Below are 55731 nucleotides of genomic sequence, written 5' to 3' on the forward strand. Positions count from 1 at the left end.
CGGCTTGATGCCTTCGGCCAGCATGTTCATGCCTTCGCCGATGAAGCGCATCACGCAACGGTTGGCGTAGAAGCCGCGCGTATCGGACACCACGATCGGGGTCTTCTTGATCTTGGTGACATAGTCGATGGCCCGCGACAGGGCGTAATCACCGGTATTGTCGCCCATGATGATCTCGACCAGCATCATCTTCTCGACCGGCGAGAAGAAGTGGATGCCGATGAACTGGTCTTCACGCGACGACGCCTTGGCCAGACCGGTGATCGGAATCGAGGAGGTGTTGGAGGCAAAGACCGCGTCCGCCGGGATGACGTCTTCGGCCATCTTGGTGATCTTGTTCTTCAGCTCGGAATTCTCGAACACGGCCTCGATGACGAGATCGACGTCGGAGAGCAGGGCATAGTCGGTCGTCGCAACGATCCGGCCAGCGATGGCGTCAGCCTTCTCCTGGGAGAGCTTGCCGCGCTTCACACCCTTGTTGAAGTGATCCACCGCGTGCTGCTTGCCCTTGTCGGCACCTTCCTGGTTGGCGTCGATGAGAACAACATCGATACCCGCCTGGGCGGAAACCGTGGCGATACCAGCCCCCATGAAGCCGGCACCGATGACCGCGATCTTGTTGACCTCGCCTTTCTTCTGGCTGGCCGGACGACGGCCGCCCTTCTCCAGCGCCTGCTTGGAGAGGAAGAGTGAACGGATCATGTTGCGGCTTTCCGGACGCATCAGCAGCTTGGTGAAATAGCGGCTCTCAATGCGCAGGCCCTGGTCGATGGAGACCTGGGCGCCTTCATAGACGCAGGACAGGATGTAACGCTGGGCCGGGTAGTTGCCATAGGTGTTCTTGCGCAGCATCGGGGATGCGGCACCGAAGACCTGGGCGCCCGCGGGATGGTAGGGGCCACCGCCCGGGAATTTGAACTTGTCGCCATCCCAGGGCTGGGTCGCATTCATCGGGTCTTCCTTGACGAGTTCCTTCGCCTTGGAGACCAGCTCGGCCATCGGCACGACGGCGTGGGCGATGCCCAGCTGCTGTGCGGACGGACCGTCATGCTGCTTGCCCTGCAGGAGGATCGGCGCGGCATTCATGACGCCGACGAGGCGCGGCAGGCGCTGGGTGCCGCCACCGCCCGGCAGAACACCGACCATGGCTTCCGGCAGGCCAACCTTGGCCTTGGGATTATCCGACGGCATGACACGGTAGTGGCAGGCCATGGTGATCTCGAAACCACCGCCGAGGGCGAGGCCATTGATCGCAGCCGCGATCGGCTTGCCGCAGGTTTCCAGCTCGCGCAGCGTCTTGTTGAGGCGATAGCACTGCTCGAACAGTTTCGCCTTGCGCTCGTCCTCGGAGAGCTTTTCCAGCTCGCCGGAACCGCCGCCGAGCTCGGACAGGTCCGCGCCGGCACAGAAGGCCGACTTGCCGGAGGTCAGGACCACGCCCTTGACCGCATCGTCGGTTTTGATCTTTTCGCTGAGTTCCGCGAAGTCAGCCATGACGTCCGCGGAGATGACATTCATCGACTTGCCGGGGCTGTCGAAAGTGACGAGGGCAATGCCGTCGCCGTCGATTTCAAATGTGAAGTTTTTCATCAGGATTTCTCCTCATCGGAAGGCGCGTCGTCCTGGCCTTCCCGTTTTTGCTTTTGTTTCATGATCGCGACTCCAAAGAGCAGCGACATGGACATTCCGAAAGCGACACCGAGTGAAAGGCCGATAGCGAGATTGTCGAGCAACAGCCCAAACAGCATCCCGAACACCATGCCGGTCGGCAGGCCCAATGGCAGACCAGCTGCCAGCGTTTGGCCACCGGCAGGTTTCTCGTCCTTCGGTTCGGTGCTCATCGCTTAGACCCGCTCGATGATCGTCGCCGTACCCATGCCGCCGCCGACGCAAAGCGTGGCCAGGGCGGTTTCCTTGCCGGACCGCTCGAGCTCGTCGAGCACCGTGCCGAGGATGATCGCACCGGTCGCACCCAGCGGGTGACCCATGGCGATGGAACCGCCGTTCACGTTCATGATGTCGTGGTCGATGTCATAGGCCTGCATCAGGCGCAGAACCACGGCCGCGAAGGCTTCGTTCAGCTCCCAGACGTCGATGTCCTTGGCTGACATGCCGGCTTTCTTGAGCACTTTCTCCGTCACCGGAACCGGGCCGGTCAGCATGATGGTCGGCTCGGATCCGACAGACGCCATGGCGCGGATACGGGCACGCGGCTTGAGGCCGGCGCGCTCGCCAGCTTCCTTGGACCCGACAAGGACCATGCCGGACCCGTCGACGATACCGGAGGAGTTACCACCGGTGTGGACCCAGTTGATATATTCCACTTCCGGATAGCGCTGGGTGGCCACCGCTTCGAAACCGACGAAATCGGACAGGTCCTTGAACGCCGACTTCAGCGAGCCGAGGCCCTGCATGTCGGTTTCCGGACGCATGTGCTCGTCATGGTCGAGGATGTTGAGGCCGAGCTGGTCCTTGACCGGCACGACGGTGTTCTTGAACCGGCCTTCAGCCCAGGCACGCGCGGCGCGCTTCTGGCTTTCCATGGCATAGGCGTCGACATCATCGCGGGAGAAACCATACTTGGTCGCGATCAGGTCAGCGGAGACACCCTGCGGCACGATATAGTGGTCGAAGGAAATCTCCGGGTCGGAACCCATGGCCCCGCCGTCAGAACCCATCGGCACGCGCGACATGGCTTCCACACCGCCACCGATAGCCATGTCGGCCTCGCCGGACATGACCTTGGCCGCAGCCACGTTCACGGCTTCCAGGCCGGAGGCGCAGAAACGGTTGAGTTGGTAGCCGGCAGTGGTTTCGGCATATTTGGCGTTCATCACGGCCGAACGGGAAATGTTCGAGCCCTGCTCGCCAACCGGCGACACCACACCCATGATCACATCATCGACCATCGCCGTGTCGAGCTCATTGCGATCGCGGATCGCCTCGAGCTGCTGCGTGGCCAGCTGCAGAGCGGTGATCTCGTTGAGGGCACCACCCTTTTTCTTGCCGCGCGGCGTCCGCACGGCGTCGTAAATATAAGCCTCGGTCATGTTCAGTCCTTTCCGCTTCGCGGGTCTAGATCCTTATCGACTTTCTTGTTGGCGGCCTGGGCCGCAGGTCTTGTTCAAAAACGCAAACTCACTCCCGGTCCTCGACCATATGGTAGGCGATGGCGTGCTCGCCGCGCTCATTGAGCGCTTCGGCGAGCTTCAATCGCTCGGACACGGACTTGTCCTGGGACAGCTTGGCCTTGCCCTGGAGACGATGGATCTCCAGCTCGAAGGCCTGCAGGCCGGCTTCAAGCCCGGCCCGTTTTCGCTCGGGGATATCGGTAATACGCCACTCGGCCTCGAAATCAGCGATCTGCGAGGACAGCGAGCGCTCGGCTTCCTCACCCTCGAGCGGAATGAAGCGGCCAAAGGCGTGTACGGCGACATAATTCCAGGTCGGCACTTCGCGAGCCGGATCGGAATACCAGCTCGGCGAGACATAGGCATGCGGCCCGGTAAACACCGCCATCGCCTCGACACCGGCCTGGATCTGCTCGGCGATCGGATTGTTGCGCGCGACATGGCCGATCAACACATGACGCTCGTCCGACAGTTTCAGCGGGATATGCGTCGCCGCCAGATCCGGCGCACCCGGGACCAGGACGAGAGCGAAATCATACGACCGCATCAGCGATCGCATCTCCGCTTCGTCCTGCATCATGAAGTGCGGCGGAATATACATAGCCCTAAAGCGTCCGTCCGATCAGGAGTTTCATGATCTCATTGGTGCCGCCGTAAATGCGCTGGACGCGGCTGTCGGTCCACATTTTGGCGATCGGGTATTCCTTCATATAGCCATACCCGCCATGCAGCTGCACGCACTCGTCGATCACTTCGTTTTGAGTGTCGGAGACCCAGTATTTCGCCATCGAGGCAGTGGCCGGGTCGAGTTCGCCCTTCATCAGGCGCTCCGAACAGTGATGAACGAAGACCTCGGCCAGGGTCGCCTTGGTCTTGCACTCGGCGAGCTTGAACTGGGTGTTCTGGAACTTGAACACAGGGCGGCCGAAAGCCTCGCGTTCCTTGGTGTATTTGATCGTCTCGTGCAGGGCACGTTTCATGGCACCGACGCCCTGGACGCCGATCTGAAGGCGCTCCTGGGGCAATTGCTGCATCAGCTGGATGAAGCCCTGGCCCTCTTCCGGACCGAGCAGCGCATCCGCGGGCACCCAGACATCTTCAAAGAAGAGCTCGGCCGTGTCCTGCGCCTTCATGCCGACTTTTTCCAGCAGGCGGCCGCGGCGGAAACCTTCCACCTTGTCCGTCTCGACCATCAGGAGCGAGACCCCGTCATAGCCCTTTTCCGGATCGGTCTTGCACACGACGATGATGAAATTGGCCGAACCGCCATTGGTGATGAAGGTCTTCTGGCCGTTGATGCGATAGCCATTACCGTCCTTCAGAGCCGTCGTCTTGACGCTTTGCAGGTCCGAGCCCGTGCCCGGCTCCGACATGGCGATGGCGCCGATCAGCTCACCGGAGATCATGCGCGGGAGGATGGATTTCTTCTGCTCTTCCGAGCCGTAATGGACCACGTAGGGCGCGATGATGGAGTTGTGCAGGCCGACACCCCAGCCAGCCGCACCCACTTCGGCACCGGCGGTGTGGAAGACGTATTCATGCCCCCAGTCGCCGCCGGCTCCGCCATATTCCTCCGGCACGGACGGGCAGAGAATTCCCGCCTCGCCCGCCTTGGTCCAGATCTCGCGATCGACCATGCCCTGCTCTTCCCAACGCTCGGCATTGGGAACGCATTCCTTCTCCATGAAACCGCGGACGCTGTCCTCGAAAATGACGACGTCTTCGCGGGCCAAAAAGGCCGGTCGCGGTACGTTGAGCGGATCTTCAAACATGACCTTCCTCCCCAGGTGGTCGTTGATACAGATTGGCTTAGAAGGCCTCCGCGTCGAGCGCCATCATGGTGTCGGCGCCGGCCTGGACCTTGGCCAGGTGCATGTCGGCTTCCGGCACCCAGCGATCGAGGAAGTAACGACCCGTTGCGAGTTTTGTTTTGTAGAACGGGTCGCTATCGCCCGCGGCGATCTTGGCAGCGGAGGTCTTGGCCATGACAGCCCACATATAGGTCAGGCAGGTCAGACCGAAGAGGTTGAGATAGTCGTGGCTGGCGGCGCCGGCGTGGTCGAAATTCTCCAGCGCGTTATTCATCAGCCAGTCGGTGCCTTCCTTGAGCTTGCCCTTGGTCTCGGCAACCGCCTCGATGAAAGGTTTGACGCTCTCATCGCCGCCTTCGGCGACAAAGGCATCGAGCTCGTTGAAGAAGGAGGTGATCGGACGCATGCCGTTCATGGCCAGTTTGCGGCCAACAAGGTCAAGCGCCTGCACGCCATTGGTGCCTTCATAGATCAGGGTGATGCGGGCATCGCGCAGCAGCTGGGACGCACCCCACTCCTCGGTGAAGCCGGAACCGCCATGCACCTGCAGGCCGTTGGAGACCATGTCATAGCCCTTGCCGGTCAGGTAGGACTTCACGATCGGGGTGAGCAGCGCCATGTAATCGCCGCCCTTTTCGCGGGCCGCGGCATCATCGGACTTCTCTTCCAGGTCGCCGTGCAGTGCGGTCCACAGCGCGAAGCAGCGCGCGCCTTCGACGAAGGCTTTCTGGTCCATCAGCATGCGACGCACATCCGGGTGCACAATGATCGGGTCAGCCGGGCCATTGGCGTTCTTCGGACCGGTCAGGGAACGACCCTGGAGGCGATCCTTGGCGAAATCAACGGACTGCTGGTAGGCGGCTTCCGCCAGGGCATAACCCTGAAGGCCAACGCCGAGGCGGGCTTCATTCATCATGATAAACATGATTTTGAGGCCCTTGTTTTCCTCGCCCACAAGCCAGCCGGTGGCGTCGTCATAGTCCATGACGCAGGTTGCATTGCCGTGGATGCCCATCTTGTGCTCCAGGCCGCCGCACTTGAGCGAGTTGCGCTCACCCGGATTGCCGTCGGCATCGGGGATGAATTTCGGCACCACGAAGAGCGAGATACCCTTCACGCCTTCCGGCGCGCCCTCGATGCGGGCGAGCACGAGGTGGACGATATTCTCCGCCATGTCGTGCTCACCGGAAGAGATCCAGATCTTCTGGCCGGTGATCTTGTAAGACCCGTCCGGCTGCGGCACGGCCTTGGTGCGCAGCAGACCCAGATCGGTCCCGCAATGCGGCTCGGTCAGGTTCATCGTCCCGCCCCACTGGCAGGAAATCATCTTCGGCAGGTAGAGTTCTTTCTGCTCGTCCGAACCGCCGGTGTGCAGCGCGGCGGCGGCACCCAGGGTCAGGCCCGGATACATGCCAAACGCCATATTGGCGGAGGAGACCATCTCATTGACGGCCAGGTTGAGCACGTGCGGCAGGCCCTGACCGCCATAGGCCGGATCGGAGGACAGCGCCGTCCAGCCGGCTTCGGACATCTGCTGGAACGCCTCCTTCCAGCCCGTCGGGGTTTTCACGTTGCCGTCGGCGTCGCGGGTACAACCCTCAACATCACCTACTTTGGAGATCGGCGCCAGCACGCCCTCGCAGAATTTCGCGCTCTCATCGAGGATGGCGTCAATCGTGTCACGATCGGCGTCGGAGAAACCGGGCAGGTTGGAATACTGGGCGAGGTCCAACACATCGTGCAGGACGAATTGCTGGTCACGGACGGGGGCGCGATATGCGGCCATGTTCAAGTCTCCAAATCAGATCGGGCACGGCGAACGCCGCCCCGTTTAATGAGGTCAGCTGGACGGCAGGCCGGTCCAGTCTTCGAGGCGAGCAGCGGCCAGGGCCTCAAAAGCCCGGGCGCGCCGTTTAACATCTTCGGACGGTTCGTTTTCGGTCACGCGGGCATTGAGCCAGTCGAGCCCGGACTGGATTTCCGCCAGCGCACGCTCGACGTCTTCGCGTTGCTGTTCGAGGACACGCTTGCGGTTTTCAAAACGCTCGAGCGCGGCATGCAAAGTCGTCGGATTGCCGGCATCGATGAAACGCAGGTCGAGCATTTCCTTGATCTCGTCGAGCGCAAAGCCGACGCGCTTGCCACGCAGGATCAGCTCGATACGGGCTCGATCGACCGCGGAATACACCCGGGCCGCACCGCGGCGGGTCGGATTGATCATCCCCTTCTGCTCGTAGAAACGGAGCGTACGCGGCGTAATATCGAACTCCTGAGAGAGCTCGCGAATGGAAAATTCAGCGTCTGGAGGCACAGGCTTGACCATGGGTGAACTGTGTTCACATCTTTACGCGAACGTCAACGTAAAAAATGCCATTTCAGCCCCGGTTCAGCTCTTCTCCGGTGAAATTGTTTTCACCCTCTTTTCTCAGCCCGCTGAAGGCGGCAAACTCAGCCCCATGACCGGTTCATTGCGCGTATTCCTGATTGCCGTCCTGGCCCTGCTCACCCCTGTGGCAGCAGCCCAGACCAGCGATCCCGATCCATTTTCGATCTTCGCTCCACAGCCTTTGCCGACGCAGGCGGAACCCGAGCCCGAACCGGAGCCGGCGCTGACGCGTCCGGCCGGACTGCATCTGGATGCCGAAGCCTATAACGCTTACCGCGCAACCCGCACACGTGACGCGCTCGTCACCCGCTGGCGCGTCGAACAATTTGATCTGGGCGGCACCCGCCTTGGTGCGCAAACCCAAAGCCTCGTCCTCGGCGACCGCTACGTGCATGATCGCGAAGACGGCACCAGCACCGTCTATGACTTCGCCACCGGTCGCATTTTGAGCTTCACAGCTGATGGCGTTCTGAACCGGCCGATCGCCGCGCATGTCCACCGGCAGATGGATACCTTCAACCGCTTCACGGCGGGCGGGACGCGGGACGAGATTGCCGGCCCCGGCGGCGCGGTTTTCGAACGCTTCTGGATCGAAAGCGCCATGGGCATCCGCATCAACCCGGCCATATTGCAGCCTCGCCAGCTGGAGAGTGGACGTATGGAGGCGCCGCGCACACCGGACGGGCCGGCCGTGTTCAGCTGGACCCCATCAGAAGATGGCAATGCGGTCCAGAGCGATCTGCTTCGCCGCTGGATGCGCCACACCCTGCCCATCCATCAGGACGTGCTTGATCCGATGGCCGGCGCGTCGACCTTGCCAGCGAGCTTCGAATTCCTGGTCTTCAGCCCCTCCAGCCCGGACGGCCGCCGTGAGCGCTGGACCCTGCAAGAGAGCACGCCCGTCGAACGGGGTTTCGCCTGGACAGACCAGCCGCGCGCACCGGTGTCAGCCTACGCACCGTCCGCGGAGGCCATGAGCGCTATCCTGGAAACCGGTATCGAGGCTGCCCAGACCGCAAGCGAAGCGCCCGGAGAAGCCGATTTCCTCGACCGAGCGCAGGCCCTTTCCCAGGCCGGCGATCTCAACGGGCGCTATCTCACCCTGATCCACGCGGCCAATCACTTTGGCACCTGCACGCCGGGAGAAGCGGCCTCGCAAGTCTGCGCCGCGACCAGCAGCACGCTGGCATCCGGGCTTGGTAACCGGGCCTTTGAAAGCCTGGCCTCTGCCGTCAATGGCGGCCTGTCCAATGCTGACGGGTTGATCGAAGCTCTGGCCCCGTATGCAGAGCGTGGCGACACGGCCGGCGCGGGGGCCCACCTGCTCCGGGCACAGGCCTTTGCGGTCAAGGGGCCTAGCTTTGATCTCGACGCGCTTGACGCCTTCGCCCGCGCCGCCGAACTCGACCCCTATGCTCCCCTGACCTACTGGCATGCCGGCCGTTTTGCGGCCAGCCGGGGGGATATCGAGACGGCCTGGCTGTTGTTCGACATCGCCCAGTCGCTCAATGCCGAGACCGCCAACACGGCGCTGCGGGACACCGCGGCCCTGGTAACCCGCTTGCGCGCGATCTCGCCGGATTACTTCGCGCCGGACGCAGACGGTTAACGAAGTTATCAACAGATTTTACGGCGCATTAACCGAGTCGATGCCCTGTCTAGACTCAGGATTTCGACCATCGGCGCCGCTTTCCTGAATTTGGGTGTGGAAACACCACATCTTGTGCGTGGGCGCTTGGTTTACACTAAATTAACCGCCCGATAGCGTCGGACGGATAAGCAGAGCGAGCGATTCGCATGTCGGCTGGAGGGCCTTGGAGCGTTAAAGGAATCGACCCCCGCGCACGTGCGCGGGCGAAGACGGCTGCGCGCAAGGAAGGCGTCACCCTCGGCGAATGGCTCAATCGCGTGATCATGGATGACAGCAATCCCGGCCAGCCGGTCTGGGATGATGCGCTGGAAGGTTTCCCGGGCTTCGGCGGCGATGCGTCCAATGATGAAGAGGACCGGCTCCTGCGGGCGATGATCAATCGCCTGGCCCAGCGCATCCAGGACAATGAAACCGCCTCGTCCAAGACGCTGTCCGACCTCGATCGCACCATCAATCAGCTCGCCAGCACGGTGATGCGTTCAACGGAAAAGCAGAGCGCCAAGATCGCCGAGCGTGACGAGACCGCCAAATCCCTGGCCGGCCAGCAGGCGGCCATTGCCGATCGCCTGCGTAGCCTGGAAGCCAAGCTGGAAAGCGGAAGCGGTGGCAATACCAAGGCTGTAGAGGCCGCGGTGATGAAGCTCGCCCGCCGGCTCTACGAACACGAAAACGATATCGCGGCCCGTCTGCACGAGCAGGACGAGGCCCGCGCCGAGGCCGAGCATCAGCGCCAGCGGCTCGAGACCCTGGAACACCGGGCCAATGGCCTCGCCGAGTTCGCGCAGCGCGTGGAGAATTCCGAGCGCGGCACCAACGACACCACCCGCACGCTCGAAACGGCCTTTGCCCGTCTCGATGAGCGCCTGCGCGCCCTGGAAACCCGCAATTCCTCCGATACGGTCGAGCTGGAACGCCGCTTCGACCGCATGAGCGATGACGTCGCCCGCATTATCGGCGACATCAAATCCCAGCAAACCGCCAGCGCTGGCCGGATCGACGAAACCGAGCGCCGCCAGGCGGACAACCTGTCCCGGCTCGGTGACGAGATTTCCCGCCTTGCCCAGGCCATTGACCAACGCCTGAGCGAAAGCGAGCAGCGCGCCGAGACCGCGCGTCGCGATCGCAGCTCGGAGGAAGCGCTGAACTCGCGCATCGACACCGTGCGGCAGGAAAATCGCGAAAACATGCGCCGCATGGGCGAGGAAGTGACCCGTCTGGGCCGCTCACTGGCGGAGCGGATTTCCCGGTCCGAGGAACAATCGGCCCATGCGGTTGCGGCGGCGACGTCGAAGATGACCGAGGCGCTCGAGCGCTTCGAGAAGACCCAGCCGGACCGCGAAGCCGAACTCGACCAGCGCCTGCGCGACAGCGAGGAACGGACGGTCCAGCGCATCGAGACGGCTCTGGGCGGCGTCCAGGACAAGCTCGAAGCGGTCAAAGCCGATACCGAAGAGGCCCTGAGCCCGGTGCAGCGTGCAATGACCGCCCTCGCCGACCGTCTGGAAAAGATCGAACAGCGCGGCGCTGCGCCTGACCGCCCCGCTGGCCGCAAGCCGCAAGGCGCGACCCAGGTCGCCGCCGAGGAAATTTCGCGCCCGCTCGGCCCACCGCCCAGTGCAGAAGTGCCGACCAGCCAGTTCGACGCCGGCAAGACCGACCCGTTCCTGTCGGCTCCCGGCCCGGCCGCTCAAGCGCGGGCTCCGGTTCAGGCCCCGGCCGCTGCACCGCGCCTGCGCCAACCGGCGCCGGCACACGTCGCTCCCGCCGCAGCGCCGCTGCAGGATGCCCGTGCTGATGGCGACTTCCTGGCAGCGGCCCGTGAACGCACCCGCACGGCCCAGCCCTCTCCCTATGAGCGTGAAAACCGGTCCGGCCGGTTCAGCCGCGCCACCCTGATCGCGATCCCGCTGGTTGCGCTGACCATGCTCGCCGGTGCCGGTGCGATCCTGGTCTGGGATGCCATCCAGGGCAATCCGCAGCCCACCATCGCCGAGAGCGGAGGTCGCGATTTCGCGGCCCAGATCGAGGCCGGTCTCGCCGACCCGGCCGCCCCGTCGACGCAGCCCGCCGCGCCCCCGTCTCCGGAGGCACAAGCTCCGGCCGGGACACCGGCGGCGGCGCAGGAGGAAGCGCCGACCAGAACAGACGCTGCGGACACCGCGCAAGCGCAAGCGCCGCGCAATATGGTCGCCGATGCCGGTGCCAATCTGGTCCCGTCGGCCACAGACACCACCACCGGGGCGAACCGCGAGGCGCCGGCTCCGGCGACGACCCGCAGCAGCGCTCCGGCACCGCGCTCATCCCGGACCACGCTGGAAAGCGCAGCGCTCGATGGCAATGCCGTCGCCCGCTACCAGCTCGGCCTGCAAATGCTCGAGGGCGGCGATGCCGCATCGGCCGCGGCCCTGCTGCTGGCCTCCGCCGAACAGGGCGTTCCGGCCGCGCAATACCGGTATGCCAAGCTGCTTGAGAGCGGAGAGGGCGTCGAGATCGACCTCGAAGCCGCCCGCCGCTGGACCGAACGCGCTGCCAATGCCGGCCATCGCCGCGCCATGCATAACCTCGCCGTGATGCATTACTATGGCACGGGTACAGCAAGGGATTTCGAGACTGCGGCTCGCTGGTTCCAGGAAGCGGCCCTGCTGGGTCTGCGCGACAGCCAGTTCAATCTGGCCCTGCTGTTCGAAAGCGGCCAGGGCGTCCCGCTCTCGCTCGCCGACGCCTATACCTGGTTCCTCATCTCCGCCAATGAGAATGACCCCACCGCCGCAGAGCGCGCACGTTTGCTGCAAGCCCAGCTGCCGCCGGAGGCGGTCAGCGAGGCGCGCAGCATCGCCGCCGGCTTCGCCCCGCGCCCCATCGATGCCGAGGCCAATGGCCTGTATCAGAACCAGCCCTGGGACCGCACTGCCAGTGCCGCAAGCGAAGATGTTGAGCGCGCTCAGGGATTTCTTTCAGTTCTGGGTTACACACCAGGCCCGATCGATGGCATGATCGGCGCGCAAACGCGTGAGGCCATCATGGCATTTGAAGCCGCTCAGGGTCTTCCCCGAACCGGGCGTGTCGATGCGGTTCTTCTGGACCGGCTCGAACGCGCCGTGTCGGGCTAGGGGCCGGTGCAGATCTACCTACCGATCGCCGAACTCTCGGTGAACATCTTTTTGTTGCTTGGACTTGGCGCCGGGGTTGGCTTCCTGTCCGGCATGTTCGGTGTCGGCGGCGGCTTCCTGATGACCCCGCTGCTGATCTTCATCGGCGTCCCGCCCGCCGTGGCCGTGTCCACCGAAGCCAACCAGATCGTCGCGTCCTCAGCCTCCGGCGCATTGGCGCACTGGCGCAGGCGGTCGCTCGATCCGAAAATGGGGCTGCTCCTGCTCGCCGGCGGTTCGGCCGGCTCGATATTCGGCGTCCAGCTTTTCACCTTCCTGCGCGGTCTGGGTCAGATCGATCTCATAATCTCGCTTTGCTATGTCGGCTTTCTCGGCACGATTGGCGGGCTGATGATGTATGAGAGCGCACGCACCATCATGCGCAGCCGCCAGCCGGAAGCCCGCCGTGAAGGCGGAATGGGCAAGCGTAAGAAGCGCGGCTGGATCGACACCCTGCCGTTCAAAATGCGCTTCCCGCGGTCCGGCCTCTACATCTCCGTTATTCCCCCAATCGCCATCGGTTTCTTCGTCGGAACGCTGGCCGCGATCATGGGTGTGGGCGGCGGTTTCGTCATGGTTCCGGCGATGATCTACATCCTGCGCATGCCGACCAATGTCGTGGTCGGCACATCGCTGTTCCAGATCCTCTTCGTCACCGCCTTGACGACCTTCCTGCAGGCGACACAGAACCAGACCGTCGACATCGTGCTGGCCATGCTGCTGACTGTTGGCGGCGTGATCGGCGCCCAGTTCGGCGCCCGGGCAGGACGGCATGTGAAAGCGGAAGAGCTGCGTGCCCTGCTGGCGGCGATGGTACTCGCGGTCTGTCTCAAGCTGGGCTGGGATCTCGTCGTCACTCCAGCGGACATGTTCGAGGTCCTGCCGGTTGGGATGGAGGGCGAATAATGCTGCTGGCCGCCTTGCTTGCCCTCGCCCTGCAACAGCCGATCACCTCGGAAGCGCCAAGCATTATGGGGGCATTGACCCAGGAAACCGTGGAGATCCGCGAGGATTTCGCCGGCACCGAGCTGGTCCTTTACGGCGCCACACGCGGGCTCACCATCCAGGATGAAATCGTGGTCGTTCTGCGCGGCCCCGAGCAGGACCTGCGCGTGATGCGCAAGACCCGCAGTTTCGGTATCTGGATCAATGGCTCGGCGCGCGAATTCCAGGCCGTACCGCGCTATTACGCCATCGCCTCGAGCCGGCCACTGGAGGAGATCGCCAATGAGGCGGCCCTCGTGCGCAACCGGATCGGGCTGGACCATTTGCTGACCCGGCCAGGCGAGACACCGATCGCGGAAATGCTGGAATACCGCAAGGCGGTTGAACGCGCTGGAGCGCGTGAGGCCTTGTATGCGAGTGCGCCGCGCGGGGTCGAAGTGCTCGATGGCGGCCTGTTCCGCGCAACCCTCGCCCTGCCGCCGTCAACGCCGGTCGGCAATTACACCGCGGAGGTCTACCTGTTCCGCGACGGCCGCCCGGTCGCCAGCCGATCGACCAGCCTGCGCGTGGAAAAAGCGGGGCTGGAACGCCTCATCTACGAGTTCGCACATGGCCTGCCCATGGTGTACGGACTGTTCTGTGTTGTCCTCGCCATGCTTGCCGGATGGGCCGGGGCTGCCATATTCGCTCGTCGATGAGCACGAAAACCCTACCCGCCTCCGCCCTTTTTCTCGGCCTTGCCGGCTGGATTCCGTTCTGGATCCCGGTCGCCCTGTCCACGCATGCGCTGCTGGCAGGCCGTAGCGCCGCTGCCGAGGAATGGCTCTATACAGTCTATGCTGGTCTGATCCTGAGTTTTCTCGGGGGTGTGAGATGGGGCCGCGAAATCGTCAGCCGCGAAACGCCGGACCTCGCCGTCCTGTCGGCATCGGTCGCTCCGAGCATTCTGGGCCTGATGGCCGCATTGCTGCACTGGGCGTCCAATCCGCATCTCGCCTGGCTGCTGCTGGCGGTGAGCCTCCTGGTGATGATGGCCTGGGACCGCCAGGCGGCTGCGCATGGTGAACTGCCTGCCTGGTTCGGGCGGTTGCGCCTGATCTTGACCCTCGGCGCGGTCGGATCGGCGATCGCCATGACCCTGCTCTACCTGCTGGCGCGCAGCTGAGCCCTGTCCGGCACACACTGGCGGGCGGCAATGGCGTGAACCGCATCGCGTCCCATGACCAGCGCATCCGGCACCCGTCCGAAACACGCCTGGAAGGCCGCATCACAGATATTGAGCCCGCCCGTATAGGCCCCGAAGGCGGGCATGATCAGGCGCCGTCCATCGGTGGCAAAACACCGCCGACGCACCGCTCGGCCCCGTCCGCGCACCTTGGCGCAGGGATGTAAATGACCGGCGATCTCGCCGGGGGCCAGCGCCTCGAGCGGCTCGTGGCGCAGCACCAGAGCGCCCAGCTGCAGCGTATGAGCCGTGCGGCCGCCCAGCTCTTCGGGCGGCTGGGGGTCGTGATTACCCTCGATCCAGACCCAGTCATCAAGACCCGCCACCAAGGCCTTGATCGCCGCGATATCATCGCCGGCCATACGGCCCGCCGCGCCGAGATCATGGAAACTGTCGCCGAGGGCAATGACCCGCTCCGGCGCGTGCCGCTCAATGGCAGAGGCCAGGCGCTTCAGGGTCGCACGGGTATCGTAGGGCGGCAGTAACTGGCCGCCGGCGGCATAGGCCGAACCTTTTTCAAAGTGCAGATCCGAGACAATCAAGGTCGCCTCGCCCGGCACGATGAGAACACCCTCTGCATCCGCCAGTACCCGTGTGCCGGAAAGATCAAAGCTGAGGATTTCCGGGCGATCGGTCAAAGCTGCGGCCTCAGATCAGGGCTTCCGCGATCAGGGCTTCGGAAGCGTCTTCGAGAATACTCTCCTGCGCCTCACCATAGACCGGCTCCTTGCCCACTTCGAGCATGACCGGCACTGCCAGTGGGGAAATTCGCTGCAAGGGCCTGTGGATGATGCCGCCTTTCACGCGAGACAAGGCCTGGCCAAGGCGGCGCACATCCAGCAGGCCGGTCGCCGCGTCGGCCCAGGCCGCCTGCAACAAAACATGGTCGGGCTCATGTTCGCGCAGGACATTGTAGATCAGGTCGGTCGAGAAGGTGACCTGGCGACCGGTCTTCTCCTGGCCCGGGAAACGCCGCTCGATCAGCCCGGCGATCAGGGCGCAATTGCGGAAGGTTCGCTTCATCAGATCGCTCTCGGCCAGCCAGGCTTCGAGATCATCGCCCATCATGTCCTCGCCGAACAGCGCGTCAAAATCGAGACCCGACATGTCCCGCAGCCCCCAGACGGCAAGGGCATATTCATTGGCGACAAACCCCATCGGCCGCATCCGCATACGTTCCAGCCGTCGCGTGATCAGCATGCCCAGCGTCTGATGCGCCAGCCGTCCCTCGAACGGATAGCAACAGAGATAGAATTTGCCCGACCGCGGATAGGTCTCCACCAGCAGGCCATTGGCCGGCGGCAGCATGGATTTTTCCTGCTGCAGGCTGAGCCAGTCCTGCACCTGCTGCGGGAGTTTCGACCATTCGCCTGGATTCTGCACCATAGCACGGACACGTTGGGCCAAATAGGTTGAGAGCGGAAACTTGCCGCCCTGGTAGGACGGGATTTTCGGCTCCGGATCGCTTGAGCGGGTGACCCGGGCCGTCATTTCCTCGATACCCTCGAATTTGAGGACCTGACCGGCGAACAGGAAAGTGTCGCCCGGAACCAGCTGTTCCACGAACCATTCCTCGATCTGTCCCAGCCGCCGTCCGCCGCGACCGCGCGAGGAGACAACCACGTTGAGCATCGGCGCTTCCACGATGGTGCCCACATTCATGCGATGACGCTGGGCGATCTGCGGCGAGCGGGCCCGCCATAGCCCGTCCTTGCCCTGCACCATGCGGCGGAAGCGGTCATAGCTCTGCAGCGCATATCCACCCGTCGAGGCGAAAGCCATGACCTTGTCGAACAGCTCACGCTCGATATGCGCATAGGGGGCGGCGGCCCGGGCCTCCTGGTAGAGGGTGTCGGCGGCGACCGGCTCGCCACAAGCGCGCCCCATCAAATGCTGAGCCAAGACGTCGAGGGCCCCGGCACTCAAGGGCTCGCCGTCCAGGGCGTTGAGCGCCACGGCGTCACGGGCCGCCTCGCACTCAAGATGTTCGAACCGGTTGGTCGGAGCCAGCAAGGCCCGCGAAGGCGCATCGAGCCGGTGATTGGCGCGCCCAAGGCGCTGGATCAGGCGCGAGGAGCCTTTCGGCGCGCCCATCTGGATGACCAGATCGACATCGCCCCAGTCGATGCCAAGGTCGAGCGTGGAGGTGCACACCACCGCCTTAAGCGCGCCCTTGGCCATGGCCGCCTCGACCTTTCGCCGCTGCTCCGGGGCCAGGGAGCCGTGATGCAGGGCGATGGGCAGATTATCGGAATTGAGATGCCAGAGATCCTGGAACGTAGTTTCGGCCTGGGAGCGGGTATTGACGAAGACCAGCGTCATCCGTGCCGATTTGATCTTTTCATAGATCTCGCCGAGCGCATGGCGCCCGGAATGACCGGCCCAGGGAATACGCTCCTCCGGATCAAGAATATCCACCTCGGGCCGGGCGCCGGCATTGCCGCGGACGATGCGGGCAAACGCATCCTCGTCGCCGGATTGACCGGCCAGCCAGCGCGCCAGGCCCTGCTCGTCCGCCACGGTGGCCGACAAGCCCGCTCGACGCGCGGCGGGAGCCCAGCGCGAAATCGCAGCCAGACCGAGGCTGAGAAGATCACCTCGCTTTTGCGGCGCGATAGCGTGGACTTCATCGATGATGACCCGTTTCAGATCGCGGAAAAACGCCTCGGCATTGGCCGTTGCGCAGAACAGCGCCAGCTGTTCCGGTGTTGTCAGTAGGATGTCGGGCGGGTGTGCCCTTTGTCGCTGGCGCTTGGACGTTGAAGTATCACCGGTCCGGGTCTCGATGCGCACATCCAGCCCCATTTCCTCGACCGGGATCATCAGATTGCGGGCGACATCCACGGACAGAGCCTTGAGCGGTGAGATGTAAAGCGTGTGCAGACGATGCGGACGCTGCGCCGGCGCAGCGCGAAGGACCGCTTCCAGATCGATCAGGCTGGGCAGAAAGCCGCCCAGCGTCTTGCCGCCACCGGTCGGGGCAATGAGCAGTGTGTCTTCACCGGCTCGCGCCGCTTCGATCATCTCCAGCTGATGCGCGCGCGGACGCCAGCCACGGCTGGCAAACCAGGCATCAAACCGTTCCGGCAGGCGCGCGCTCGTATCACTCATCCCAACTGACATACAAGCCGGGCGGCAGGCATCAAAGCCACAAGATGAAGAGGGACAATGGAAAAGACCGTCCCCCTGCCACGCGAAACTGGGAACGGGCATGATCAAGGCTCGGAGGATTTACATGACCCATGCTGTGATCGACCGCTTCAAGGCGCTGGACGCCGCGTTTCAGGCGCGCGCAGGACGCGGAGAGAAATTGCAGGCCCGCTTTGCCGCGCTGGCGGCGCTGACGGCCGAGCCGGATGTCGAAACCCTGATCGAAAACGTGTTCGATATCCGCAGCGAGCTGAATTCACGCCTGGGCCACTGGCGCGCGCCGGACAAACCCATGCGCCTCGTCTATGCCACGGTGCTGGCCGCATCCAAGCGTCGGCCGAGCCAGTTCTTCATTCTGCGCAAGGCGCTGCAGGATGAAAGGGCCCGGCGCGGTGGCCGTGGTCTGTCTCATGGTGGCGCTCCGGCGGCGCTGGCCTTGTGCAGCGCCGGCGCGGATGTGCACCAGGCCGACACCTATTTCGATACGCTCGAAGCCATTGCCGCGCCCTGGTGGCGCCGCGAAGCGGGTCGCGAGGAAGTCCTCGCTGCGGCCGGTACCGCCGCGGGCTTCCTGCCCGACGAACTCGCCGGTCGTCTCAGCGCGGCCCGGCAGGCTTTGCGCGATGGCGGCGTCCCGGGCAGTGCCGTTGAGGCCGCAGCCTATGAAGTCGCCCTGCTCGACCTGAAGGGCGGAGAAATTGCCTCGGCCTGGACATCGCTGAACCTTGCGGTACGGGGCCGCTCCAGCTTGCGTTCTGGCATTGGCCGGGCCGGCCTGGCCGTACTGGCAGCCCATGGCAATGGCCAGGATACGGCAGAGGCGCTGGTTCGCAGCTTCGAAGCGCTCCTGCCGCTCAAGCCGCGCCTGCCCCAGCAGACAACGGCGAAGCTGGCCATGCGCCTGACCCTGGCCCAGCTCGGCGATGGCTCTTCAGTCCGCGCCGCCAGCGATCTGGCTGCCATTCTGGCCGCCCAGGCTGCCATGATCGCCGCCGTCACCACCGCAGCGGTTGTTCCGGCCGCCACCAGCTAGGCGGGTGACAGCTCCGGTCCGGCACGGCATGTTGCGCCCGTAGCTGGGGGAATGCCGTGCCGTTTCGCACACTCAATTCAAGACGTATAGCCGAGACGCTCGAGCTCTTGGCCACGCGAATCAGGGAACGCTTCCCCGATGCGAGCCTCAATAATGTTATTGAGGAGCTGATCGAGCTGGCCAATCGTGACGAGTTGAGGACCCAGCGCCTCGCCCGCCCCTATTTCGCCCTGCGGGCCGGAACTCTGACCGCCATCGTCGCGGCGATCGGCGCCCTGATATATATGGGCTATCGCCTGATCAACACGATGGAGATGGAGAACGGCCGCCTGGACATCTTCTCGGTTTTCGCGGGGGTGGAGGCTGGGCTGAATATCGTCATCCTTGCAGCGGTTGCCATTTTCACCCTGTCGCGGATCGAGGAGCGTCTGAAACGATCGCTGGCGCTGGATGACCTGCACGAGTTGCGCTCGGTGGCCCACGTCGTCGACATGCACCAGCTGACCAAGGACCCGACCGCGCTTTTGCGCCTTGGACCGCGCACCGTGTCCTCACCGGATCGGGAAATGACCGAGTTCGAACTCTCGCGCTACCTCGATTATTGCGCGGAAATGCTCTCACTCGCTGGCAAGATCGCGGCGCTCTACGCCCAGAATTCGCGCGACCCGGTAGTCATTGCCTCGGTCAATGACATTGAAACGCTGACCTCCAACATGGCGTCTAAAATCTGGCAGAAAATCATGATCATCCGGTCCGGACGGGCGGGTGAACTCGAGGGTGAAGCCGAGCAGATCTAATACAGCAAGACTTAGCTGAAACGCTTTCCCCCACTGCGAGAGTGGTGATACAAAACTGCTTGAACATTTCACGAGGGGGGAAATATGGACCCGGAAAACCTGATCTCGCCGGAAACCATCTCGGCGCTGACCGAGCGCGTTATCGGCGCAGGCACAAGCGTCCTGCTTGCAGCCGCTATCCTGATCGTCGGCATGATGGTCGCCGGTGCTGTCCGCAAGGGCGTGCGCGCAGCCGCAGTCAAGAGTGACCGCATCGATGATACGCTGGGCGGGTTCTTCTCCTCGCTGATCTACTACGCGATCATGGCGGTCGTGCTGATCGCGGTTCTGGCCCGCTTCGGCGTTGAAACGACTAGCCTTGTGGCCGCCCTGGGTGCCGCCACCCTGGCGATTGGCCTGGCCCTGCAGGGCACGCTGTCCAACCTGGCCGCCGGCGTAATGATCATCTTTTTCCGGCCTTATCAGCTCGGTGACTTCGTCGAGGTTGCGGGGCAGTCCGGTTCGGTCAAGGACATCAATCTTTTCACCACCGAGCTGGCCACAGGCGACAACAAGAAAGTCATCGTACCCAATGGTGCCGCCTGGGGATCGGTGATCACCAACTATTCCGCCAATGATACCCGTCGTGTCGATTTCGTTTTCTCGATCGATTATGGCGACGATATCGACAAGGCAATGAAGGTGATCCACGACACGCTGGGTGCTGACGAGCGCATTCACAAGGACCCCGATATCTTTACCGCCGTGACCGCCCATGGCGGCTCCTCGGTCGATATCGTCACCCGCGTCTGGTGCGATAGCGGGGATTACTGGGGCATTTATTTCGACGCCATGAAGAACGTGAAAAACGCCTTCGACGCGTCGGGCATCTCCATCCCCTATCCGCACCAGGTCAATGTCGAGCGCAAGGACTAGGGAAATAGTTCGGGGCTGGTCGCGATTGTGCCGCAATTGATGTTAGAGTGAGTGTCATGAGTGACGATATCTCCACCAGCCCCGCACGGGCCAACAAGTCGGACGAGGCGCCGCGCGGTTTCCTCGCCCGGGTGTTCTCGATCCGGCTCAATGAGATCCTGCGCCTGGTTCTGATCTCGGTCATTGTCGGTCTGGTCCTGGTCGCCTTCCAGGTCGACCCGGCCCAGCTCTGGGTGGACTTCTTCGGAACCTTGGGCGAAGCGATCGAGCGCATCGTCGAGGCGGTTCTGGGAAGCGCCGACCGGGCGATACAGTACTTCCTGATGGGCGCGATCATCGTTCTGCCGATCTGGCTGTTCATGCGCCTGCTTGGTGCCTTCAAGCGCGACTAAGCCGCTCTACCAGAACTGAAATTCCGTCATCCTTAACCGTGTTTCTTTGCGCGATCTCAATCCGGTTCGTGTACTGAAACCGTTATGAATGCAATGACGACACCCAAGGATCGCCCGTCCCTGCAACGCAGCCCGGCCCTGCTGCTGGAAAGCAATGGCTATATGCGTTCGCTGACGGGCGGGCTTTTGCGTGATGCCGGTTTTCGCAATGTGCTGGTCGTCAGCAGCGTTCACAACGCGCGCCATTTCATGCGCCAACACAATCCCGGCCTGATCCTGACCGACTGGAATCGCGCGGCAGAGCGTGAGGAGGACCGTTTGCGTCTGATCCGGTCGATCCGCGACGACCAGCAGGCCCGCTACCGGGCAGCACCAGTGGTCATGATCACCGCTCCGAAAAGCCGAAGCGAGGTCGAACAGGCCCCCGATGCCGGCGTCACGGAATTTCTGGTCACGCCCTTGTCACCCGCCATCCTGCGCCAGCGCCTGACCTCGCTGAATGAGCGCCCGCGCGCCTTCGTCCAGGCTGCCCGCTTCACCGGGCCGGACCGGCGTCGCCGCCCACTCCATGAGCAGGGACCGGCGCTCAAACGCACCGCCGATGTCGATGCTGGCCTGAACACGCCCATGGCAGCGGCCCGCGCCGCCTCTGTGGCCATGGCGGACGAGATGATCCGCACCAGTGATGCCCTGGCGATCCGTGTGGCCCGCTCGCAGCAGCGCTTCATCAATGGCGTCGAGCAATACGGCGACAAGGAAGCGGAGATCGTCGAGATGCACCGCGCCGCCATCGCCCAGCTGGCCCGTCTGGCCGATGAGGGCAATCCGCTGCGCGAACCTGTGGTGACGGGTCTGGAGCAAGTCGTGGCCCGGCGCACCAGCGACGCCGGCGATACTTTCCAGGTCGGTTGAACCCGCCCTTCCGGTGCCATTCGGCAGCGCCGCTCCTTTGCGCCCGGAGGCGAGCAGGCCTATGTCTGGTCTCCCAGTCACGGAGACCGGCTCATGTCCGAGGAAAAAATCCGCGAAGTGCTCGAAAGCGTTGCCCCGCTCCTGGTCGATGGCTCACCCCATGCCGTTGCCCTCGGGCTGAAGATCGATCAGCTCGAACCCGACCATATCATCATGCGCGCGCCCTATTCGCCTGACCTGGTCGGTGATCCGGAGACCGGCATCTTGCATGGGGGTGTCGTCACGGCACTTTTGGACCACGCCTGTGGTCTGGCGGCCTTTGCCGGCCTCGGAGCCCAGGACACCCCTGCAACGCTGGACCTTCGCATTGACTATATGCGCCCGGCCGAGCCGGGGCTGGATGTGATTGCCGAAGCCAGCACGGTGCGCGCGCATGGACTGGTCGTCTTCGTTCGGGCCACGGCACATGACGGCGACCGGGACGACCCCGTCGCCATCGCCCAGGCCGCCTTCATGGTCACCAAGGCCTCGCAAGCGGCGACCGAACGCGCCAAGAAAGCCTTTGGCCAGGGAGAGACGACATGAGCGAGACCCTGCTGCAGACCCTGCTCAACACCCCCTATGTCTCCAAGTTCGGGGTCAGCTTTGATTACCGCGGCGACGAGCTGACGGGTCTTCTGCCCTACGAGGAAAACCTGGTCGGCAACCCGCTCATTCCGGCGCTTCATGGCGGTGCTGTCGGGGCGTTTCTTGAGATCACGGCCTCGGCCTCGCTCATCGTCAGCCAGCCACTCGATCGCCTGCCCAAGGTCATTGATGTCGCTATCGACTATCTGCGTCCGGCCCGCGCTGCTGATGTCTATGCCCGCGCCCAGGTCGCCCGCAGCGGCCGCCGGGTCGCCAATGTCCGGGTCGAGGCCTGGCAGGGACGCCGCGGCGCTCCGGTCGCGACCCTGCACGGCCATTTCATGATTACACCGGCCAGCGAGAGGACGCGCTAGACCTGCGGCGCTCTGTCACTGGTCCGGACCTGCTGGTGTACTAGTTTGTTAGGCATGAACACGCTCGGTCCCGTTATCGCTTACTATGACGCGCTCTGCCCCATGTGCCGGCGCGAAATGGCGCATTATTCCAAATTCGGTGACGACTATATCCGGCTGGAAGACTGCAATGCGCCTGACCTCCCCGATGATGTCGACCGGGATCAGGCGCTTGCCGCGATGCATGTGCGGCTGCCCTCCGGTGAGGTGGTGACCGGAGTGGCTGCATTCATCGCCATCTGGGAACGGCTTCCCGGCTGGAAATATCTGGCCATGCTGACGCGCCCGGCCATCATCCGCATCCCGCTCGACTTCATTTATCGCAAGCTGGCGCCGTTGCGTCCGCGCGACAACTGCCGGGACGGTGTCTGCCGCGTCGACTAAGGCGCTTGCACGCCCAAGCGCTTACGCGCTAGCAGCAGGAGATGGACAAGCCCCTGACCCGGCTGGAAGTGCTCACCCGAGCCTGGCCGCTGATCTTCGCCAATGCCAGTGTTCCCCTCGCCGGTGTCATCGACACCTTTGTGCTGGGCCTGTCCGGCGATGCCAGTGATCTCGGCGGGGTTGCGCTGGGCGGTACGATCTTCGCGGTCTTCTACTGGAGCTTCTACTTCCTGCGCATGGGCACCACAGGGCTGACGGCTCAGGCCGACGGCGCCGGCAAACTGGCCGAGACCCAGCGCATCCTGATGCGCGCCATGGCCGTCGCCGCCGTGCTGGGTTTTGCCGTTTTCCTGCTGCGCGACCTGATCGCCTGGGGCGGGTTCGCCATTCTGCAGGGCGAGGCGGATGTCGAGAGCAAGGGGGCTGACTATCTCCTTGCCCGCGTCTGGGGTGCCCCCGGTGCCCTCGCCGCCTTTGCCATTTCCGGCTGGCTGATCGGGCTGGGGCGCAATGGGGCAACGCTGGCCATGTATGCCGGCTTTTCGGCCATCAATATCATTCTCGATCTCTGGTTTGTTCTCGGCCTGGGCATGGGCCCCGGCGGAGTGGGGGCAGCCACCGCGATCGCGGAATGGGGGGCGCTGCTGATCGGCATAGGCTTCGCCATGCACCAGCTCAAGCGGCAGGACGGGCTGGCCGAGGGGGCGCTGGACCGCCAGCGCCTGCTGGATCCGCATGCCCTGGCCGAGATGTTCCACGTCAATTTCAACTTGATGATCCGGACCTGGACACTGGTGATCGGCTTCACCTGGTTCGCCAACGCCGGAGCGCGGCAAGGCACGACGGCCCTGGCCGGCAATCATGTCCTGCTTCAGGTGATTACACTCTGGGCCTTCGTGCTCGATGCTTTCGCCTTTGTCGCGGAAACCGAGGCCGGCCGCGCAGTCGGGCGCAAATCTCTCGCCGCTCTACGCCGAACGGTCCGCATGACGGGCGAGCCCATGCTGGCAGCCGGTGCGATCTTTGCGGTGCTGACCTTCCTGTTCGGCGAGGCGGCCCTGACCGTGGTGATCGCGGATGAGAGCGCGCGGACAGCCGCGATAACGTATCTGCCCTGGTGTGCCCTGGTGCCGCTGCTGGGAGCCGGCGCCTGGCTCCTCGACGGCGTCTTCATCGGCGCCACCTCGGGCAAGATCCTGCGCAATGCGGGTATCGCCTCGCTGATCGTCTATCTCGCCGCAGACACGCTCTTGACCCCCAGCTTCGCCAATCACGGCGTCTGGGCGGCCTTCCTGATCTATTATATTGCCCGCGGCGCCGCTCTGGCGGTGGGCTATCCGGCGCTGGAGCGCCGGGCCGCCGCGACCGGTTAACCGGCGCCCACAGCCTCCGCGATATTGGCGAACCCGTCCGCTGTGAGCCGCTCGACCAGCCCGGCCTTGATGCGCTGGACAACGCCCGGCCCTTCATAGACGAGGGCGGTGTAGAGCTGGATGGCATTGGCCCCGGCGCGGATTTTCCAATAGGCGGTCTCGGCATCGCTGACACCACCGACACCGATAATGGCAAGGTCCGGACCAGCCGCGCGGAAGTGGCGGATCAATTCGGTGGAACGCTCGAAGACGGGCGGGCCGGACAGGCCACCGCCCTCACCCATATGCTCGCTTTTCAGGCTTTGCGGCCGCTGGATCGTAGTGTTACTGACGATGATCCCGTCGAGCTTGAAACGCGTGATTGCGGCACTGATATCGGCCACATCTTCATCGGCAATATCCGGCGCGACCTTCAGGAAAAGGGGCGCTTTGGAGCGTACAGCGCTGACCGCTTCAAGCAGGCCGTCGAGCGCACCCGAGCCCTGCAGTTGACGCAGGCCGGGGGTATTGGGCGAAGAGATATTGACGGTGAAGAACTGGGCCAGATCTTTCAGCCTGTCGAGGCAGGCCACATAGTCCGCGACCCGGTCCTCACTATCGAGATTGGCACCGAGATTGACCCCGACCACACCACCTCGCCGCTGGCGCGCTGCCAGCCGGCGCTCGAACAGGTCGAGCCCCTGATTTGGGAAACCCATACGATTGATGATCGCCCGGTCCTCAGAGAGACGAAAAACACGCGGCCGAGGCTTGCCGTCCTGGGCGCGCGGCGTTACGGCACCGCATTCCACGAAGCCAAACCCGGCCGCCAGCATGGCGTCCGGCGCCTCGGCATTCTTGTCGAACCCGGCAGCAAGGCCGACCGGGTTGGTCAATTCGATACCAGCCAGCGACGTTGCCAACATGGCGTGATCGGCGCCGAACTGGCGCGGACCAAGGCCCCATTTCAGGCCGCGAATGGTCCAGCGATGGGCCGCTTCCGGTTCCATCCGGTGCAACCAGCGCGCCGCAGTATCATGGATCATGGCCGCTCCTCCGACGCGCGTGCAATGTCATCGGGCAGCACCCAGTCACCATTCTCGTCGCGCAGGATATGGCGCACACCGCGGACGGCACTGGCCGGGATATCACCATAGACATGCGGGAACAGCGCGCCGCCCCGGGAGACTTCCCATTTTACCGTGTCGCCCAGGACGGTGAGATCAATCTCCGCCAGGACAAGGCGCGGATGCTCGCCGTAATGCTTGAGCAGCGTGCCTTCCACCTGGGCCGTGGCGGAGAGATGGATAAAGCCGTCGGCAATATCATGCGGGTCGCCCTTGAAGACACCGGCGGTCATCACCTCGGCCCAGCGTTCCGGCGTTGCGAGTCGGTATGCAGTCGTATCGGTCATGAGCAGCGGCCTATCTGGCTCCAGCCCGCGGCGCAAGCCCGACTCGCGCTGCGCTGCAATTTCCGATAGCCTCACACACGCTGAGGGTTTGCTTGATGTTTACACACGCCGAAATTTGGCGGGGCATCGATCGTCTCGCCGCCTATGCCGAGACCAGCCCGTCCGGGTTGGCGCGCCGGGCCGGGCTGGATGCGACCACGTTCAACCCGTCCAAACGCACATCTGCCGATGGCAGCAAACCGCGCTGGCCTTCAACGGAAAGCCTTTCCAAGGCGCTCGCCGCGGCCAATCTGGACTTTCTCGGTTTTGCCGCCCTGGTCCGGGACCGCTTGCCCAGGGCCAGCGCGCTGCGCTCAATGGATCTGGCCGACCCCGTCTGCAGCAACGCGTTCGGTCGCGACGGTCTGCCGGAGGGCTCAGGCTGGACCCATGTCCCCTTCCCGGACTTCCCGCTGAAAACGGCTTTTGCCCTGAAAGTGCCCGATGACCGGCTCGAACCGGTCTACCGGGCCGGCGACCGCCTGATCATCGATAGAACGCAGGCCGTACGGTGCGGCGACCGGGTCATGATCCAGGTCCGCAATGCCCAGCTCAGCGCCCACATCTTGCACGAGCAAGGGGTACAGCAAATCTGCCTGAAACCGCTGCCGGGCAACGGCCCTTTGCAGCGGATTTCACTGCAGAGCATTGTCTGGATGGCGCGGATTATCTGGGCCAGCCAATAGGCTAGCGACGCATGCGGTCGTCGGCCCAGGCCGTGGCCCGGCGGCGATCATCGATCATGCTGCGCAATACATCCGCTTCGCTCTGGATACCTTGCTCGAACGCATCGCCTGCCTCGATCTGCAGACAGATCTCCACCTGCTCCCGGGCCATGTCGTAATAGGCCGGTTCATCAAGCGCGAGCAGCGCCACGGCGAGGAAGAAACGCGGTGCCGGGTTTTCCGGCTCCATGGCGATGGCGTGGGTATAAAATCCGATCCCAGCTTCAACCGAGGCATCGAGCGCATTGAGACCGCGCTGACCGCCACGGCGGGCCACTTCCAGGTGCCAGGCGCCGAGCATGCCGACCGCCCAGGCATTGTCCGGGTCCGCTTCAACGGCATCTTCGATCAGACGCTTGCCCCGATGCGGCATGCGCTGCACATAGGCCCGGAACGCGCTCATATAGCGACCGCGGAAGCCGAGCGCGCCGGCCAGCCGGAGGCGGGCCTCAACATGTTCCCCGTCGAGCTCGTAGGCATATTCGGCCAATTCCAGCGCCCGCCGGGCCAGGGCCTCACGATCCGGGTGGTCCGGCTCGACCATGAGCTGCGCGATAAGCGAGCCCGCAGCAAAGGCATAACCGTCCGCTCCGCCGGCCCGCTGGGCATAGGCTGCAGCCGCTTGCCAGTGTCCCTGCTCATAGGCTGACCGGGCCTCCGCCATATCCGCGTAAGCCGGTGCCGCAAAGAAAAGGAACAGGAGAAACCCGAGAAAGCGCATGGTTTCAATCTAGGGCAAGAATTTTGGCGCGCCTAGGCTGTCTGGCCAGATTTCACCCCTGGCCAGACAAGTAAGGGCGCGCTTGTTGGTTGTCCTAGCCCTCGCCGGGATACTGGAAAGCCTGTTCCAGTGGTACGCCGAAGACCTGGGCGATCTTGAAGGCAACCTCGAGGGAGGGCGAGTACTTGCCCTGCTCGATGGCCAGAATGGTCTGGCGGGTTACACCGACACGCTTGGCCAGCTCGGCCTGGGTCATCTCGTCCGCCTCAAAGCGCAGACGGCGCAGATCGTTGGTAATCGCGGTTGGTTTGGCCATGACCTACACGCCCCGGCGATAATCGATCAGCTTGGAGACACTTTTCACCATTTCGCTGACCACCAGACCGGCCAGGATCGCATTGGCGACCAGGACATTGGGATAGTCCGCCATGGCCAGTGCCATGCCCAACAGAGCGAACACTGCCAGGGCGAAACCGCCGCGCTGATCACCGCGCATGTCGATCATCTTGTCGCGTTCATCCTGCTCTTCGCTTTCGCGCCCCATGAAGATCGCCGTGACGATCGAGGAAATGATCATCAAGACGATGAAGGCGCCGACCGCGAGAAACATCTTGTCATTGATCGATGACAGCGCGGCGCCTGGCTCGAGCCCGCCAATCAGCTCACCGCCGACCGTGCTGAAATACCAGCCATAGACCCCCACCAGGGCGGCCAGAACTACAAGGTTGATCCGTTCGAGAAAGCTCATGTCTATATTCCTTGTCACCATGTATGTTATTTTTGACATGACATGATGTAGGAAATCATCGACCCGGTGTCAAATATTTTTTACGGGGAATTCTCGCCCTAGCGGTTCCATCTCAGGCGGATATTGAAGCTCGGCACATTGTCGACATCGATATCGGCATAGTCCAGCGAGGTTCCGTCGATATCAAAGACCTCGGTAAAGCCCTCGCGCGCACGGCCGGTGCGAACATTGAGACGCAGATGGACCTCATCGCGCAGCTCATATTCCGTCCACAAGGAGAAGAAGGAACCAAACTCGCGTTCGATCGTGTTGCGCAAGACCGGTTCGAGACCGGGTTGGCGCACATCATCAAAGACGAGGCTGTCTTCCGTGACGGTCTCCGGCAGGCGCCACCAGAAGCCGGTGCGCCAGCCGTCGGTGTGCCGCCATTCGCCATTGATGCGCGCTTCCAGACCCCGGTCCTGGGTGCGGATGAAGGTCAAACGATAATCCGTGGCCGGCGCATCCTGTTCGAGCTCCATGCCGAGGACGTATTTACCACCGGCGAACTCCTGGCGAAGACCGATCTCCACCGTGTAATCACTATGGCCGGAGGTTTCGCGCTTGAAGCCTTGCAGCTGGTCGATGCGCTCGGACTGGCGGCCGATGGCAAAACCATCGATGAACAGGCCCGGCATGCCGAGGCGGCCGAGATCAAACTCGAAGAAGCCCTCGACCTGGTCATAGGTTTCCGGGCCGAGATTGGTCCGGGTCACATCACCCTGATCGGTCAGGATGCGAACGATGGAGTTGTCCACCTCGCGGCGCTGAGCCGCCAAACGGATCAGGCCACGCTCACCGAAGCGGTGTTCCAGCTCTGCGCGATAGGTCGTGTCGCGTTCAGGCTCCAGCGTCGATGCGCCAGCCGTGTTGAGCGAATTGTCCAGATTGGTCTCGGCCAGGAAGAGGTCGAGATTGAGCTGGCCCACCTGACGTTCAGCCGACAGGCGCAAGACCCAGTCCATCGGCATGGTCCAGGTCAGGTCCGCGCGCGGCACCACATCGGTCAGCGACAGCTCACCAGCCGCATTGGACGAATTCAGACTGAATTGTTCGATACGACCGCCGAAATGCGCGGAAATGGCCGGGCGCGGCGTCCAGGTCACCACGGCAAGGGCCGCAGTCCGGGTCTCCTCGACCGATGCGGTCGAACCTTCGATATCCTGCACGACGCCATCGATCGTCGCCGTAGAGGTACCGTCGAGCGTATTGAGAGCCCAGGTTCCGCCGCCTTCGATGGTCCAGGCCTCATTGAGACGCCAGCGCAGAGTGGCTCGGGTTGCGGTCTCGCTCGTCTCCTCGCCGGAGGACGATTGGCTCAGGGAGCCGTCCTCACGCAGGCTGGCCGAACTCTCCTGCTCGCCATCACGGCGCGTGATCATCGCACGCAAGTCCAGCGCCTCACCCAGGGGGCTACTGTATTCCAGGCCGAAACTGGTATCGGCATTCTCGAAGGCATTGGTTTCCTGCAACGCCGCGCCACTCTCGACTTCCTCGGCGGTCGGACGCTGGGTTTCCTCATAGCCATCATAGGCACCGGACAGGATCAGGGTGCGCCCGCCGCTGAGTGGCAGGGTTGCCGAACCCTGGGCGTCACGACGCGATTGCGTGGTATTGCGATCCGGTGTCAGGCGCGCGGTCGGGGTGTCAGCGGTCGCGGCCCGGACATCTTCATAGTCGATCAGCGCCTCGTCATAGGTCTCCAGATTACCTTCCAGAGCAAAACGGGCATTGGTAATGGATCCGCCGAGGGCCAGCTGGGTCTCGTCACCACCATTTTCACGCGGCTCGACCTCGAGGCGGCCATTGATCCGGCGCGCGGTCTCATCGCGCAGCACGATATTCAGAAGCAATGGATAGCCCTGCATGTCGACGTCGCGGGCGCCGGCCTCGATCAGCTCGAGCCGAACGACATCCTCAACCCGGATCGTGCTCAGGCGCGAGCCGAGAGACCCGGAGCGCGGCGGCGGGCGGCGGCCATTGATCAGGACATTGCCCTGGGCACCGGACAGGCCACGCACCTGGTCGCCTTCATTGACCTGAAACCCTGGCAAACGGCGAACGAGGTCATTGGCGTTTTGCGGCAGGAATTCGGCGAAAGCCTCAGGAAGATAGACTTCGACACCGGTTTCCTCGGACTGACCCAAGGCCGGCGAACACAGACCAATCAGGGACGACGCGATAAAGGAAATCGCGACGCCCGCGCGTGCGCGGGATCGTGCCATGGAAACGCAACTCCTAAACATGTCCGAGGGGCGCCCTCTTACGCTCCGCCAGTTACTGATACATTACGCGAAGGGAAAGCCAACGGATCAGCATGCGGTGATTTAGGTCAGCAGAACCCGGAAGGGGGTTCAGAAAGGCGTGAACGCCCCAGCGCCGACAGGCCTCAATCGAGCAGTTCGCCTGACAGTCCCTTTTCCACCAGGGCGATGGTTTCAGGCAGGCCATAGATCGCCGCGAAAGAGCCGAAACGCGGGCCCTGGCTCTGGCCAAGCAGGACCTCATAGAGCGCCTTGAACCAGTCGCGCAGGTTTTCAAACGCCTGCGACTTGCCGGCCGAGAAGACCTCGGTCTGGATGACTTCCGGGTCACGCTCGCCGGGGTCCAGCGCCTTCAGCCGGGTGACCAAGTCCTCCATCGCCGCACGTTCCATATCGGTTGGCGCACGGAAGGCCTTTGTCGGCTCAACGAAATCCGTGAAATACTGCACCGCGAACTGCGCCAAATGGTCCAGCACCGGGTGCGTCTCAGGCGTCGCGCCATCGACATAGCGTCCAATAAAGCCCCACATCACGTCGGTATTGTGGGCGCTCGCTGCGGAGGCCAGGTTGAGCATCAGCGCGAAGGAGATCGGCGAGGCCGTCTCTGGCGGATTGCCGCCGTGAATGTGCCAGGCCGGGTTTTCCAGCTGCTTGGCTTCGTCCTGACCGGCATAGGCCCCGAGATGCTGCAGATACTCGTCCACGGCGCGCGGAATGACGTCGAAATAGAGTTTCTTGGCCTGCCGCGGCTTGACGAAATTATAATAGCTCAGGCTCTCCTGCGGGGCATATTTCAGCCAGTCCTCGACGGACAGGCCATTGCCCTTGGACTTGGAGATCTTCTCGCCCTTTTCGTCGAGGAAGAGCTCGTAGACGAACTGGGTGGGCGGCTCCATGCCGAGAATGCGGCAGATGCGCGAATAGATCGGCGCATTGGCCTGGTGGTCCTTGCCGAACATTTCAAAATCAACGCCCAGCGCGGCCCAGCGCATGCCGAAATCCGGCTTCCACTGCAGTTTCACATTGCCGCCTGTCACCGGCAGGGTCGTCTCGGTGCCATCAGCATCGTCAAAAGTGATCGTGCCCGCCTTGGCGTCGACAGACTTCATCGGCACGTACAGCACGTGACCGGTCTTGGGCGAGATCGGCAGGAAGGGCGAATAGGTCGCCTGGCGTTCCTCGCCCAGGGTGGGCAGCATCACCTTCATGATGTCGTCGAACTTCTCCGCCGCTTTCAGCAGCATCTCGTCGAAGGCCCCGGACTTGTAGAGCTCGGTCGCCGACTTGAACTCGTAGGAGAAGCCAAAACTGTCCAGGAAGGCACACAGGCGCGCATTATTATGCGCGGCGAAGCTGTCATGCGTGCCGAACGGGTCCGGCACCTGGGTCAGCGGCTTTTGCAGATAGCCCTGGAGCATCTCCTGTTGCGGCAGGTTTTCGGGGACTTTGCGCATGCCGTCCATATCGTCAGAGACGCAGATCAGATGCGTTTCATAGACGCCGCCAGTGAGCTCTTCGAACGCCCGCAGCACCATGGAGGTGCGCACAACCTCGCCGAACGTACCCATGTGCGGCAGGCCGGACGGACCATAGCCGGTCTCGAAAACAACCGGGCCATCCTTGCGGCCGAGCTTATCCAGACGCTTTTTCAGCAGGCGCGCTTGTTCGAACGGCCAGGCTTTCGCGTTTTGGGCAATCTCGGCAGACATGGACAGAGGCTTTCTTCTAAAGGGAGAATAATGATCTGGCAGGTAGAGGGGATGGGCCGGGGCGTCAAGCACATAGCCGTTACCCAAAAACCACACTGATGCGCGATAGAACCACAGCGTGTCGTTTTCGCCTTGCGGGGGAATACGACCCCTGTCATCGTGGGGTTTCTGTTTAACCCGCCCGCTTGGGTGCGAACCTGTGAGTGAAACCGATGCGCGTACTGCCGTGCACATTCGACCTCTACCCGGCAGCCATTTGGCTGACTGGCTTCGCGCCTGCGGAGGGTTCCGTCTTCATCCGGTAAAGCTGCCGACACAGCCCCGGTTGAACCGCCCTCCCGAGCCCCAGCTCCGGAGGGTTTTTTTTGTTCCCGCCGCCGACCCTCTCCCCCTTACGGACGGCCGGAACACCGAGCGGGAGAGATCGTGATCCCCCCAAGCGCGATCTCTCCCGAGCGGACACAATGGCGAGATGTGACCGGACACGACACACTCTCGAGCATGGCAGGAAAGCTGGGGCATGGGCCCGGCCGGCGCGATGTTGAAGCACTGCAAACGGTGCCGCTGCGTTTTCCGCATTCGCTGGCGACGGAGATACTGCGGAGGCCCGTTGAAACAGAGAAGGCGCCCCGAACCGCCTTCACTTGAGTGTCCAGAAGCACCGGCCTGATCGTCCCCCCTTTCCCCAGGACAGGCCGACACAGCGGGGAGGCCCAACTCCTCCCGAACCCGGCCTCCCCGCACCTTCCTGGTCCGGCTTTTCGCGATCGTGAATCAACTAAACATTGAACACTGCGCCTGGGCACGGTTTTATCGACGCGGCTCGTTTGTCGAACCGGATCGAGGGTTTTGTCTCATGCAGCGCGTTGTCGTTTTGGGTTTAATGGCAGCAATCGCTTCTGCGTCACCGGTTTGGGCGCAGTCGGACCTGCCAACGCCAACCACGCATGACTATGTCGCCTGCAGCGATGATCCGGACGAGAGTGTTTGCCTGCTGGAGCTCGCAACCCGCGGCAGCATCAGAGCGCTGACCCAGGATGCCGATCTGGCCCGCCATCCCGACATCATCGCGGATATCCATGAACGCCGCGGCACGGTACCGGAGCTCGCACCTGACCCGGCAGCCGAAGCCCTCGGCGAACCCTTACGCCTGGAATATGCCGCCATTGATGCCGCCCAGCAGCTGATCGATAGCGGCGCCGACCCTGAAACAGCGCTTGAACCAGTGCGGCAAACAGCCCGGGGGCGCAGCTCGCAGAGCCTGATGCTCGGCCAGGTCCACCTGAACTCCGGCGCCGAGATCCGGGCCAGCGCCTTCAGGGCTCTGGCCATGCGGCATAGCCACTATGACGAGGATGCCGCTTATACGCGCCCATCCCGGCCCCTCGCCCTTGCCGCCCTGGCAGGCTGGGAAAACGAGCTTCGCCATAGCCGCGACATCAGCCCGCTTCACAATCCTGACCTGTCGCCGACCAGCCTGTTCCATCGCTACACCCAGCTGGGCGAGGAGGACGGCGCCCGGCGGATGTTCCGTATCGCCAACGGGCCGCGGCTGGACCTGAGTGATGAAATGGCAATCGAGTTTGCCCTGGGCCGGCCTTTGGCGGCACTGGAGATTTTCAATGCCTCCGGTGCCCGGGGTCTCGAACGGCTGGATGCGATGATCAGATTGCGTCAGCGGGCCATCCGCTCCGGCAACACCGCTCTCAAACAGTGGGCGCTCGAGGTCTCTATAGACGATTGCGAGACCTTGCCGGCACTCAGCCTTGAGGCGTTCGACGCGCTCGGGCCGGCGGGCGATGACACAACTCTGCGCGCCCTGGCGCTTTGCTACACCCATCAGGCGCAAGATCATCACCGCGACAGCACCCGGTTTGTCGCCAGCGCCCTCGACATGCTCGACCGCCTTGGAGCCGTCGCCGAAGCCGATGCCCTGATGAACCGCTGGCAGGGTTATGCCCAGCGGGAAGCCAACGGCGAGGCGTGCCCGGGACAGACCGGTTATCCCGCGGGCCGGAATGGTCGCGCCGCCATACCGGCGCGCTGTGCGATCACAGTGTATCAAGCCATGCTGGCGCAGCGTGACCGACAGGTCGAAGCCTTCGACGTCGGGCATTATCAAGTATCGACAGCGCTGCGTTACGATCTGGCCGCCGGGCGGGGCCTGCGCAATCTGGAGCGCTACACCCCGTTCGCCCGCAGCCAGGGCGAGATCGATATCGCTCTTAGCAGCTGTGTCAGTGATTACACCCGCCCGCGCACGCTCGACCTCGACCTGGCCGAAACCTGCGCACGGCGCCTCATTGCGGTATCGGGAAACCGCGCATTGAGCGCGCATGAAGACTACCTCGTCTCCATCGACCCGCTGGATCCGCCGCGTCGGCAGAGCGGCCCTTTCCGGGCTGCCGAAGCCGCACTTCATCTCGCCGGCGCCGCCGCCCGCCATGGCCGGACGGATCTGGCGGAGGAGATGTTGCAGATCGCGTTATCGATCTGGCGCCAACAGCCTGCTGCACACCAACCGCTCGGCGCCGGTATCAGCATCAAGACAACGATTTTGGCAAGGCTGGGTGCAGCGGAAGACTAGGCCATCACTAGCCCGCCTCCTCATCGTCAAAAATCTCCTCGATCTTCAACTCGAAGAGGCGGCCGATCTTGAAGGCGAGCGGCAGGGACGGGTCGTAGCGGCCCTTTTCCAGGGCGTTGATGGTCTGGCGTGAGACGTCGAGCTTTTCCGCCAGGGCCTGCTGGCTCCAGCCGCGCTCGCCGCGCAATTCCTTGAGCCGGTTATTCATCGCATGCGCCATTCCTGCCAGAGCGAGGCGGCGCTGTGGACGACCGCGGCGAAAGGCAGCATCAGGGCCGTATTGAGCGGTTCCATCTGGCCGTAGATCTCGGCCACGCCGGTGACCGCACCGAAGAAGAGGACCGCAAGCGCCGCAATGGCTGCCGCCCGGACCTGCATCTGGGCCACCATCTCGTCGAGATGGCGCACATAGCGAACCGTTTCATAGCCCCACAGGGCAAGCGGCAGGCAGGTCAACCCAACCAGCGGCCATGTCGCCCCCGCCGACCAATTATTGATCGACGGGTCGAGGATTTTGTCGATACCGACCACCAGGCCAGTAAAGATCAAAATGAGCACAGCGGCCCGCCAATGGTAACGTCGGCTGGCGGGGTTGAGCTGGGTCCAGGTCATTCACGTGTCTCTTTGCCGAATCCCTTGGTGATCAACACCATAATCCGCGCTGCCGCGAGAACGGCAATAATGAAACTGGCCAGGACCAGACCTTTCAGCTCAAAGCTGAGCCCAGCGACGAAGTCCCGCAGCGGGCCGAGCCAGGCAATCTCGCCGGACACGAAGGCCCAGATGCCGAGGAAGACGACCGCGAACACGGCCAGGGATTTCAGGGTCGGGATATCATCATACTTTTCCATATCAGGCCTCCTTGATGGCTTTCTTGCGCCCGAACAGGCGGGCAAACAGGGCTTTGCGATTGGCGAAGACGGACCAGCCGCCGATAATGGCCAGCACCCAGATCAGGCCTTCGGTGGCCAGCGCGGCGATGGTCACGGCGATGGTCTTGGTGGCGATATCATCGGTGGACTGGAAGGTCGCCACGACACCGACCCAGGCGCCGATACAGACCAGAACGGCTAGGCTGAGCACGAGTTTTCGGACTTGTTTGCCCATCAGTTGATCTCCTCTTCGATGAGATGGTCGATTCAGTGCGGGTGTCGCTACGCGCATTGCTGGCCACGCGGTCGATCGGGCACCGGGCATCGGGCATCGGCCGCAGCACACACTCTGAACCGGCTCACGCCACCCCTATGTAAAACTCACTTTCCATTATGTGGAAAGCTCGCTTTCCGTCAAGGCCCCTTTACACTTTACTGCGAAGGGTCAATTTTGAGTTTTTATTCATGTACTTAAATTTTCGGGCCGGGCTGAACCGCTACAAGACCAGGCATGAGCAGATAACATCGCCTCATGCACGAACGCATCATGTTGCACACGAGGCTTGCTTTGCCCGGCGCGCGAAACCCGCCGTCGGTGGCTTGAGCAGAGATGTCGCACTGCAACCGCGCTTTGACGCCGGGCGTGCGCTCCTTAGGCTGTGCTCCGCAAGAGAGGGGCACGCCGACCATGAACACCACGCCGACGTACGAGCTGAAGCTTAATCCGGATCTCGATCCGGCTCAGTTTGCCGCAATCTACAAGCGGGACGGGATCGTGCAGATCCCCAATATTCTCGCTGAAGATACGGCCAAGGGGCTGCTCGACGTGCTCGTCAACGGCACCCCCTGGCGTCTGGCCTTCCCCAAGCCGTCGGCGACGCCCGGCGGCCGTGACGAAATCGTCTATCTCAACCGGGACGAGATCGACAAAATGGGCATGGAAGCGGCCAAGGCGGAGATCGACGGGGTCCTGCTGCGGGCGCGCCAGAACTATGGCTACATGTACAATGTCTATCCGATGGTCGAGGCCTATACGAATGGCTGGGACCAAGGCCACCCGCTCCACACGGTCACGGAATTCCTCAATTCGCGCGGCTTCCTGGAGTTTGGCCGGACCGTTATCGGTGCGGATCGCATCACCAAGGCCGACGCCTCGGCAACCCAGTTCGCGCCCGGCCATTTCCTGACCCGCCATATCGATGAAGGCTATGACCGAGAGCGCCGCGCCGCCTACACGCTTGGCATGACGCCGGGCTGGCAGACTGATTGGGGCGGCCTGCTGATGTTCCTCGACGACAACCAGGATATCGAGCGCGCCTACATGCCGCGCTTCAACGTTCTGACCCTGTTTGACGGGACGCGCATCCACTCGGTCAGCCAGGTGGCCGGCTTTGCCGGTGGCGGGCGGGTGTCGATTACCGGCTGGCTGCGGGACGATCCGCCGGTGACGAACCACTAGGCTCGCCAAGAGCTGGAATAGACGGGGCGGACCCCGGCGGGCCCGCCCATTTTACGGCATGAGCCGCTGTTATTCAGCCGGCTTGGACTACTTGTTCGGCTGCTTGGTGACGCGCAGATAGGGCTTGATGCGCTCATAGCCGGCCGGGAAGAGCTTGTCGGCCTCGGCATCGGAAATGGACGGCACGACGATGACGTCATCGCCATCGACCCAGTTCACCGGCGTTGCCACCTTGTATTCATCGGTCAGCTGCAGGCTGTCGATCAGCCGCAGGACTTCGTTGAAGTTCCGGCCGGCGCTGGGCGGATAAGTGAAGGTGGCGCGGATCTTCTTGTTGTTGTCGATGATGTAGACGGAGCGCACGGTCAGCTTCGGATCAGCGTTCGGATGGATCATCTGATAGAGATCAGAGACCACACGGTCCGGGTCGGCGATGATCGGGAAGTTCATCTGGACATTCTGGGTTTCCTCGATGTCCTTGATCCAGCCCTTGTGGTCCTCGACGCTGTCGACGGAAAGGGCGATGGCCTTGGCATTACGCTTGGCGAACTCGTCTTTCAGCTTGGCGGTGAAGCCCAGCTCGGTCGTGCACACCGGGGTGTAATCGGCCGGGTGGGAGAAGAAGACGACCCAATTATCGCCGATCCAGTTGTGAAAATTGATCGGACCTTCATTGGTTTCGATGTCGAAGTCCGGTGCGATATCGCCTAGCAAGAGACCCATGGTGCGCTCCTTGAAGTTTTACAGCGGGGAAAAACAGCGTAGACCTAGGTGAGCCTCCTGCAGCGCGTTTGCAAGGGGCGAAGCGGTATAGCGACCCAATTGACTGGGGTAATGACGGCCTCTGGCCCGGCGAGGATCATGGATCGACTTCTCATATTGATGCGTCATGCCAAGGCCGTGGACCGACTCGAAGCCGAGGACGACTTTCAGCGCGGCCTGACAGCACGTGGCCGTTCCGACAGTGAAGATGCCGGTCGGCTGTTTGCCGAACAGGGCCTGGAAGTTGATCTGGCCCTGGTTTCACCGGCCTGGCGTACGCGCCAAACCTTCGACCTGATCGCGCCGGCACTCGGCGCACCCGCGATCGAGGATCCAATGGCGCTCTACCATGCCAGCGACACCATGATCGAACGTGCCGTCAAAACCGCTTTCGAGCAGGTCAGCCGGATAGCCGTTGTCGGTCACAACCCGGGTATCGGCGCGCTGGCCCATGCCCTCGCCGCCAAGGCCGGTGCCGCAGGCCAGCTTCCTGGCGGTTACCCCACCGCTGCCGCTGCAGCCTTCTCGCTCAGCGGCGAGGGGCTGGATGAGCCCAGGCTGGTCGCGCTCTTCAATCCCAAAGATTGAGCGCCATTCCATCTTTTCCTCTGCAACGCTAAGCTCCCGTTCTCGAACCGGGGGGATCGTTCATGCGTGGATTATTGTCTACCGCCATTCTGGCACTGGGTCTGGGTCTCACCGGCTGCGCGTCCTTGCCCATAACCGGTGATGGCGGTGCATCGTCAGCACCTCCTCCCCCTCCTCCTCCTCCTCCTCCTCCGCCGCCGCCGCCGCCGCCCGAGCCGGACCTTCCGGTGGAAGCGGCGCAACCGCCGGATGATGACGTGGTCGACTGGGATGAGATCTTGTCCGACACGACCGGTGCTGCGGGCGATAGCGGCCTCGGCATGACCGGTTCCGGCCAGGGCGGTGGGGGCAGTGGCATTAGCCCCACTTTCGGCTCGATCGGGTCCATTGGAAGTGGCGGCAGGGGCTCTGCTGCCGGCTTCGACGGGACGCAATATCTCTCCGATGATTGTTACTCCCGGGCCTCTGGCGATACCGCTTCCGGTGAAGGCTACACCTGCATAACCCTGCTCTACGGGACCAATCGCGCTCCGCTCAGTGACTTCGGAGCAAGGCTCGACGAGCAGGAGGCCTACAGCGTACGGCCAGACCCGAAATGCGAGCCCGGCCTGGTTGAAGCGGGAGAGCGCTACTGCCATCTCGGCCTGATGACCATCACCGTACCGGACAGCCGGCAGCGCGGCGACCGGATCAATGCGGTGCCGCGGGATGCCCGCGAGGTCAGCGACCGACAGCGACGCCGTCTCTTCTCGGTCTGGGATTATGAAGAGCTCAACGCCGACGCCTTTTCCGATCTCGCCACGCAAATGCTCGATGACGCTGTTGGCGAGATGAATGGCGAGTATGACAACCAGGCCATCATCTTCATTCACGGCTTCAATGTTCGCTTCCGCGATGCCGCCTTCCGCGCCGCGCAGATGAAGTATGACCTCGATTTTCCGGGGCCGGTCCTGTTCTACTCGTGGCCGGCCAATGGCTCGGTCATGCACTATCTCTCGGACATGGACGATGCCGATCTCAGCGTTGACGGTCTGGTAGACTTCCTGCGTCTCGCCCGCCGCTCCTTGCCCGATGCCGAATTGAATATCGTGGCCCATTCCATGGGTACACGGGTCTTCGCCCAGGCGCTGAACCGGCTTGCGATGGTCGATCCCGAGTTCGAGATGAACCATGTTTTCTTCGCGTCCGGCGACCTCGACCGCAATCTCTTCGTCGAGTGGGTTCAACCCGCAGCGCCGATGATGAACAGTCTGACTCTGTACACCTCAGGGTCTGACGTCGCGGTCGCGAGCTCCCAGCTATTGCGCAATCTGTTTCCGGCCCGCGGCGAAGACCTCGACCGCAAATCGCGCATCGGCTTCTACCCGGAGAATGCGCACCCGCCGGTATTCGGCTTCGGCGTGGGCCCGGGTGGCCTGCAGCCGCAGACCATCGACATGACGCGCAGCCATTTCTCCTTCCTCGGCTTCGCGACCCGGTACCTTCTGCGCCGCGCCCGCCTCGGGCATTCCGACTATATGGAGCGCACACCAATCATCGAGGACATGAGCTGTATCCTTCGCTTCGGCGCCAGCGCTCCGGATACGCGGCATTCCGGCATGTCACCGACCACCGACACGGAGGAGGCGGTGTACTGGCACTTCACCGACCGCGGCGAGCCCTCGCCACAATGCCCACCAACCCGGGAAAATGATTCGCCTTAAGGTTGCAATTATTCTAAACTCGCCCGATGAAGGCGAGAACTCATAGAGCGAGCGGCGCGTCGCAACCATGCGCCAGTGCAAGCATACCGGCTTACGGCCACAATATGTCGGCCCGCTCTTTGCGCGACCGCTTGTGGACGCGGGAGGCCGCCAACGGACTTAGTCGCAAGCAGCCGCAGGCCAGCGCCCGGCTCGGGCTCAACCCGGGACAGGTCTGGGCGCTTCTGGTCCTGGGCCTGGGCCTTGTCGTCTTGCTTATGTCCAACAATGTGCCCGCCTGGGGTTTCGGGCTCGGGCTTGGCTTTGCCAGCATCATCGCGCTGCGCCTCTACGCCTGCTGCCTGAACGCCGGGCCGCAGCAGTTCCCGAAACGGGCCGGACACACCCTGCCGCGCGCCACCATCCTGGTCGCCGCTTATCGCGAAGCCGGTGTGATCGGGGGGCTGATCGAGGCCTTGAAACGCATCGACTATCCACGCGATCAGCTGGAGATCAAAATCCTGCTCGAGGCCGACGATACGGAAACCTGGCTTGCAGCCCTCGCCGCCGGGCTCGATCCTCGCTTTGAGCTGGTTCGCGTCCCGGCCGGCGCTCCGCAAACCAAGCCCAGGGCGCTCAATTTCGGGCTTCGGCGCAGTCGTGGCGAGATCATCACCATACTCGACGCTGAAGACCACCCGCATCCCGGACAATTGCGCGAAGCGGCGGAATATTTCGCCGCCGCGGATCCGAGCCTGGCCTGCCTGCAGGCCCCGCTCAACTGGTATAATCACAGCTCCTGCTGGCTCGCCCGGCAGTTCGCGCTGGAATATGCCGCGCACTTCCTGGTCCTGCTCCCGGCCTATATCCGCCTCGGCTGGCCGATCCCGCTAGGCGGCACGAGCAACTACTTTCGCCGGGACGCTCTGCGCAAGGTCGGTGCCTGGGACGCGTTCAATGTCACCGAGGACGCCGATCTCGGCTTCCGCCTCTACCGGGGCGGTTATCGGTTCGGGCTGATAACATGCCCCACGCTTGAAGAAGCGCCGGAACGGTGTTGGCCCTGGATCAAGCAACGCACCCGGTGGCTCAAGGGTTACGCCCAGACCCTGGCTGTTCAAACACGCATGTCCGGCACGCACATCCGGTCCGTTCCCTGGCTCGCCCTGGCTCTGACCTTGGGAGCGGCGGTCGCCTCGGCGCTTTTGCACCTGCCCCTCGCCCTCTTCACCCTTGGCCGCATCGCCAGCGCGGGCACGCCAGATCTTGCAGAGATCGCCATACTCGGATTTCTGATCGCCAGTTATGGCGCCGCAATCGCCTGTGCTGGCCTAGGAATGCGGCGGGCCGGCCTGCCGTTTCGGCTCATCGACCTCCTCAGCATGCCGCTTTACTGGCCCCTGCAAACGATAGCAGCCCTTCGCGCAGTGTGGGAATTGATCGTACGGCCGTTTTACTGGGATAAGACGGAGCACGGCCAAACGGACGCAAAAGCATGCATCTCGACCTCACGCCCACCCTGATCCTGCTCGCTCTGGGCATTGGCCTGTTTGTCCTGGCCCGCTGGAAATCAGCGCAACCGGCCCGCCCCGAACTCGGCCCGCGCATGATCCCCTGGACATTGGTGGCCGTGTTGTCCGGCACTCTGGCCATGTTGATGCTGATCAATCTGGCTGTTCTGGGCGGGCTTGATTTCAGCGAAGGCCGCCCCCGGCTCTGAGGCAGGCTGCCCCCAGGCCCAGCAGAAAACCGGCGCAAGTCTTGGTTTTCGTTTGGAAGCCCAAGGCAACATGGTTACCGTTCACACGAGGGACCTCGTGATTCATCGCAATGCCCGGAAGGGGGGAATTTCCATGTCTATTCGCCAACATCTTCAAACCGGATTGGCCGCTCTGGCCCTGACGGCCGCGCTGGGCGGCACAGCCCTGGCGCAGAATTACTCACTGCCGCCAGCCTTCGGCTCGATCCAGCTACGCTCTGGTTTCATCCCGGATCCGCATTATCGCAACCTGACCGCAGGCGGCTCGCTGCGCGCCCAGGACCGGTTCTCCAACTGCCGCGGCTATATCGCCAATGCGCCGGACTATTCGCTCTATTACACGGCTGGCTCCCAGGACCTGTTCATCAATGTCGATAGCGAGCGCGACACGACGCTGGTCATCAATGGCCCAGACGGCCGCTGGTATTGCGATGATGACGGCGCCGATCATGCCCTGAATCCGCTGCTCTATTGGGGCGCCCCGCAATCGGGCCGATACGATATCTGGGTCGGAACCTACAGCCAGGGCGCCGGCGTGCCAGCGACCCTGTTCATTTCAGAACTCGGCGAGCACACGGTGGAGAGCGCCGGCGTCGTCCGCCGCAATTATACCCAGGTGGATATTTCCCGCCCGGCCGTGTTCGGCAATGTCACGCTGAATGGCGGTTTCCTGCCGGATCCGCATCGCGTGCCGCTGACCGCAGGCGGGCCGCTGCAAGCGAGCTCGATCAGCTCCAGCTGCCGCGGCTATGTCACCAGCGCGCCGAGCATTCAGCTGACCTATAACGGCTATGGCAGCATGCACATCTATACCGAAGGCAATAGCGACACGACTCTGGCTGTGAACGGCCCCGATGGTCGCTGGTATTGCAATGATGATGGCGGCAGCGGCGTCAATGCCGGCCTCAGCCTCAGCGGGAACGGCGTCTATGACGTCTATGTCGGCACCTATGGGTCGAGCCGGGCGGCGACGACATTGATGTTCTCGGAAATCCAGCTGGGCTATAATCCAAGCCCGAAATAACGCGGTTCAGCCCATGGCTTCGACGCCCGGCTCAGGATAGCCGGGTGTCGAGCCAGCTGACCGCACTTTGGCGGTCGTCAAAAATCTCGACATCCTGGCCCCAATCGACTGCAGCGGACCGAATGGCTTTCTCGCGGAGCGCCCGAAATCCGGGCGGACCGACATAGGCGATCGGAAACCCTTCCGGCAGGGCTGCAAGGCCGTCGACCCAAAGCTCCTCCGCCAACTCCTGGCTGTCGTAAAGCCCAGCTTGGCTGGCATCGATTATGACGCCCCGCAAAACACCGCGTTCGATCATTTCCCGGCCGGCCACCACAGCAGCCGCGAGGTCAGTGCGGCCGACCTGATCATCCCATATCGCGAGGAATGCGCCTTTTTCGTCGAGCTGGTTGAACTGGATTGCATGCATCGAATGGCTCGATCCGGCTATTTTTCAGGCGTTGTTGCCGCCCATCTTCGGGACGACGGTCGAATACCAGCCCCTTATCCTTTCTACGGGCGCCGCAGTAAATACGGCGCGCACACGGCGCACCTCACAATGCGGTGGCACAGGATCAAGTGGAGCGGGTGAAGGGAATCGAACCCTCGTCTTAAGCTTGGGAAGCTCCTGCTCTACCATTGAGCTACACCCGCATCCCGGCGGCTCGCGAAGCGCGCCTGTGCCCGACGATAGGCGGGGCCTGTAGCTCCTGTCCATACAGATGAGTCAGTGGTCATCGCTGCACGCAGACAACACACGGCCGCGCTGACTATGAGGTAAAGAATTTCGACAGTTTCAGGCCCTGGGCCTGGTAGTTGGACGCGACGGCACCATAGGCTTTAGAGGGGGCTTCCAGCATCGGCTCATAGACGAGCCGTGCAATCGGCTGACCATGCTCGAGAATGAAGGGCACGTCCCGGCCGCGCACTTCCAGCACCGCACGAGACCCCGACCCGCCGGTTTCGGAGACGCCGAAACCCGGATCGAAGAAGCCGGCATAATGCGCCCGGAACTCGCCAATCTCGGTAGCAATCGGCGCCATCTCGGCCGCTTCGCCCAAACCGATGGACACCGCCTCCTGCGAGGCAAGAATATAGAACTCGCCCGGGTCGAGGACGAGCTGCCCGTCCGGCGCCTGCAGTGGCTCCCAATACCGGTCGCGCTTGTGCTCGCCAATGCGCGCCAGGTCGACCAGCCCGGCATGACGGCGGGCCCGGTAACCGACAATACCGCCTTCAAAACCCTGCAGGTCGACACTGACCGTGACGTCACGCACCGGCTGATGGGTGCCCATGCGGAACCGGATCTGGCTGAGCCTGTCACCTTCACGGGCGAGTATGGAAAAGGTCCGCGGCGACACTTCGGCGTAGAGCGGACCGGAATAACCCTCCGGAGCCTGGTCGAATGCCACGCCCTGGTCGGTGATGACTCGGGTGAAGACATCGATCCGGCCGGTCGAGCTTTTCGGGTTCATCGCCGCGCTGATACCGGCGGGCAAGTTGAGACTTTCCTGCAGCGGAACGAGGTAAACACAACCCGTTTCCAGCACCGCACCGGAACTGAGGTCGACCGTATGCATGACCAGGTCATCATCGAGCCGGGAGATCACGCTGCGTGTCGCGCCAGGCAGGAAGCTGGCCCGCAACCGGAAGGCCTTGCTGCCCAGGCGCAAATCGATACTGGCCGGCTGGATCTGGCCCTCTGCCGGCGGTCGCTCAGCACTGACAGTGCCGTTGCGAAACAGGCCTTCGAGCTCGTGGTCGGGTAGAATTCCGTGTGCGGTCATGAAACGGCTTAAACTTGAGGGATTGGCCTCCCACATCTCTCCTATCGGGACGGCTATGTCCAGCAAAGCTGTCGGCAGGGCTTGAGCCGCGCAGGGATGAAAGAGAATATGTCGGGGTCCGGGCACCCAAGCCGGGGCGAGGGGTGAGGCTCAGGCCATGTATGAACACGACACAGACGGCGTCATGGTGCGCGTCGAGCCGGACTATCTGGAGGATGAATCCTCTCCGGATGAGAGCCGGTTCGTCTGGTCCTATACGATTGAGATCGAAAACCACACCGATCAACCGGTACAGCTGGTGTCCCGCAAATGGGCCATCACCGACATGATGGGCCGGACCGAACATGTCCAGGGCCGCGGTGTAGTCGGCGAACAGCCCGTCATCCATCCCGGAGAGCGTTTTCGTTACACCTCCGGCGCCCCGTTGCGGACCCCGTCCGGTTTCATGCAGGGCAGTTTTGAAATGCGCCGCCAAAGCGGCGAAGTCTTTGCCGCCCGCATCCCCGGCTTCTCACTCGACCGGCCTGATGACCGTGCCAGCCTGCACTAGATCCACACATAAACGAGGCGGAATATGCCCGTGACCGGCTCGCTGCGTCCGGTTTTCTTTGCCATCGGCATGATGGTGGCCGTCCTGGCTCTCGCCATGCTGATCCCGGCCACGATTGATACGGCCGCCGGTGAGCGTGAAAGCGCCAGCGCCTTCTTCCTGTCGGCCATTGTCTGCTTCTTCTTCGGTGGTGCGGTGGCGCTGGCCACACGCAGCCAGGCGACGTCGCTATCGCCGCGCGCGGCCTTTATCCTCACCGTAGGCTCCTGGCTGGCCCTGGCTGCCGCCGCCTCCATTCCCTTACGCCTGGCAGAACAGGGCATGGGCTGGACTGATGCGATTTTTGAAAGCGTTTCGGGCCTGACGACCACCGGCTCAACCGTGCTGACCGGTCTGGACGAGCGGCCGCCCGGCTTCTTGATGTGGCGGGCCATCCTGCAATGGATTGGCGGTATCGGCATAATCGTGACGGCCATGGCTTTCTGGCCCATGCTGGGTATTGGCGGCATGCAGCTTTTCCGCATGGAGAGCTCGGATGCCTCTGACAAGGTCCTGCCGCGGGCCACGGAAATCGCAGCCGCTATCTCGCTGATCTACCTGGCCCTGACCACGGCCTGCGCCATCGCCTACGGGCTGACTGGAATGGGCTGGATCGACAGCATCGCTCACGCCATGACCACGATCGCAACGGGCGGGTATTCCACCTCCGACAACAGTCTCGGCGCCTTCCAAGCCAATGGCGCCGACATCGTCGCCATGGTCTTCATGCTGCTGGCAGCCCTGCCCTTCGGCATGTTCCTCCTCGCCCTGCGCGGCAAGCCGGGCGCGGTCTGGGGCGATGCCCAGGTGCGCGGCTTTATCGGCGTGGTCCTGGTCGCCTGTGTGGCGCTGACCGTGCTGCTGGCGATGAGGGACCCGCATCAGGAGGTGGCCGCCTGGCGTCTGGCCAGTTTCAACGTGATCTCGATCATTACCGGTACCGGCTATGCGACCACGGATTATACCAGCTGGGGTCCGCCCGCCACGGCAGCCTTCTTCCTGTTCATGTTCATCGGCGGCTGTGCCGGCTCGACGACCTGCTCGGTGAAGATCTTCCGCTATCAGATCGCCGGCATTGCCTTGCGCCGCTACATGGAAAACCTGCTGCGCCCGAACGCCATCATCCCGCTGCGCTATAATGGCCGCGCCGTTCCGGACAGCGCGCTGCACTCGGTTTTCGGCTTCTTCTTCGTCTTCTTTGCCGTCTATGTGATCAGTGCGGCGCTGTTGTCGTCCATCGGCCTCGACACCACCACCGCCCTTTCCGGTGCGGCCACCAGCCTGGCCAATGTCGGCCCCGGTCTGGGCGACACGATCGGTCCGGCCGGCACGTTCGAAGCCCTGCCCGAACGCGCCAAATGGGTGCTGACAGCGAATATGCTGATTGGCCGGCTGGAAGTTCTCGCTGTGCTCGTCTTCCTCAGCCCGCGCTTCTGGCGAGGCTAGGACTTAGCAGCCTCGATATCGGCCGGTCTGAAGTCCCAGTTCTTGTTGCAGTATTCGCACGTCATCACGATCTTGCCATCGACCAGCATATGGTCCTGATCGTCCTGGGAAAAGCGGGCGATGATGCTGGCGAGGCGCTCGCGGTCGCAGGAACAGCGACGCGGCAAATCGACCGGTTCGAACAGGCGCACGCCGTCCTCGTTGAAGAGGCGATAGAGCAGTCCGCCGGCAGACAACTCCGGATCCAGCAGCTCGGCATCCTCGACCGTGTTGAACAGAGCGAGGCAATGCTCCCAGTCGGCGGCCGGGTCACCACGGGTTTCATCGCCCGCGAAGGACTGCAGCATGGCGCCGCCGCCGCGCCAGTGGCGTTCGCCGTCACCATCCCAGTGTTCACCTACAGCGACACGGATACGGGTGGGCAATTGTTCCGACTGGGCGAAGTAGGTTTCGGCACTGTCGACCAAGCTGTCACCCTCGAGCGGCACGACGCCCTGATAGGGTTCCATATTGGGCCCGTGGTCGATGGTCAGGCCCATGACGCCCTCGCCGATCAGCGTCTTGACCCAGCCCTCATCGTCCCGTCGTTGCGCGATGGCCTGGGCGACGGCGTCTGCATCAACCTTCGCATACCCGCGCACGCCTTCGCCGGCGGTGTATTCGGCAACGACAAACGCAACCGGGCCTTGGCCCTGGGCCTGGACGATCAGACGCCCATTGAATTTCAGCGCATTGCCGATGAGACCGGCGACCAGCACCGCCTCACCCAGCATGCGGGCGACGGGCTCAGGATAGTCATGGGCCCCGAGGATGAGGTCCAGGGTCTCACCGAGCCGCGTAATGCGGCCGCGCACGGCCCGGTCCTCGACCTGGAAGCCGGCAACAATATTGTCGTGCTCCCCGAGGGGATCGCGCGCGGTCTCGCTCATTGTCTAGCCTGCAGCTTCCAGGAGGCCGAGCGCCTCATCGAGCACCTTGACCGCCTCGCTGGCATCATCACGGGTGATGATGAGCGGCGGCGCCATGCGCGAGACATTGTCCCCGGCCGCGCCGACGAGAAGGTGGCGCTCGCGGCACAGACCCGCGAGTTTTTTCGGATCGAAACCGTCTTTCAGCTTGATGCCGATCAACAGCCCCTTGCCGCGCACTTCCACCACTTTGTCAGCATGGCGATCCGCCAGACCGTGCAATTGCTGGCGCAGGAAGTTGGAGACGTCGACGACGTGATCCATGAAGCCGTCAGCCGTCAGCTCGTCGAATACGACATTGCCGACCGCCATGGCCAGCGGACCGCCGCCATAGGTCGAACCGTGAGTCCCGACGACCATGCCGGCCGCCGCTTTCTCGGTCGCGAGGCAAGCGCCCATCGGGAAACCGCCGCCAATCCCCTTGGCGGTGGCCATGATGTCGGGCTCGGCGCCATCGACCCACTGATAGGCGAAGAGCTTGCCGGTCCGGCCGGCGCCACACTGGACCTCGTCATACATCAAGAGCAGGCCGTGCTCGTCGCAGAGCTCGCGCAGGCCGCGCAAACAAGCATCCGGAAGCGCACGCACACCGCCTTCGCCCTGAACCGGCTCGACGAGAATGGCCGCGGTCTCCTCGTTGATCGCGGCCTTAAGCGCGTCGTGATCACCAAACTCGACCTGGTCGAAGCCTTCCATGGCGGGGCCGAAGCCCTCGAGGTATTTCGGGTTGCCGCCGGCATTGATGGCACCATAGGTGCGGCCGTGAAATGCGCCGGTGAAGGTGATGATGCGATAGCGCTGCGGATTGCCGTTCACATAGTGATAGCGGCGGGCCGTTTTCAGCGCGCATTCGATCGCCTCGGCACCGGAATTGGTGAAGAAGACGCGATCGGCAAAGCTCGCCTCGGTCAGCTTGTTGGCCAGTTCAATGCCCTTGGGGACCTTGAACATGTTGGAGAGGTGCCAGAGCTTGCCAGCCTGCTCGGTCAGGGCCGCAACGGCCTTCGGATGAGCATGGCCCAGGCAGTTCACCGCAATGCCCGAGATGAAGTCGAGATACTTGTCGCCATCCTCGGTATAGAGGCGGACGCCCTCTCCCCGGTCAAAAACCAGATTGGGCGGGGCATAGGTATCCATCATCGGTGCGGGCATGGGACATCTCCTCGAACAAGGGGCGCGCCGGGACGGCGCAAAGACCCCACACCCTCTAGGATGACCGGCTCAGCTCTTCAAGCGCCAGCCTGCACGAAGCACACCATAGCAGCAGATGGCGAGGGCGATATTGATCCCCAGCGTCATCAAAATCCCGATGGTCAGCGAGCCGTCGGCATGGCCGGTGAAACCATAGCGGAAGCCGTCAATCATATAGAAGAAGGGGTTGAAATGGCTGATCGTCTCAATAACGCCGCGGCCGGCGACCGAGTAGAAGGTTCCCGACAGGAAGGTCAGCGGCATGATGATGAAATTGGTCACCACGGCGAGGTGGTCGAATTTCTCGGCCCAGATCCCGGCAATGACCCCGACCATGGCGAGCATGGCCGCGGCTGACAGGCCATAAAACACGACCGCCCAGACATGTTCCGGCCAGAGTGGCACGAAGAAGGCCATGGCGGTACCGCTGGCCAGGGCGACGATGAAACCACGCGTCATCGCCCCGCCGACAAAGGCCAAAAACAGCTCGAGCGGGCTCAAGGGCGGCATCAGGAAGTCGACCGTATTGCCCTGCACCTTTGACACCAGCAGGGTCGAAGAGGAATTGGCAAACGCGTTGTTCAGCACGCCCATCAGGATGAGGCCCGGGGCAATGAACTGGGCGAAGGGAATACCGGCAATATCCGGCCGCGCCTCAGACAGGACCATGGCGAAAATCACCATGAAAAGCAGCACCGTAACCACCGGCGCCAGGACCGTCTGGAAGACCACTTTCATGAAGCGGCGGACTTCCTTCTTGTACAGTGTCCACAGTCCGAGCCAGTTGATGAAACCGAACTGCCGGGGCGCGGTAACCTGTCTTAAGTCTAAGTTACTCATATCGAATTACCTTTAACCTCTGGGTAACCATCCCCGTTAACGATTGCGGTGGCAAGAGAGCTTTCCACAGGCAGTGTCATGCAGACATCTTGTGGCAAGCGCTCCGTTAGATACAATATCTAGTGTAATTAAACATGAATGGATATATGCGCTGATTAGCTCCATCAAAGTTAACAGCGCACCACCGGGAGATCGAGTGAGATGGCTTGGACGGACGAACGCGTAGAACAACTCAAGAAGCTCTGGTCGGAAGGCCTGAGCGCGAGTCAGATCGCCAAACAGCTTGGCGGTGTCACCCGAAATGCCGTGATTGGCAAGGTGCATCGTCTGGGATTGTCTGGCCGCGCCACCCCGTCCCGCCCGGCTCGCCGGACCGTCAAGCCAGCCCGGCCGCGCACAACGACGGCGACGACCGCGCCAGCGGCGCGTGCACCACGCCCCTCTCCCTCCGCGCCTTCTGCTGCACCGACGCCGGCCCCGGTGGAGCCTGCCGTCCTCCCGTCCGGCGAGTTTGCCACCGTCCTCACCCTCCGGGACAGCATGTGCAAATGGCCGATCGGTGACCCGGCCTCGTCCAGCTTCCGCTTCTGCGGCCGCAAGACCGGTACCGACCACACCTATTGTGAAGCCCACGCTGACATGGCTTACCAGCCGAGCCAGAAACGCCGCCGCCGCAACTCCGATGCGGCCGCCGCTCTCGACGCAATTGCGGCCACTCGCCGCTACAATTTCTAACCGGGCACCCCCCTCTCACCCCCCGTCCGGTAGATTAACGGCCGCCTCTCCCCCGAGGCGGCCGTTCTTTATTGCGGACAATGAATGTTGGGCGGAGGCGGGCTAACCCCCACTCACATCAAAGGAATAGCCCGCCGAGCGCACGGTGCGGATCGGATCGCGCTCTTCCTTGGTATTGAGCGCCTTGCGCAAGCGGCCGACATGAACGTCGACGGTCCGGGCCTCGACATAGACATCCGAGCCCCAGACCGCGTCGAGCAATTGCTCGCGCGAGAAGACCCGGCCCGGGTGCTGCATGAGATAATCGAGCAGGCGGAACTCGGTCGGTCCAAGATGGATCTCGCGTTCAGCCCGTTTCACGCGGTGCGCCACCCGGTCCATGGTGATGTCGCCCGCCTTGATAACATCCTCGGCCAGGCCGGGACGGATACGGCGCAAGACGGCGCGGATGCGCGCGAAGAGCTCGGTCATGGAGAAGGGTTTGACGATATAGTCATCGGCCCCGGTATCGAGCCCGCGCACGCGGTCGGTTTCCTCGCCGCGCGCCGTCAGCATGATGATCGGCACATTGGCTGTCTCCTGGCGCGAACGCAGACGGCGACACACCTCGATGCCGGAAACCTTCGGCAGCATCCAGTCCACCAGGACTAGGTCCGGCGTCTCTTCTTCCGCCATGATCAAGGCTTCCTCGCCATCGCCGGCTGCGGAAACCTGATAGCCTTCCTTCTCCAGATTGTACTGAAGCAAGGTCGCGAGCGCGTCTTCGTCTTCGACTACAAGTACATGCGGGTTCATCGCCTCACTCCTATTTCCCAGCGGACGTGACGGTGGTGTCAATCTGTTCGAGATGCTGGCCGGTGACCATGAAGTGCACGGCCTCGGCAATATTGGTGGCGTGGTCGCCGATCCGTTCCAGGTTCTTTGCCACGAAGAGCACATGGTGGCCCGGTCCGACAAAATTGCTGTCGACCTTCATCGAGGTCAGCACGTCGGCGATCAGCGAGTTGTAATGCTCGTCGACCTCGTCATCACTGTGCCAGACGCGCAGGGCCGGCTCGACCTGGAAGGACCCCAGGGCATCGAGAACTTCCTGCAATTGCTGCGTGACGATGGCGCCGAGGCGTTCGACCTGGCCCAGTACCGGCGGCGGCGCAAACTCGGCCATGTCTTCACCGCGGTAGGCGATATTCTTGGCCAGATCACCAACTCGCTCGAGATCGCTGGCGATCTTGAGCGCCGAAATGGTCATGCGAAGATCCGTCGCCATCGGCTGGCGCAGGGCGAACAAGCGGATAATGCTCTTCTCGATATCGCCATACATGGCGTTGACCTGCTTCTCGCGGGCCCGCACCCCGGCGGCATAGGCAGCATTGCGCCGAACGAAGGCGGACAGGGCCTCGGTGAGCTGGGTTTCCACCAGACCGCCCATGCGGGCGATATCGTCGGCGAGCTGGTCCAGCTCGGTACCGTAGGCAGATACAATATGCGCGCGTTGCGACAAGGTCATTGTGCGCTCCTGTTCCGGTCTAGCCGAAACGGCCGGTAATGTAATCCTGGGTACGCGGATCACGGGGGTTGGTGAAGATCTCTTCGGTCGGGCCGACCTCGACCAGCGAGCCGAGATGGAAGAAGGCTGTTTTCTGCGAGACACGAGCGGCCTGCTGCATCGAATGGGTCACGATGATAATGCAGTAGTTCTTGCGCAATTCGTCGATCAGCTCCTCGATCCGGGCCGTAGCGATCGGATCTAGCGCAGAACAGGGTTCATCCATGAGGATGACTTCGGGCTGCACAGCAATGGCGCGGGCGATGACCAAGCGCTGCTGCTGGCCGCCGGACAGGCTGGTGCCCGGCTCCAGCAGGCGGTCCTTGACCTCATTCCACAGCCCGGCCTTGTTGAGGCTCTCCTCAACAATCGCATCGAGCTCTTCCCGCGTCCGCGCCAGGCCGTGAATGCGAGGCCCGTAGGCGACATTGTCGTAAATGCTCTTGGGGAAGGGATTGGGCTTCTGGAACACCATGCCGACCCGTGCTCGCAGCACGACCGGATCGACGGACTTGTCATAGACTTCACGCCCGTCAATGCACAACGAGCCGCTCACCCGGGCCTCTTCAATCGTGTCATTCATGCGATTGAGACAGCGCAGGAAGGTCGACTTGCCGCAGCCGGACGGGCCGATGAAGGCCATGACATTGCGGTCGGGAATGTCGATGGAGACATTCCGCAGGGCATGATTATCACCGTAGAAGACGTTGATATCACGCGCTACGACCTTGGTCGGGCTCGCAGTGGTTGGCTCAGTAGCCAGGCTGTGCGGCAAGGCGTCAGTCATGGACTTACCATCTCCGTTCGAAACGGCGGCGCAGATAGATGGCCAGGGCATTGAAACCGATCATCAGCGCAAGCAGGACAAGAATGGCGGCGGCCGTCCGCGCCTCGAAGGCCCGCTCGGCGGCGTCGGACCACAGGAAAATCTGTACCGGCATTACCGTCGCCGGCTGGGAGAAGCCTTCCAGCCCCAGCGACGGCGCATCGGCGATGAAGGCGACCATGCCGATCATCAACAGGGGAGCGGTCTCGCCGAGGGCCTGGGCGAGGCCGATGATCGAGCCGGTCAGAATTCCCGGCGCCGCCAGCGGCAGAACATGGTGGAAGACGGTTTGTGTTTTCGATGCGCCCACCGCCAGCGCAGCCTGGCGAATGGAGGGCGGCACCGCCTTCAGCGCGGCGCGCGTCGAGATGATCACCGTCGGCAAGGTCATCAGCGACAAGACCAGCCCGCCGACGATCGGTGTCGACCGCGGCAAGCCGAAAGCGTTGATGAAGACCGCCAGTCCCAGCAGGCCAAAGACGATCGAGGGCACTGCTGCCAGGTTGTTGATATTGACCTCGATCAGATCGGTAAAACGGTTCTTCGGCGCGTACTCTTCCAGATAGAGGGCCGTGAACACGCCGATCGGTACCGACAGGACCATGGTGATGATCATGGTCAGGATGGATCCGAACAAAGCCCCCCTTACTCCGGCCAGCTCGGGCTCGCGGCTGTCGGCATTGGAGAAGAGGTAGTGGTTGAAGCCGCGCTCAATCCGCCCGCGGCTTTCCAGCGCCCGGGTCCAGGCAATGACCTGGTCCGAGACGCGACGACGGGTCTCCGGTGTATCGATGACATAGAGCGACCATACCGCAACCGGCTCAGCATCCCCTTCACCGACGAGATACTCGCCCCGGGCCATTCGGCCATCCGTGGACAGGGCCGAGACTTTCAGGATGCGCCCGTCGGCTTGCACCAGAATACTGGGCAGCTCGCCTTGCAGCGCGATCCAGCCCGGCTCGGCATTGATCGCCGCGATCAGGCTGTCCGCCTGGCGCTGGGCCCGCGCGGCGCCAGCCTCCAGCCTGTCGCGCTCGTCTGCGTCAGCAATCTGCATGGCCTGGCGGGAGCTTTGCGCCCGCACTTCAAGCCGGTCGGCCTCGAGCTGGATGCTGCGACGCATCTCTCCGGCAAGGTCCGCAAACCCCGCGCTGGCGCTGATGGCGACCCCGCTGCCGTCCTGTTCGGACAGTTCGAGCCGGCCGGTGGTCGGCAGGACCCGGTCCTGAACCAGCTGCCCCTTGAGATAGAGGTCGAGCTCATCGGAAATGGGCATGCGGAAGACATGGGTCGTTCCGACCAGACCGGGATCGGCGAGCACCTCATCCATCAAGCGCGTGGAATTGAGCGGCGTATAGAGCCCGAACAGGGCGCGCAGCTCACGCCGGTCGGTGACCGCCGGGAACTCTTCCCGCATGGCGTTCTGAAGCACGGCGCCATAGCGGCCACGGCGCAAGGAGGCCTCGCTTGCATCGCCCTCCTGATCAACCAGCTCTCGCTCGAGCGATACGGGCAGGACCAGATTGTGGACGCTGAAGGCCGGCAAGCCCTCATTGAGGATGGAAAGGATCAGGACCAGCAGGATCGCCATGGCCGACATTACGGCCCCCAACCCGGCCGCACGGAAGCGCAGCTCGGCCCGGTAGCGCCGGGGCAGGCGCTCGGCGAGCGTGTCGCGAAGCGAGTTTTGCGGCGTTGGATCAGTCATACTTTTCCCGGTAACGCTGAACCACGCGCAGCGCCATCATATTCATTATTAGGGTCAGCACGAAGAGAACGAGGCCGAGGGCAAAGGCCGATAGGGTCTTGGCGCTGTCGAAATTCTGGTCGCCGGTCAAAAGCGTGACGATCTGAACGGTAATCGTCGTGACCGATTCCAGCGGGTTGGCGGTCAGGTTGGCGCCCTGGCCTGCCGCCATCACGACGATCATGGTCTCGCCGATTGCCCGGCTCACTGCCAGCAGTACGGCACCGACAAGCCCCGGCAATGCCGCCGGCATGATGACCTTGGAGATGGTTTCCGACTTGGTCGCGCCCATCGCATAGGAACCGTCGCGCAGGGATTGCGGCACCGCATTGATGACGTCGTCGGCCAGCGAGGAAATGAAGGGGATGATCATCACCCCCATGACAAGGCCCGCCGACAGCGCGCTCTTCAGATCGACATCCTCGATACCGATCGCCCCAAACAGGGCCCGCAAGGCCGGGCCTACCGTCAACAGCGCGAAATAGCCGTAGACCACAGTCGGAATGCCGGCGAGAATTTCCAGAACCGGCTTGGCCGTCAGACGGAAACGCGATCCGGCATATTCCGACAAATAGATCGCCGAGAACAAGCCGATCGGAACCGCCACCAACATGGCAATCACCGTGATCAGGGCCGTGCCGGCAAAGAGCGGAACAGCGCCGAAGACACCAGTTTGCCCGATCTGGTCCTCGCGAATGGCAATTTGTGGTGACCACTGCAGGCCGAAGAGGAATTCGTGCAGCGGCACCTCGCCGAAAAAGCGCATGCTTTCAAACAACAGGGAAGCGACAATGCCCACCGTGGTGAGTACAGCCAGTCCGGAAGAGATGAAGAGCACGGTGGTGATCAAACGCTCAACGCTGTTCCGGGCACGGAAGCCCGGCCCCACTTTTAGATGTGCCCGGATCAGGCCCACAAAACCCAGCACAAGGGCCGAAACGGCAACAAAATTTCGAAAATTGGCCTGGTAAGCACTGATCACGGCACCGGCGGCCCGAAGCTCAGGCGTATCCCGGCTGGCCAATTCGCCCTCGGTAAGGCGGCGCGCATCGGACAAGAAAAGGGTGCGACGCTCGCGCGGGGTCTGCTCCAATTCGAAACCGGCCAGTGAGACCAGGCTAACACCCTCGGATCGCGCGGATTCACTGACCTGGGCGGCGAGCTGTTGGCTGTAAAGGCGCAGTTCTTCTTCTGCCCGGGTGGACTGGTTGAGCAAGTCAAGCGCCTGCTGGCGCAGGAGCGCGACCTGCTCTGCCGGTTGCACGACGCCACTGCGAGCGGTGTCGATCTCGGCATTGATGGTCTCGACTCGCGCGCCCAGCAAGATGACGTTCTGCTCAAGGTCACGAAACCGATCGTCAGTATCGACCAGTTGTTCATAGCGCGCGTTGAGGCCAGACGCCTGGGTGTGG

56 protein-coding genes and 1 tRNA gene (1 of these 57 only partly in view) are annotated in these 55731 nt (G+C 63.0%); 25 read left to right on the forward strand and 32 right to left on the reverse strand.

Annotated features, from left to right (window positions below):
- The 7 genes from Q1V51_RS07610 to Q1V51_RS07640 form a co-directional block, all read right to left on the reverse strand.
- On the reverse strand, window positions 1-1590 hold a 1590-nt coding region (locus Q1V51_RS07610), incomplete at its 3' end, for a 3-hydroxyacyl-CoA dehydrogenase NAD-binding domain-containing protein (RefSeq protein ID WP_300554894.1).
- Complete coding sequence (locus Q1V51_RS07615) at window positions 1590-1841, reverse strand: hypothetical protein (RefSeq protein WP_300554897.1); 252 nt, start codon at window positions 1839-1841, stop codon at window positions 1590-1592. The genes Q1V51_RS07610 and Q1V51_RS07615, both read right to left, overlap by 1 nt.
- Window positions 1842-1844: 3 nt before the next feature.
- On the reverse strand, window positions 1845-3050 hold the full coding sequence (locus Q1V51_RS07620; RefSeq protein ID WP_300554900.1) for an acetyl-CoA C-acetyltransferase: 1206 nt from the start codon (window positions 3048-3050) through the stop codon (window positions 1845-1847).
- Between the two features lie 88 nt (window positions 3051-3138).
- Window positions 3139-3732, reverse strand: a complete 594-nt coding sequence (locus Q1V51_RS07625) for an FMN-binding negative transcriptional regulator (RefSeq protein ID WP_300554903.1) — start codon at window positions 3730-3732, stop codon at window positions 3139-3141.
- Window positions 3733-3736: 4 nt separating this feature from the next.
- Window positions 3737-4903 carry an acyl-CoA dehydrogenase family protein gene (locus Q1V51_RS07630; RefSeq protein ID WP_300554906.1) on the reverse strand — a complete coding sequence of 389 codons (1167 nt, stop codon included), beginning with the start codon at window positions 4901-4903 and terminating at the stop codon, window positions 3737-3739.
- 37 nt (window positions 4904-4940) lie between these two features.
- Window positions 4941-6728, reverse strand: a complete 1788-nt coding sequence (locus Q1V51_RS07635; protein WP_300554909.1) for an acyl-CoA dehydrogenase C-terminal domain-containing protein — start codon at window positions 6726-6728, stop codon at window positions 4941-4943.
- A gap of 54 nt (window positions 6729-6782) precedes the next feature.
- Window positions 6783-7265: a MerR family DNA-binding transcriptional regulator gene (locus Q1V51_RS07640; RefSeq protein ID WP_300554912.1), complete on the reverse strand. Its 483-nt coding sequence runs from the start codon at window positions 7263-7265 to the stop codon at window positions 6783-6785.
- Window positions 7266-7398: 133 nt separating this feature from the next.
- Between Q1V51_RS07640 and Q1V51_RS07645 the strand changes: the two genes are divergently transcribed.
- From Q1V51_RS07645 to Q1V51_RS07665, 5 genes are all read left to right on the forward strand, one after another.
- Window positions 7399-8937 (forward strand): hypothetical protein, encoded by a 1539-nt coding sequence (locus Q1V51_RS07645; protein ID WP_300554914.1) that lies wholly within the window; start codon window positions 7399-7401, stop codon window positions 8935-8937.
- A gap of 188 nt (window positions 8938-9125) precedes the next feature.
- Window positions 9126-12089: a peptidoglycan-binding protein gene (locus Q1V51_RS07650; protein WP_300554916.1), complete on the forward strand. Its 2964-nt coding sequence runs from the start codon at window positions 9126-9128 to the stop codon at window positions 12087-12089.
- A 6-nt stretch (window positions 12090-12095) separates the two neighbouring features.
- Window positions 12096-13034, forward strand: coding sequence for a sulfite exporter TauE/SafE family protein (locus Q1V51_RS07655; protein ID WP_300554919.1), 939 nt, complete (start codon window positions 12096-12098; stop codon window positions 13032-13034).
- Complete coding sequence (locus Q1V51_RS07660) at window positions 13034-13771, forward strand: TIGR02186 family protein (protein WP_300554922.1); 738 nt, start codon at window positions 13034-13036, stop codon at window positions 13769-13771. The genes Q1V51_RS07655 and Q1V51_RS07660 overlap by 1 nt, the downstream gene beginning before the upstream one ends.
- Entirely contained in the window at window positions 13768-14238 is a 471-nt protein-coding gene (locus Q1V51_RS07665; protein ID WP_300554925.1) for a DUF3429 domain-containing protein, read from the forward strand. Before Q1V51_RS07660 ends, Q1V51_RS07665 begins: the two co-directional genes overlap by 4 nt.
- On the opposite strand, the gene pdeM is transcribed toward Q1V51_RS07665, so the two are convergent.
- Window positions 14217-14936 (reverse strand): ligase-associated DNA damage response endonuclease PdeM, encoded by a 720-nt coding sequence (gene pdeM, locus Q1V51_RS07670; RefSeq protein ID WP_300554927.1) that lies wholly within the window; start codon window positions 14934-14936, stop codon window positions 14217-14219. The two genes, Q1V51_RS07665 and pdeM, sit on opposite strands and share 22 nt — an antisense overlap.
- 10 nt (window positions 14937-14946) lie before the next feature.
- The gene (locus Q1V51_RS07675; RefSeq protein ID WP_300554930.1) at window positions 14947-17409 is read right to left on the reverse strand and encodes a ligase-associated DNA damage response DEXH box helicase; all 2463 of its coding nucleotides are present in this window, start codon (window positions 17407-17409) and stop codon (window positions 14947-14949) included.
- A gap of 124 nt (window positions 17410-17533) precedes the next feature.
- On the opposite strand from Q1V51_RS07675, the gene Q1V51_RS07680 reads away from it, so the two are divergent.
- From Q1V51_RS07680 to Q1V51_RS07720, 9 genes are all read left to right on the forward strand, one after another.
- Complete coding sequence (locus Q1V51_RS07680) at window positions 17534-18481, forward strand: hypothetical protein (RefSeq protein WP_300554933.1); 948 nt, start codon at window positions 17534-17536, stop codon at window positions 18479-18481.
- A gap of 56 nt (window positions 18482-18537) precedes the next feature.
- Window positions 18538-19278 (forward strand): hypothetical protein, encoded by a 741-nt coding sequence (locus Q1V51_RS07685; protein WP_300554935.1) that lies wholly within the window; start codon window positions 18538-18540, stop codon window positions 19276-19278.
- An 84-nt stretch (window positions 19279-19362) separates the two neighbouring features.
- Window positions 19363-20193 carry a mechanosensitive ion channel domain-containing protein gene (locus Q1V51_RS07690; protein WP_300554938.1) on the forward strand — a complete coding sequence of 277 codons (831 nt, stop codon included), beginning with the start codon at window positions 19363-19365 and terminating at the stop codon, window positions 20191-20193.
- 56 nt (window positions 20194-20249) lie between these two features.
- Complete coding sequence (locus Q1V51_RS07695; RefSeq protein WP_300554941.1) at window positions 20250-20585, forward strand: DUF6460 domain-containing protein; 336 nt, start codon at window positions 20250-20252, stop codon at window positions 20583-20585.
- 84 nt (window positions 20586-20669) lie between these two features.
- On the forward strand, window positions 20670-21497 hold the full coding sequence (locus tag Q1V51_RS07700; protein WP_300554943.1) for a response regulator: 828 nt from the start codon (window positions 20670-20672) through the stop codon (window positions 21495-21497).
- 93 nt (window positions 21498-21590) lie between these two features.
- A complete protein-coding gene (locus Q1V51_RS07705) occupies window positions 21591-22082 on the forward strand; it encodes a PaaI family thioesterase (RefSeq protein WP_300554945.1) in 492 nt (163 codons plus the stop codon).
- Window positions 22079-22498, forward strand: a complete 420-nt coding sequence (locus tag Q1V51_RS07710; protein WP_300554947.1) for a PaaI family thioesterase — start codon at window positions 22079-22081, stop codon at window positions 22496-22498. Before Q1V51_RS07705 ends, Q1V51_RS07710 begins: the two co-directional genes overlap by 4 nt.
- Window positions 22499-22552: 54 nt before the next feature.
- Window positions 22553-22921 carry a thiol-disulfide oxidoreductase DCC family protein gene (locus tag Q1V51_RS07715; RefSeq protein WP_300554949.1) on the forward strand — a complete coding sequence of 123 codons (369 nt, stop codon included), beginning with the start codon at window positions 22553-22555 and terminating at the stop codon, window positions 22919-22921.
- Between the two features lie 41 nt (window positions 22922-22962).
- On the forward strand, window positions 22963-24294 hold the full coding sequence (locus tag Q1V51_RS07720; RefSeq protein ID WP_300554951.1) for an MATE family efflux transporter: 1332 nt from the start codon (window positions 22963-22965) through the stop codon (window positions 24292-24294).
- On the opposite strand, the gene Q1V51_RS07725 is transcribed toward Q1V51_RS07720, so the two are convergent.
- Both Q1V51_RS07725 and Q1V51_RS07730 read right to left on the reverse strand, forming a co-directional pair.
- On the reverse strand, window positions 24291-25319 hold the full coding sequence (locus Q1V51_RS07725; RefSeq protein WP_300554954.1) for a quinone-dependent dihydroorotate dehydrogenase: 1029 nt from the start codon (window positions 25317-25319) through the stop codon (window positions 24291-24293). The two genes, Q1V51_RS07720 and Q1V51_RS07725, sit on opposite strands and share 4 nt — an antisense overlap.
- Window positions 25316-25687, reverse strand: coding sequence for a DUF952 domain-containing protein (locus Q1V51_RS07730; RefSeq protein ID WP_300554957.1), 372 nt, complete (start codon window positions 25685-25687; stop codon window positions 25316-25318). Before Q1V51_RS07730 ends, Q1V51_RS07725 begins: the two co-directional genes overlap by 4 nt.
- Window positions 25688-25782: 95 nt before the next feature.
- On the opposite strand from Q1V51_RS07730, the gene Q1V51_RS07735 reads away from it, so the two are divergent.
- The gene (locus tag Q1V51_RS07735; RefSeq protein WP_300554959.1) at window positions 25783-26412 is read left to right on the forward strand and encodes a helix-turn-helix transcriptional regulator; all 630 of its coding nucleotides are present in this window, start codon (window positions 25783-25785) and stop codon (window positions 26410-26412) included.
- 1 nt (window position 26413) lies between these two features.
- Here the strand turns inward: Q1V51_RS07735 and Q1V51_RS07740 are convergent, their stop codons facing one another.
- The 5 genes from Q1V51_RS07740 to Q1V51_RS07760 form a co-directional block, all read right to left on the reverse strand.
- Entirely contained in the window at window positions 26414-27172 is a 759-nt protein-coding gene (locus tag Q1V51_RS07740; protein WP_300554962.1) for a hypothetical protein, read from the reverse strand.
- 94 nt (window positions 27173-27266) lie between these two features.
- Window positions 27267-27488: a helix-turn-helix transcriptional regulator gene (locus Q1V51_RS07745; protein ID WP_300554965.1), complete on the reverse strand. Its 222-nt coding sequence runs from the start codon at window positions 27486-27488 to the stop codon at window positions 27267-27269.
- 3 nt (window positions 27489-27491) lie between these two features.
- Window positions 27492-27920 (reverse strand): hypothetical protein, encoded by a 429-nt coding sequence (locus Q1V51_RS07750; protein WP_300554968.1) that lies wholly within the window; start codon window positions 27918-27920, stop codon window positions 27492-27494.
- 98 nt (window positions 27921-28018) lie between these two features.
- Window positions 28019-30184, reverse strand: coding sequence for a TonB-dependent receptor (locus tag Q1V51_RS07755; RefSeq protein WP_300554971.1), 2166 nt, complete (start codon window positions 30182-30184; stop codon window positions 28019-28021).
- 164 nt (window positions 30185-30348) lie between these two features.
- A complete protein-coding gene (locus Q1V51_RS07760) occupies window positions 30349-31932 on the reverse strand; it encodes a lysine--tRNA ligase (protein ID WP_300554973.1) in 1584 nt (527 codons plus the stop codon).
- Between the two features lie 883 nt (window positions 31933-32815).
- Between Q1V51_RS07760 and Q1V51_RS07765 the strand changes: the two genes are divergently transcribed.
- Entirely contained in the window at window positions 32816-34519 is a 1704-nt protein-coding gene (locus Q1V51_RS07765; protein ID WP_300554975.1) for a hypothetical protein, read from the forward strand.
- A gap of 7 nt (window positions 34520-34526) precedes the next feature.
- Here the strand turns inward: Q1V51_RS07765 and Q1V51_RS07770 are convergent, their stop codons facing one another.
- From Q1V51_RS07770 to Q1V51_RS07785, 4 genes are read right to left on the reverse strand one after another with little or no spacing between them, the layout of a single operon-like run.
- Window positions 34527-34727, reverse strand: a complete 201-nt coding sequence (locus Q1V51_RS07770) for a helix-turn-helix transcriptional regulator (RefSeq protein WP_300527330.1) — start codon at window positions 34725-34727, stop codon at window positions 34527-34529.
- Window positions 34724-35131 (reverse strand): hypothetical protein, encoded by a 408-nt coding sequence (locus Q1V51_RS07775; RefSeq protein WP_300554978.1) that lies wholly within the window; start codon window positions 35129-35131, stop codon window positions 34724-34726. Before Q1V51_RS07775 ends, Q1V51_RS07770 begins: the two co-directional genes overlap by 4 nt.
- Window positions 35128-35370 carry a hypothetical protein gene (locus Q1V51_RS07780; protein WP_300554981.1) on the reverse strand — a complete coding sequence of 81 codons (243 nt, stop codon included), beginning with the start codon at window positions 35368-35370 and terminating at the stop codon, window positions 35128-35130. The genes Q1V51_RS07775 and Q1V51_RS07780 overlap by 4 nt, the downstream gene beginning before the upstream one ends.
- 1 nt (window position 35371) lies before the next feature.
- Window positions 35372-35626 (reverse strand): hypothetical protein, encoded by a 255-nt coding sequence (locus tag Q1V51_RS07785; protein WP_300554983.1) that lies wholly within the window; start codon window positions 35624-35626, stop codon window positions 35372-35374.
- 453 nt (window positions 35627-36079) lie between these two features.
- Here Q1V51_RS07785 and Q1V51_RS07790 point away from each other — a divergent pair, with 453 nt between their 5' ends.
- On the forward strand, window positions 36080-36850 hold the full coding sequence (locus Q1V51_RS07790) for a 2OG-Fe(II) oxygenase family protein (RefSeq protein ID WP_300554985.1): 771 nt from the start codon (window positions 36080-36082) through the stop codon (window positions 36848-36850).
- A gap of 87 nt (window positions 36851-36937) precedes the next feature.
- Here Q1V51_RS07790 and Q1V51_RS07795 read toward each other — a convergent pair whose 3' ends face one another.
- Window positions 36938-37573 (reverse strand): peroxiredoxin, encoded by a 636-nt coding sequence (locus Q1V51_RS07795; protein WP_300554987.1) that lies wholly within the window; start codon window positions 37571-37573, stop codon window positions 36938-36940.
- A 138-nt stretch (window positions 37574-37711) separates the two neighbouring features.
- Between Q1V51_RS07795 and Q1V51_RS07800 the strand changes: the two genes are divergently transcribed.
- From Q1V51_RS07800 to Q1V51_RS07820, 5 genes are all read left to right on the forward strand, one after another.
- Window positions 37712-38200, forward strand: coding sequence for a histidine phosphatase family protein (locus tag Q1V51_RS07800; RefSeq protein WP_300554989.1), 489 nt, complete (start codon window positions 37712-37714; stop codon window positions 38198-38200).
- Between the two features lie 227 nt (window positions 38201-38427).
- Window positions 38428-39903: an alpha/beta hydrolase gene (locus Q1V51_RS07805; RefSeq protein ID WP_300554991.1), complete on the forward strand. Its 1476-nt coding sequence runs from the start codon at window positions 38428-38430 to the stop codon at window positions 39901-39903.
- 104 nt (window positions 39904-40007) lie between these two features.
- Window positions 40008-41405: a glycosyltransferase family 2 protein gene (locus Q1V51_RS07810; protein ID WP_300554993.1), complete on the forward strand. Its 1398-nt coding sequence runs from the start codon at window positions 40008-40010 to the stop codon at window positions 41403-41405.
- Window positions 41378-41602 carry a hypothetical protein gene (locus tag Q1V51_RS07815; protein WP_300554995.1) on the forward strand — a complete coding sequence of 75 codons (225 nt, stop codon included), beginning with the start codon at window positions 41378-41380 and terminating at the stop codon, window positions 41600-41602. The genes Q1V51_RS07810 and Q1V51_RS07815 overlap by 28 nt, the downstream gene beginning before the upstream one ends.
- 133 nt (window positions 41603-41735) lie before the next feature.
- Entirely contained in the window at window positions 41736-42665 is a 930-nt protein-coding gene (locus Q1V51_RS07820) for a hypothetical protein (RefSeq protein WP_300554998.1), read from the forward strand.
- Window positions 42666-42696: 31 nt separating this feature from the next.
- Here Q1V51_RS07820 and Q1V51_RS07825 read toward each other — a convergent pair whose 3' ends face one another.
- The 3 genes from Q1V51_RS07825 to Q1V51_RS07835 form a co-directional block, all read right to left on the reverse strand.
- Window positions 42697-43074, reverse strand: a complete 378-nt coding sequence (locus tag Q1V51_RS07825) for a hypothetical protein (RefSeq protein ID WP_300555001.1) — start codon at window positions 43072-43074, stop codon at window positions 42697-42699.
- A 150-nt stretch (window positions 43075-43224) separates the two neighbouring features.
- A tRNA-Gly gene (locus Q1V51_RS07830) sits at window positions 43225-43298 on the reverse strand.
- A gap of 116 nt (window positions 43299-43414) precedes the next feature.
- Complete coding sequence (locus Q1V51_RS07835) at window positions 43415-44431, reverse strand: 2'-deoxycytidine 5'-triphosphate deaminase (RefSeq protein WP_300555004.1); 1017 nt, start codon at window positions 44429-44431, stop codon at window positions 43415-43417.
- Between the two features lie 157 nt (window positions 44432-44588).
- Between Q1V51_RS07835 and apaG the strand changes: the two genes are divergently transcribed.
- On the forward strand, window positions 44589-44981 hold the full coding sequence (apaG, locus tag Q1V51_RS07840; protein WP_300555007.1) for a Co2+/Mg2+ efflux protein ApaG: 393 nt from the start codon (window positions 44589-44591) through the stop codon (window positions 44979-44981).
- A 24-nt stretch (window positions 44982-45005) separates the two neighbouring features.
- Window positions 45006-46466 carry a TrkH family potassium uptake protein gene (locus tag Q1V51_RS07845; protein ID WP_300555010.1) on the forward strand — a complete coding sequence of 487 codons (1461 nt, stop codon included), beginning with the start codon at window positions 45006-45008 and terminating at the stop codon, window positions 46464-46466.
- On the opposite strand, the gene Q1V51_RS07850 is transcribed toward Q1V51_RS07845, so the two are convergent.
- The 3 genes from Q1V51_RS07850 to Q1V51_RS07860 form a co-directional block, all read right to left on the reverse strand.
- Window positions 46463-47395, reverse strand: coding sequence for an Hsp33 family molecular chaperone (locus tag Q1V51_RS07850; RefSeq protein WP_300555013.1), 933 nt, complete (start codon window positions 47393-47395; stop codon window positions 46463-46465). The genes Q1V51_RS07845 and Q1V51_RS07850 overlap by 4 nt on opposite strands.
- 3 nt (window positions 47396-47398) lie before the next feature.
- Complete coding sequence (locus Q1V51_RS07855) at window positions 47399-48586, reverse strand: aspartate aminotransferase family protein (protein ID WP_300555016.1); 1188 nt, start codon at window positions 48584-48586, stop codon at window positions 47399-47401.
- Window positions 48587-48655: 69 nt separating this feature from the next.
- Window positions 48656-49465, reverse strand: a complete 810-nt coding sequence (locus Q1V51_RS07860; RefSeq protein WP_300555018.1) for an ABC transporter permease — start codon at window positions 49463-49465, stop codon at window positions 48656-48658.
- Window positions 49466-49666: 201 nt separating this feature from the next.
- Here Q1V51_RS07860 and Q1V51_RS07865 point away from each other — a divergent pair, with 201 nt between their 5' ends.
- Window positions 49667-50200 carry a GcrA family cell cycle regulator gene (locus Q1V51_RS07865; protein WP_300555021.1) on the forward strand — a complete coding sequence of 178 codons (534 nt, stop codon included), beginning with the start codon at window positions 49667-49669 and terminating at the stop codon, window positions 50198-50200.
- A gap of 102 nt (window positions 50201-50302) precedes the next feature.
- Here Q1V51_RS07865 and phoB read toward each other — a convergent pair whose 3' ends face one another.
- The 5 genes in view from phoB to pstC are tightly spaced (at most 19 nt apart) and all read right to left on the reverse strand, a layout consistent with a single transcriptional unit that may run on beyond the window.
- A complete protein-coding gene (phoB, locus tag Q1V51_RS07870) occupies window positions 50303-50995 on the reverse strand; it encodes a phosphate regulon transcriptional regulator PhoB (RefSeq protein ID WP_300555024.1) in 693 nt (230 codons plus the stop codon).
- Window positions 50996-51005: 10 nt separating this feature from the next.
- Window positions 51006-51707, reverse strand: a complete 702-nt coding sequence (phoU, locus tag Q1V51_RS07875; protein ID WP_300555027.1) for a phosphate signaling complex protein PhoU — start codon at window positions 51705-51707, stop codon at window positions 51006-51008.
- A gap of 19 nt (window positions 51708-51726) precedes the next feature.
- On the reverse strand, window positions 51727-52533 hold the full coding sequence (gene pstB / locus Q1V51_RS07880; protein ID WP_300555030.1) for a phosphate ABC transporter ATP-binding protein PstB: 807 nt from the start codon (window positions 52531-52533) through the stop codon (window positions 51727-51729).
- 4 nt (window positions 52534-52537) lie between these two features.
- Window positions 52538-54280, reverse strand: coding sequence for a phosphate ABC transporter permease PstA (gene pstA, locus Q1V51_RS07885; protein WP_300555033.1), 1743 nt, complete (start codon window positions 54278-54280; stop codon window positions 52538-52540).
- Window positions 54273-55731, reverse strand: partial view of a phosphate ABC transporter permease subunit PstC gene (gene pstC, locus Q1V51_RS07890; protein WP_300555036.1) — the 3' portion only. It continues 236 nt past the right edge of the window; only the last 1459 of its 1695 coding nucleotides appear in the window; the start codon falls outside the window, past its right edge; its stop codon occupies window positions 54273-54275. Before pstC ends, pstA begins: the two co-directional genes overlap by 8 nt.

Source organism: Maricaulis sp. (assembly GCF_030149235.1).
Lineage (GTDB): Bacteria > Pseudomonadota > Alphaproteobacteria > Caulobacterales > Maricaulaceae > Maricaulis.

Excerpts from the sequence above, each read along its gene's own strand:
- Q1V51_RS07865 (WP_300555021.1), top strand. The coding sequence starts at position 49,667 with ATGGCTTGGACGGACGAACGCGTAGAACAACTCAAGAAGCTCTGGTCG.
- Q1V51_RS07715 (WP_300554949.1), top strand. The coding sequence starts at position 22,553 with ATGAACACGCTCGGTCCCGTTATCGCTTACTATGACGCGCTCTGCCCC.
- Q1V51_RS07615 (WP_300554897.1), bottom strand. The coding sequence starts at position 1,841 with ATGAGCACCGAACCGAAGGACGAGAAACCTGCCGGTGGCCAAACGCTG.
- Q1V51_RS07850 (WP_300555013.1), bottom strand. The coding sequence starts at position 47,395 with ATGAGCGAGACCGCGCGCGATCCCCTCGGGGAGCACGACAATATTGTT.
- Q1V51_RS07795 (WP_300554987.1), bottom strand. The coding sequence starts at position 37,573 with ATGGGTCTCTTGCTAGGCGATATCGCACCGGACTTCGACATCGAAACC.
- Q1V51_RS07740 (WP_300554962.1), bottom strand. The coding sequence starts at position 27,172 with ATGCGCTTTCTCGGGTTTCTCCTGTTCCTTTTCTTTGCGGCACCGGCT.
- Q1V51_RS07770 (WP_300527330.1), bottom strand. The coding sequence starts at position 34,727 with ATGAATAACCGGCTCAAGGAATTGCGCGGCGAGCGCGGCTGGAGCCAG.
- Q1V51_RS07635 (WP_300554909.1), bottom strand. The coding sequence starts at position 6,728 with ATGGCCGCATATCGCGCCCCCGTCCGTGACCAGCAATTCGTCCTGCAC.
- Q1V51_RS07800 (WP_300554989.1), top strand. The coding sequence starts at position 37,712 with ATGGATCGACTTCTCATATTGATGCGTCATGCCAAGGCCGTGGACCGA.
- Q1V51_RS07695 (WP_300554941.1), top strand. The coding sequence starts at position 20,250 with ATGAGTGACGATATCTCCACCAGCCCCGCACGGGCCAACAAGTCGGAC.
- Q1V51_RS07675 (WP_300554930.1), bottom strand. The coding sequence starts at position 17,409 with ATGAGTGATACGAGCGCGCGCCTGCCGGAACGGTTTGATGCCTGGTTT.
- Q1V51_RS07660 (WP_300554922.1), top strand. The coding sequence starts at position 13,034 with ATGCTGCTGGCCGCCTTGCTTGCCCTCGCCCTGCAACAGCCGATCACC.
- Q1V51_RS07785 (WP_300554983.1), bottom strand. The coding sequence starts at position 35,626 with ATGGGCAAACAAGTCCGAAAACTCGTGCTCAGCCTAGCCGTTCTGGTC.
- Q1V51_RS07765 (WP_300554975.1), top strand. The coding sequence starts at position 32,816 with ATGGCAGCAATCGCTTCTGCGTCACCGGTTTGGGCGCAGTCGGACCTG.
- Q1V51_RS07650 (WP_300554916.1), top strand. The coding sequence starts at position 9,126 with ATGTCGGCTGGAGGGCCTTGGAGCGTTAAAGGAATCGACCCCCGCGCA.
- Q1V51_RS07665 (WP_300554925.1), top strand. The coding sequence starts at position 13,768 with ATGAGCACGAAAACCCTACCCGCCTCCGCCCTTTTTCTCGGCCTTGCC.
- pstB (WP_300555030.1), bottom strand. The coding sequence starts at position 52,533 with ATGACTGACGCCTTGCCGCACAGCCTGGCTACTGAGCCAACCACTGCG.
- Q1V51_RS07640 (WP_300554912.1), bottom strand. The coding sequence starts at position 7,265 with ATGGTCAAGCCTGTGCCTCCAGACGCTGAATTTTCCATTCGCGAGCTC.
- Q1V51_RS07755 (WP_300554971.1), bottom strand. The coding sequence starts at position 30,184 with ATGGCACGATCCCGCGCACGCGCGGGCGTCGCGATTTCCTTTATCGCG.
- Q1V51_RS07815 (WP_300554995.1), top strand. The coding sequence starts at position 41,378 with ATGCATCTCGACCTCACGCCCACCCTGATCCTGCTCGCTCTGGGCATT.
- Q1V51_RS07705 (WP_300554945.1), top strand. The coding sequence starts at position 21,591 with ATGTCCGAGGAAAAAATCCGCGAAGTGCTCGAAAGCGTTGCCCCGCTC.
- Q1V51_RS07710 (WP_300554947.1), top strand. The coding sequence starts at position 22,079 with ATGAGCGAGACCCTGCTGCAGACCCTGCTCAACACCCCCTATGTCTCC.
- Q1V51_RS07745 (WP_300554965.1), bottom strand. The coding sequence starts at position 27,488 with ATGGCCAAACCAACCGCGATTACCAACGATCTGCGCCGTCTGCGCTTT.
- Q1V51_RS07625 (WP_300554903.1), bottom strand. The coding sequence starts at position 3,732 with ATGTATATTCCGCCGCACTTCATGATGCAGGACGAAGCGGAGATGCGA.
- Q1V51_RS07735 (WP_300554959.1), top strand. The coding sequence starts at position 25,783 with ATGTTTACACACGCCGAAATTTGGCGGGGCATCGATCGTCTCGCCGCC.
- Q1V51_RS07835 (WP_300555004.1), bottom strand. The coding sequence starts at position 44,431 with ATGACCGCACACGGAATTCTACCCGACCACGAGCTCGAAGGCCTGTTT.
- Q1V51_RS07860 (WP_300555018.1), bottom strand. The coding sequence starts at position 49,465 with ATGAGTAACTTAGACTTAAGACAGGTTACCGCGCCCCGGCAGTTCGGT.
- Q1V51_RS07825 (WP_300555001.1), bottom strand. The coding sequence starts at position 43,074 with ATGCATGCAATCCAGTTCAACCAGCTCGACGAAAAAGGCGCATTCCTC.
- Q1V51_RS07620 (WP_300554900.1), bottom strand. The coding sequence starts at position 3,050 with ATGACCGAGGCTTATATTTACGACGCCGTGCGGACGCCGCGCGGCAAG.
- Q1V51_RS07645 (WP_300554914.1), top strand. The coding sequence starts at position 7,399 with ATGACCGGTTCATTGCGCGTATTCCTGATTGCCGTCCTGGCCCTGCTC.
- Q1V51_RS07810 (WP_300554993.1), top strand. The coding sequence starts at position 40,008 with ATGTCGGCCCGCTCTTTGCGCGACCGCTTGTGGACGCGGGAGGCCGCC.
- Q1V51_RS07720 (WP_300554951.1), top strand. The coding sequence starts at position 22,963 with ATGGACAAGCCCCTGACCCGGCTGGAAGTGCTCACCCGAGCCTGGCCG.
- Q1V51_RS07725 (WP_300554954.1), bottom strand. The coding sequence starts at position 25,319 with ATGATCCATGATACTGCGGCGCGCTGGTTGCACCGGATGGAACCGGAA.
- Q1V51_RS07760 (WP_300554973.1), bottom strand. The coding sequence starts at position 31,932 with ATGTCTGCCGAGATTGCCCAAAACGCGAAAGCCTGGCCGTTCGAACAA.
- Q1V51_RS07855 (WP_300555016.1), bottom strand. The coding sequence starts at position 48,586 with ATGCCCGCACCGATGATGGATACCTATGCCCCGCCCAATCTGGTTTTT.
- Q1V51_RS07820 (WP_300554998.1), top strand. The coding sequence starts at position 41,736 with ATGTCTATTCGCCAACATCTTCAAACCGGATTGGCCGCTCTGGCCCTG.
- Q1V51_RS07680 (WP_300554933.1), top strand. The coding sequence starts at position 17,534 with ATGACCCATGCTGTGATCGACCGCTTCAAGGCGCTGGACGCCGCGTTT.
- Q1V51_RS07845 (WP_300555010.1), top strand. The coding sequence starts at position 45,006 with ATGCCCGTGACCGGCTCGCTGCGTCCGGTTTTCTTTGCCATCGGCATG.
- phoU (WP_300555027.1), bottom strand. The coding sequence starts at position 51,707 with ATGACCTTGTCGCAACGCGCGCATATTGTATCTGCCTACGGTACCGAG.
- apaG (WP_300555007.1), top strand. The coding sequence starts at position 44,589 with ATGTATGAACACGACACAGACGGCGTCATGGTGCGCGTCGAGCCGGAC.
- phoB (WP_300555024.1), bottom strand. The coding sequence starts at position 50,995 with ATGAACCCGCATGTACTTGTAGTCGAAGACGAAGACGCGCTCGCGACC.
- Q1V51_RS07730 (WP_300554957.1), bottom strand. The coding sequence starts at position 25,687 with ATGACCGATACGACTGCATACCGACTCGCAACGCCGGAACGCTGGGCC.
- Q1V51_RS07700 (WP_300554943.1), top strand. The coding sequence starts at position 20,670 with ATGAATGCAATGACGACACCCAAGGATCGCCCGTCCCTGCAACGCAGC.
- Q1V51_RS07750 (WP_300554968.1), bottom strand. The coding sequence starts at position 27,920 with ATGAGCTTTCTCGAACGGATCAACCTTGTAGTTCTGGCCGCCCTGGTG.
- pstA (WP_300555033.1), bottom strand. The coding sequence starts at position 54,280 with ATGACTGATCCAACGCCGCAAAACTCGCTTCGCGACACGCTCGCCGAG.
- Q1V51_RS07690 (WP_300554938.1), top strand. The coding sequence starts at position 19,363 with ATGGACCCGGAAAACCTGATCTCGCCGGAAACCATCTCGGCGCTGACC.
- Q1V51_RS07790 (WP_300554985.1), top strand. The coding sequence starts at position 36,080 with ATGAACACCACGCCGACGTACGAGCTGAAGCTTAATCCGGATCTCGAT.
- Q1V51_RS07780 (WP_300554981.1), bottom strand. The coding sequence starts at position 35,370 with ATGGAAAAGTATGATGATATCCCGACCCTGAAATCCCTGGCCGTGTTC.
- Q1V51_RS07775 (WP_300554978.1), bottom strand. The coding sequence starts at position 35,131 with ATGACCTGGACCCAGCTCAACCCCGCCAGCCGACGTTACCATTGGCGG.
- Q1V51_RS07630 (WP_300554906.1), bottom strand. The coding sequence starts at position 4,903 with ATGTTTGAAGATCCGCTCAACGTACCGCGACCGGCCTTTTTGGCCCGC.